This window comes from Mycobacterium sp. P4_H6, assembly GCF_056400845.1.
Genome location: NZ_JBFUKN010000020.1, coordinates 1 through 57,671, shown reverse-complemented (window position 1 = coordinate 57,671; position 57,671 = coordinate 1). Strand labels below are relative to the sequence as shown.

Below are 57,671 nucleotides of genomic sequence, written 5' to 3'. Positions count from 1 at the left end.
GTCGCCACCCCGGCGCGACGCTGAAACCAGGTCTGGCGCACGGTCCACCCGATGATGCCCGCGGTCTGCACGCAGTCCCGCCGTCGTTCGACGCTGCCGGCGCGGRTCACCAGCCACTGTCCGTCCACCCGGTGACCCAGCGCACACACCCGGTCCACCGCCAGGCCCGCACACGCCACGAGAAGCACACCCCAGAGCCCCCAGGCCCACCCCGGCACCGCGAGCAACGGCAGCACCACCGCGACACCCACCGGAACCAACAACGCCCTGACCCACCGCCGCCGCACCGCGGCGGGCCCATGCGCCACCAACGGACCGGCGACCACGTCGGCGTTTCCGACCAGTTCGCTCAGCACGCCCCGCGCGGTGCCGACCGGGCAGGCCGGCAGCAGCAGCGACGACTCCCCCGCTCCCGCCACGCCGGTCATCACGGCGTCCAACCGGGCCCCGCCCAGCGCGCGCACCAGCAGCGGCTCGCGCAGTGTGCCGCCGCGCAGGCGGCGCAGGTCATAGGTGTGTTCCCGGACCTTCAGCAGCCCGTGCACCAGATTCAGCGTGTCGGCACGACGGGTGAGCGCCAGGTTCCCGTAGGTCAGCAGCGATCGCCCGACCGCCAACACCACCCCGGCCAGCACCGCGCCGACGATCAGCCAGGGACCGCCGAACAGCAGCACCCACTGCTGCAGCACATCACCGAGTCCCGCCTGGTACGCCACGCCCAGCGCGGCACCGATCATCAGCAGTCCCGACCAGCTCAGCGGGCTGTAGCGCAGCCATGACGGCGCCCAGGACGCCAACGGCTCGCCCGCGGGGGCATCGTCGCGTTGCTCGCCCAGTAATACCGCCCGCAGCCCGGCGACCTGATCGGAGCGCACCGCATCGAGCTCGAAAGCGTTGTCGCCCTTGGCCTCCTGTCCGGTGGAGACGCGCAGCACGGTCAACCCGAGCAGTCGGTGCAGCAGCCGCGCCTCGGTCTGCACCGAACGGATCCGGTTGCGCGGCACCGACAGTTCATTACGCTGCAGCAGCCCGGTGCGCAGCATGATGTCGCGTTCGTCGATCCGATAACTGGTGGTGAACCATCTGGCCAATCCCAGCATCACGATGACGCCGACGCCGACCAGCGACCACACCGGATTCTGGGTGGCCGACCCCAGCACGATCGCCCCGATCAGCAACGGCAGCTGGTTGAGCACTTCGTGCACCGGGTGGACCAACAGCATGCGCGGCGAAAGACGTTGCCAGACCGCACTACTCATGTCGCATCGTGGCCGCCGAGGGTGGCGATGTCGGTCAGCTGGGCGACCACCTGGTCGGCGACGGACGCGTCGAGGGCCACGATGCGCACCGCCCCCGCCGAGGACGCCGTTGTCACCGTCACATTGGCCAGGCCGAACAGCCGGTCCAGCGGCCCGCGGTAGGTGTCGACGGTCTGCACCCGCGATATCGGCGCGATACGGCGTTCCTGCACCAGCCATCCGCTGCGGGTGAACACCGCCTGCGGGCTGATCTCCCATCGGTGCACCCGGTAGCGCCAGATCGGAGCGACCACCACCGAGACCAGCGCGCCCACCATGGTGGCGGCCGCGACGCCCACATGCAGCCAGGGCATCCGGCCGTCCAGGACGAACCACACCACCTGGCCCAACGCGACGGCCAGCCATGGAATCGCCGCACCCAGCGCCCACACCAACGGTGCGCTGCGACTGGGTGGATAGGCCGGTTCCCTCATCAGCACGGGTGCACCCATCACTCGAGCATGGCGGTCCGGGACCGTATGTTCTAGGCATGAGCCAGAAATGGACCGAAGCACATGTCCCTGACCAGTCCGGGCGGGTCGCGATCGTCACGGGTTCCAACACCGGCCTCGGCTACGAAACCGCCAGGGTGCTCGCCGACCGCGGCGCCCGGGTCGTCATCGCGGTGCGCGACACCGCCAAGGGTGACCAGGCCGCGGCCAAGATCCGCGCCGCCGTACCCGATGCCGACCTCAAGGTGGTGGCCCTCGACCTGGGGTCACTGGAGTCGGTCCGCACCGCGGCCGCGCAGCTCAAGGCCGACCACCCGCGCATCGATCTGCTGATCAACAACGCCGGCGTGATGTACCCACCGAAGCAGACCACCGCCGACGGTTTCGAATTGCAGTTCGGCACCAACCATCTGGGCCACTTCGCCCTCACCGGACTGTTGTTGGAGAACATTCTGCCCGTGGAGAATTCACGGGTGGTGACGGTCGCCAGCATCGCGCACCGCAATCAGGCCAAGATCGACTTCGACGATCTGCAGTGGGAACGCAAGAAGTACAACCGCGTCGCCGCCTACGGGCAGGCCAAGCTGGCCAACCTGATGTTCAGCTACGACCTGAACCGCCGCCTGGCCGGCAAGAACACCCTGTCGGTGGCAGCCCATCCCGGTGTCTCCAACACCGAACTGATGCGGCACACCCCCGGCAACACCCTGCCCGGTTTCGACACCCTGGCCGGCCTGGTCACCAACTCGCCGCTGGTCGGCGCGCTGGCCACCCTGCGCGCCGCCACCGCCAAGGATGTCCGCGGCGGGCAGTACTACGGACCGGCCTTCCCGATCGCCTCCATGGGAATCGTCGGCCATCCGCATCTGGTGACCTCCAGCGCCCAGTCCCACGACATCGCCATCCAGCAGCGGCTGTGGACRGTGTCCGAGGAACTGACCGGCGTGACGTTCCCGCTCTGATGCGTTCGGTCGAGGAGCACCAGCGGGTCATCGCCGATTTGGTGCAGGCCCGCCCGGCGGTGGTGCTGGCACCCGGGGACGCGCTTGGGCTGGTGCTGGCCACCGACGTGGTCGCCGCGCTGTCGCTGCCCGGTTTCGACAACTCGGCGATGGACGGGTTCGCGGCGCTGGCCACCGACATCGCCGCAGCCACTGCCGAGAACCCGGTGACGCTGCCGGTCACCGATGACATCCCGGCCGGGCGCACCGATACCCAGCCGCTGAAACCCGGTACCGCACAACGCATCATGACCGGGGCGCCGCTGCCGCCGGGGGCCACCACCGTGGTTCCCGTCGAGTCGACGGACGCGGATTTCTCGACCAGCGCCGAACAGGTGCAGATCCGTGCCGCCACCAAAGACGGTCAGCACATCCGGCGCGCCGGCGAGGACGTCGCCGCCGGCACCACGGTGCTGCGGGCCGGCCAGCTGCTCACCCCGGCAGCGCTGGGCCTGGTCGCCGCGCTGGGGCTGGCCGAGGTCAGCGTGCTGCCCCGGCCCCGGGTGCTGGTGATGTCGACGGGAACGGAGCTGGTCGCGCCCGGCACTGCGCTACTGCCCGGCCAGATCTACGAGTCCAACGCGGTGATGCTGGCCGCCGCCGTCCGCGACGCGGGCGCCGAGGTGATCGCCTCGACGATGGTCGGTGACGACGTCGCCGCGTTCCGCGCCGCACTGGAAGCCCACGCCGGGCAGGCCGACCTGATCATCACCACCGGCGGGGTGAGCGCAGGGGCCTACGAGGTGGTCAAGGACGCCTTGGGCGGCGAGGTCGAGTTCACCAAGGTGGCCATGCAGCCCGGCATGCCGCAGGGCTGCGGGCGGGTGGCCGGCGTCCCGATCGTCACGCTGCCCGGCAACCCGGTCAGCGCCCTGGTGTCCTTCGAGGTGTTCCTGCGTCCGCCGCTGCGCGCCGCGATGGGACTGCTTGCCGATCGCCCCCGCATCACCGCCACCCTCGCCGAGGACCTGACCTCCCCGGCCGGCAAACGCCAGTTCCGCCGCGGTGTGCTCACTGGCGACATCGTCACCAGCTACGGACCGCCCGCCTCGCACCACCTGCGCTGGCTGGCCTCGTCGAACTGCCTGCTGGACATCCCCCAGGGTGTCGACAAGGTGGCCGCCGGGTCACAGGTCGACGTGTGGGACCTGTCCAGCCGCTGAAACCCCCGTCCAACGTAGAATCGGGAGCCAATATGGCCAGACCTGCGCGATCACCCGATGACGACCGCTCAGAAGCGCAACGCTTCATCGAACTCGTCCGTTCCACCGTCCCTCCGGTCCATCAGGCCGGCCTGCCGTTCATCGCGGGCGGGCTGGGCTTGGCGGCCGCCGGCCGCAACCGACGCTGGCTGCGCAATGCCGGTCTCGGCGCCGCGAGCTTCAGCGCACTGTTCTTCCGGCATCCGCCCCGCGTGCCCCCGAGCCGTCCCGGTGTCGTCGTGGCACCGGCCGACGGGCTGGTCACCCTGCTGGACACCGCGGTGCCGCCCGCGGAACTCGGCATCGGCGACGCCCCGATGAAGCGGATCAGCATCTTCCTGTCCATCTTCGACGCGCACGTGCAGCGCGCGCCGGTGGCCGGCGAGGTCATGGCGGTGCAGCACCGCCCGGGCAAGTTCCTCTCCGCGGACAAGGACACCGCCAGCGAGGACAACGAACGCAACAGCCTGTGGCTGCGCACCGAGGACGGCGTGGACATCGTCGCCGTGCAGATCGCCGGACTGATCGCCCGGCGCATCGTGTGCAGCGCCCACACCGGTGACAAGCTGGCCCTCGGCGAGACCTACGGACTGATCCGGTTCGGCTCCCGGCTGGACACCTACTTCCCCACCGATGCCCATGTGCTGGTGGAGAGCGGCCAGCGGGCCATCGGCGGGGAAACCGTCCTAGCCGAGCTGCCCTGATGCAACGCACCAAACCACGCCCGGCGGCGATGCGCATCCTGCCGAGCGCCACCACGGTGCTGGCGATCTGCGCGGGGCTGACGTCCATCAAGTTCGCGCTCGACGACCAGCCTCATATCGCCCTCGCGCTGATCGGCGCCGCCGCGATCCTGGACGGTATCGACGGCGGCATCGCCCGCGCGCTGGATGCCCAGTCGCGGATGGGCGCCGAGATCGACTCGCTGGCCGACGCGGTGAACTTCGGCGTGGCGCCCGCGCTGGTGGTGTACGTGACGTTGCTGCCGACGTCCCCGGTGGGCTGGATCTTCGCGCTGCTGTACTGCGTGTGCATCGTGCTGCGGTTGGCGCGCTTCAACGCGTTGCTCGACGACACCACCAAACCCGCCTACACGCGGCAGTACTTCACCGGCATGCCCGCGCCCTGCGGGGCCGTCGGCGTCATCGCGCCGCTGGCCGCCATGCTGCAGTTCGGCCAGGGCTGGTGGACCGCACCCTGGTTCGTGTGTCTGTGGTTCGCGGCGAACGCCACCCTGCTGGTCAGCCGCATCCCCACGCTGGCGCTGAAATCGGTCTCGATGCCGCCCAACGCGGCGCCGTTCCTGTTGATCGCCATCGCCGCTGCAGCCGCCGCGCTGCTGCTGTTCCCCTACGTGCTGCTGCTGCTCATCGTGGTCGGCTACGTCTGCGTCATCCCCTTCACCATCCGCAGTCAACGCTGGGTTGCGGCACGACCGGAGACGTGGAACGACAAACCGGGCCAACGCCGTCAGGCCCGCCGCGAGATCCGCCGCGCCGCCCAGCCGCACCGCCGCTCTATGTCGCGGCTGGGCCTGCGCAAGCCGCAGGGCCGCAAATGACCGAACTCCGGCTGACCGCCCGGCTGACCACCTCGGCCCTGGACAGCCGGCGCGGGGTGGTGCGCCTGCATCCCGAGGCCATCGCCGCCTTGGGCATCCGTGAATGGGACGCGGTGTCCCTGCTGGGTGCGCGCAGCACCGCGGCGGTGGTGGGCCTGGCACCCGGCGGCACCCCGGCCGGGGTGGCACTGGTCGACGATGTGACGCTGTCCAACGCCGGTTTGCGGGAGAACGCGGAGGTGGTGGTGGCCCCGGTGACGGTGTTCGGCGCCCGTTCGGTCACCCTGACCGGTTCCCGGCTGGCCACCCAGTCGGTGACGCCGGCGACGCTGCGCATGGCGCTGCTGGGCAAGGTGATGACCGTCGGCGACACCGTTTCGCTGCTGCCCCGCGATCTCGGCCCGGGCACCTCGACATCGGCGGCGACCACCGCGCTGACCACCTCGGTGGGCATCACCTGGACCTCCGAGCTGCTGACGGTGACCGACGTGGATCCGGCCGGAACCGTGAGCGTGCAACCCAATTCGAATGTCTGCTGGGGCGACGGCACCACCGTCACCACCCCGGCCACCCCCAGCCAGGCGCCGGCCGCACCCGCGATCCCACTCGATGATCTCAAGGGTGCCCACGTGCAGGCCGGCAAGCTGGCCGAATGGCTCAAGCTGGCGCTCGACGAGCCGCAGTTGCTGGAAAGCCTGGGCGCCACAGCCAATCTCGGTGTGCTCGTGTCCGGGCCCGCCGGTGTGGGCAAGTCCACCCTGGTGCGGGCGGTCTGCGCCGAGCGCCGGCTGATCGAACTGGACGGACCCGAGGTCGGCGCGCTGCGCGCCGAGGACCGGCTGTCCAGTGTGGCGTCCGCGGTCAACTCGGTCCGCGACGGCGGCGGTGTGCTGCTCATCACCGACATCGACGCGCTGCTGCCCGCCACCGCCGAACCGGTGGCCACCCTGATCCTCACCGAACTGCGCAACGCGGTGTCCACCAAGGGCGCCGCCTTCATCGCCACCTCGGCGCTACCCGACAACGTCGACGCGCGGCTGCGGGCACCCGATATGTGTGACCGCGAACTCGGGCTGAGCCTGCCCGACGGCGCGACCCGCAGGGCCCTGTTGGAGGTGCTGCTGCGCGGGGTACCCGCCGGTGACCTGAACCTCGACGAGATCGGGGAACGCACACCCGGTTTCGTCGTCGCCGACCTGGCCGCCCTGGTCCGCGAGGCYGCTCTGCGGGCCGCCGCGCGGGCCAGCGCCGACGGGCAGCCGCCCGCACTGACCCAGGATGACTTCAACGGGGCGCTGTCGATCATCCGCCCACTGTCCCGGTCGGCCACCGAGGAGGTGGCCGTCGGTTCGGTCACCCTCGAGGACGTCGGCGACATGGTCGAGACCAAGCAGGCGCTCACCGAGGCGGTGCTGTGGCCGCTGCAGCACCCGGACACCTTCGCCCGCCTCGGCGTGCAACCCCCGCGCGGCGTGCTGCTCTACGGACCTCCCGGCTGCGGTAAGACGTTCGTGGTGCGCGCGCTGGCCAGTTCGGGCCGCCTCAGCGTGCACGCCGTCAAGGGCGCCGAGCTGATGGACAAGTGGGTCGGATCCTCGGAGAAGGCGGTGCGCGAATTGTTCCGCCGCGCACGCGATTCGGCGCCCTCGCTGGTGTTCCTCGACGAGATCGACGCACTCGCACCGCGACGCGGGCAGAGCCACGATTCCGGGGTGACCGACCGGGTGGTGGCCGCACTGCTGACCGAACTGGACGGCATCGACCCGCTGCGCGATGTGGTGGTGCTGGGCGCCACCAACCGTCCCGACCTGATCGACCCGGCGCTGCTGCGCCCGGGCCGGCTGGAGAAGCTGGTGTTCGTCGAACCCCCGGATGCGCAGGCACGCAAGGACATTCTGCGCACGTCGGGTAAGTCCATCCCGCTCGCCGACGATGTGGACCTCGATGCGCTGGCCGAGGATCTGGACGGGTACAGCGCCGCGGACTGTGTTGCGCTGCTGCGCGAAGCCGCCCTGACGGCGATGCGGCGCTCCATCGACGCGGCCGACGTCACCGCCGAGGACGTGGCCAAGGCCCGCGAGAACGTGCGCCCGTCACTGGACCCGGCGCAGGTCGAATCGTTGCGGGCGTTCTCCCAGAACCGATAAACGAGTACCGCTGTACCTAGGTCCCCCGGTGCGTGTGCCGAAAGAATCACGGAACACCACATGCACAGGAGGCCTCATGCTGGAGACGGTTCCCCCCACGGTGCGCTGCCCGCAGGGCCGGGCGCTGTCTCCGTTCGAGACGATCCATGCGCTGGTCTGCGAGACGACCGTGATGGCGAGCCGGATGACCGGACCACTGGACCTGGACGCGCTGCACGCCGCGTGGAATCGGTTGGTACAGCGCAACCCCGTGCTGACCGGCCGGATCGGCTTCGGAGCCGCCGGGCCGGAACTCATCGTCGAGGCGTCTACGCCCGCGCCGCCGTTGACCAGCGGCCGGGTCGATCCGGCACAGCACACCACGACCCCCATCGGCATCGGGGAGACGGTGTCCTTTCTCGACGTCACCCCGGCGCCCGGCGACGAGCACTGGGTGAGCCTGGTGACCCACCACGCCATTGCCGACGGCATCCTGGTGTACCACTGGTTCGGGATCCTCTGGCAGAACTACACGCAGATCCTGGCCGGCGCCACGATGCCGGTACCCGAACCGTTGCCCGCACCGGCCGCCACGGAGACGCTGCTGGCCGACCGCGGTGTCACGAAGGGGCCGCGCAGCGGCGCCGAACGACTCGACGGTGTCGTGGTGTACCCGTTCCGCGACCCGGTCGGCCGCAGCCCGGACGCGGACCCATTCGCTCAGCACCGGATCGTCACCGTGCTGAGCGCCGAGGACACCGCCGCCCTGCGCGCGTCGGCCAAGGCACTCAACGAAACGCTGCACGGATTGATATGCGGTGCCGTTCTTCTCGCCGAGCGTGAACTGTTGGACCCCGACGGTCCGCTGCCGATGGGCCTGATCTCGCACGTGAACATCCGCCGGTGGATGAGCCCGCCCGCCGATGAGGCCGACGGGACCAATGTGCTCGGGTACTCCTGCGCCCAGGTCATCGTCGACCCGGCCGACGATCCGCGGCACATCGGCGAGCAGATCCTGAGCCAGCTGCACACCGACCTGGAAGACGGTGTGGTGCAGCAGACCTGCCTGCACATTCCCGACATCATCGCGCGGTGGGCCACCAGCGACAACCTCGAGCCGATCTCGGTGTCGAACATGGGTGAGTTCGCGCCGTTGACGCTGCCCGCCGGGGTGCACGCGGGGGAATTCCAGATCAGGGGCAACGCCAACTACGCCGTACTGGCGGGCGGCGGGCCGCCGGACAACCTGCCGCTGTCCACCGGACGTCACCACATGGTCTTCAGCTATCACGGACGGCTGAACATACAGACCAGCTACCCGGCGGCCGTCCTCACCGCCGCCCGGGCCGAGGCCTTCGCCGACCGGATCAGGACGCTACTGCTGACGATGGCGCATGACGGCTGAGTTCCCCACCGCCCCAGGGAGACTGCCGCTACTCGGCCATGCGCACCTGGTCACCGGGGACCCACGGGCCTTCCTCACCTCGCTACCCGAACTCGGGCCCGTCGTCCGGATCTACCTCGGCACGCGGCCCGCCTACGTGCTCACCACGCCGGAGACCATTCGCGAGGTGAGCCTCGGCCGGGCGGGGACCTTCCATCGCGATGCGCTGCGGGACGCCATCAGCAAACTGGTCAGCGGCGCCACCAACGTCCTCAGCGGCACCGAACACGATGTACGTAGGCGGATGATCGCCCCGGCATTCCGCCAGGGCCGACTCAACGAGTACGCAGGCCACGTCGCCGCCATCGCCGACGACTGGTCGGCGGCCTTCACCGCCGGCGACTGCGGTGATCTACGCTCCCGCGTCCACGAACTCGTCACCCGCACCATGTTCGCCACCCTGTTCCGGTCCGATTCCGGCGCCGACGAGGCGAGCTTCATCCAGCGGCGGATCCCCTGGCTGCTCGGCGAGGTCATCATCCGGGGCGCGCTACCCAAACCGGCTCGGCGCCTGCGCATCATCCCCAATCGCCGGTTCGTCCGGCAGTCCGGCGAAGTACGCACGGCATTGCGATCGCTGATCGATCAGCGCCGCCAGGACACCGACCGCGGGGACATGCTCTCGGCGCTGCTGCATCTTCCGGATGACGATCTGGTGGACGAGCTGCTGCTGGCACTGGCTGCAAGTATCGGTTCGCAGTCCTCGATCTTCGCGTGGCTCATCTATGAGACCGCGCGCGCACCGCAGATCACCGAACGAATCTGCGCCGAAGTGGATTCGGTGGTCGGCACCGGCCCGGTGCGGCCCGAGCACGCGTCGTCGCTGCCGTTCCTGCGCAACGTCCTGATGGAGACGCTGCGGGTGTGGGCCCCGTGGATCTCGATGATCACCTCCGGCGGCCCTGTCCGCATCGGCGCCACACACTTTCCGGACAACACCGACTTCCTGTTCAGCCCGTACATGGTGCATCACCAGGAGCGGCATTTCCGGGACGCCGCCGTGTTCGACCCCGACCGCTGGGACCGTGCCGCCGGTGACCCGCAGGCGATGATGCCCTTCGGGATGGGCCAACGGCACTGCCCCGGGAATCATTTCGCGCTGTTGTCGATCACTCTGCAGGCGGCCGCCCTGTTCGCCCGGTGGCGTCCGGCGCTCCCCGACGATTTCGAGGTGAAGGTGCAGGGCAAGGATTTCGTGCTGTCACCGGCGGCACTGCCGGTGACGCTGACGCCTCGCTAGCCCGCGGCCTCCTTCTCGGCGATATCGCACACCATGGGCACACCGTCCCCGGTCGCGCGCAGCCTTGCTCCGAGAGCGGCTGCGCGGCTGCGGGTCTGCTCGTCGAGCAGCACATCGATCGCCGTGCCGAGGGTGCGCGCATCGAGCTTGGCGAACGGGATGTGTGCCCCGACGCCGAGCCGCTCGACCTGGGTTCCCCACAGCGGCTGGTCGAAGGACACCGAGCACACCAGCGTCGGCAGGCCGGCACGCAGACTCTCGAAGAGCGTCCCGATACCACCGTGGTGCACCGCCGCACCGCAGTGCGGAAAGATGAGGTCGTGGGCGAGGGCGTCGACGATCTTGACATTCGGCCCGACGCACAATGATTCGTCGCCCAGGTCGGCGCCACCCACACTGATCAAGGCGCGTTGCCCGGTCCGGTCGCAGATCTGCTGGATCAGCCCGATCACCGAGCCGAAGTCCTGTATCGGCAGGCTGCCGAACCCGAAGAAGATGGGCGGTGTGCCTGCAGCTGCCCACTGCACCACGTCGGTGTGTTCCTCGGCCAGTTCACCGATCGCCTCGCGGGCCGACCGCGGCAGCCACAGGAAGCCGACGAATGGTCGTGTCGATCCCCACTCTTCCGCCAGGCCGGGGACGAGCGCCGAATCGTACATCTGCAGCTCGGGCACCTGCCGTTTCGCGAGCTGAGACTCCGTGCTGGCTGTCGTTCTCGGCAGGTCCAGCTTCACCCGCAGATTGTTCAGGTACTTCCCGAACACCGCGGTGCGCAGCCGTTCCAGTGCGAACCAGGCACCCCGGTTGACGGCTCCCGGGATCGGCCAGTGGTGTGGCAGTGCACCGGGCGGCGCGTAGGAACTGTTCTTACGGCTCGGGTACGTGTGCAGTGTGACAACCGGGATGTCGCGCGCCTCGGCCAGGATGACCGAGCGGTCCTCACTGAACGTGGTGCACACGATCATCTCCGCGTCCGCGGAGATGTCGATCAGCTCATCGTCCATCCGGTCGGCGTACTCGGCCATCTGGCCGGACACCATCTGCATCAGCTTGAACGAGTTCCCCGCCGCCAGCGCCCGCTGCCCTTCGGGCGACGAGTAGAGCGCGTGCACATCGGGACCGAACTGCCGCGCGGTCAGGCCGGTCTTGCCGACGAAGTCGACGAAATTGGGTGGTGCGCCGATCACCACGGTATGACCGCGGCGTTCCAGCTCCAGGCCCAGCGCGATCCCGGGCTGAACATCGCCCCGGCTGCCTACGAGAGGGATGAGAATGCGCACTATGCACCTTTCGTGTGCAGGAGACCTTGGACCAGAATGCTGAGATAGAAGACGACCACGAAAACCGTCGGCCAGCTCCGCGGATGGTCGGCGGGCTGGCGGGTGAAAAAGATCCATGCCGACACGCAGGGCAATGCGACGGTCGCCAGCGGCAGCGGGTCACCGGTGAGCAGGATCGCCAGCAGCACCGCGAAGAGGCCGAAAGCCCATGCGGTGACCGCACTTGCGCGCGGGCCGAGCATCTGCGAATAGGAATGCGGGTCGCGCACGGCGGCGGACCGGGAGGTCTTTCTGGCGAACTCCAGATGCAGGAAGGCACTGGTGAACACCAACGGCACGGCGAGCGCCCGTAGATCCAGGCCGGGTTGGCCCACCATGATGAAACCGGTCACCAGGAACTGCGCCGGGCAGACAACCGCAAGGGCTGCCAACGGGTTGTCCCGTAGCCAGGCCGTCCGCGGTTCAGCCCACCAGAGCACCAGGCCGTAGCCGAGCGCGGTCGCCAGCAACGCCGTGGCCGAAAGCGAAACGGCCGACGCGAGAGTCAGCGCCAGCGCAGCGGTCGGCCACATCGCCTGCCGCAGTTCCCCGCCGGAGATCCGGCCCAGCACCAATGGTCGCGACGGATTGTGTGTCCGGTCGTAGGCGAGGTCCTTCTGGTCGTCGACCATCCGCAGGAAGGCACCCGCCGCGATCAGCGCCAGCACCTTCCACAGCGTGTCCCAGGTCGGTCGCCACGGTCCGCCGCCGCCGAGAACGACGGTCATGCTCTCGACGGCGACMACCCACAGCGTCAGGTACACCGGGTAGACCGGCAGGTAACGCTCGGCGAGATACGCGCCGACCCCGCCGCGGCGTTCGGTGACCGTCATTCGGCCGAGAAGGTCAGCTCGATCGCGGCACGGGTCTGCCCGGACTGAGTCACCGCCCCGCGAAAGGTCATATCGTCTTCGGGTGCCTGTGCCATGGTGACGGTACTGACGGCATCCAGTTCGGTGAAGGACGTGTAGTCGCACCGCAGCGAGGCCAGGCCGGTCACGCTCGGGRCTCGCGGCCCCATGACCGACAACGCGAGCTGACGGCAGGCCTCGATGATCAGACCACCGGGCAGATGATCGAGCGGGTGATCGAAGATCGTGGGGTGACCGAGGTCCACCACGATGGGTGCGCTCGCACCGTCGGCCGTCCCGGTCGGCTCGCCGATCACCACGTTCCGCGGATCTGTGCGGCCCACCCGTGCCGGCTCGGCGGGGAGCGCCGACGGCACCGGTTCCCAGCTCGCACCGTCGCGGAAGCTCTCCCACTGGGTGCCCGACATCCAGCCGAAGGCAGCGGTGAACTCCATCACCTTCGTGCCGTCATGGGTGACGACCGCGCCGACCTCCAGACCCTGCCGGAACTCTTTGCGCACGGCGATGTTGAACTCCAGGTTCAGTGCCGTGGTGTCGCGGCGCAGCGCGGTCAGATCGACCACGGAGAACTCGTAGTACCGCACCGTGTGCCGGGCATCCATCGGGACGTCGTAGAACAGATGGCTCGCGGCGATACACGCCTGCCGGAAGGCCTCCATGACGAGCAGCGGATCGTGGTAGGCCCGCTGGCAGGCGGTCGTGTCGGTGTGGAAGTGGTGCTGCCGCGGCAACTGCGCGTGGCAGATCCACCCCTGCTGCTGGCCGGTCACCGCGGTGACGAGCACCTCGCCGATCGCCCGTTTGTGCACGAGTTCGCGGGCGATCGTCTGAGAGTAATTGACTGCGTTCATGATTCATCCCGATCTTGCCGTCGATGCATGGGCAGGTGCGTCGATTCCAGTACGAGCCGGTACCAGGGATCCAGGGGGTGGTGCTCGTCGTCGGCCGCGTCGATGGCCGCCATCCAGTCCGGTCCGGTCTCCGGGCGTGACGCCACGCCCGCGGCCCGCAGATGCGCCCACACGGCGTCATGGGCTGCCCTCAGATCACCGCTTCGGCGCGGCACGCCGGCCTCGATCCGCCGCGCCAGCCGAATCGCCTCGGCGGCGACATCCACGCCGTCGGAACACGCCGAGATCACCTCGCTGAGCACAGGTTCGGCGAAGTAGATGCTCAACTCGCGCAGGACGTCGTCCGGGTCATCCGGCGAGTGGACCTGATTGAGCAGATAGGTGCCCGATGCCAGGGCATGCCGGAGTTGACCCGGCTGTCGCTGCGCGGGATCGGCGGGACCCTTGTCGGCGGTCAACCGGACCGATACCGGCACGGTGCCGTCGGGATGGCTGACGATCAGTACCACCGACGGCGTCATCTGCGCGAGTCGGTCGGCGAGCCTGCGCCGCTGGGGGGTGGCGAGGTGCCAGTTGAAATACCACAGCGCGCGCAGGTGCAGGGGGCTCAGTGACACCGGGTACGCCCCGACGATGCGGTAGCCGTTGTCGATCAGCCAGGACACCGCCCGGCTCATCCCACCGGTGATCGCCGCATCCGGCTTGAGCAACAGAACCGCTCTGCGCGAGGCGAACTCGCCGGCATCGATCCGTAGCCGGGCCAGCGCCTCATCGGTGTCCAGAAAGTAGACGTCGGATCGGTACCTGCCGGCGACACGCGTGTCGGTCATACGTGGCTCCTTTCTCGGTGCAAGGTGGCCAGCACCTCGGCGACGGACGGTTGGGGTCTGCCCAGATACCCGGTACGTAGGCATGAGTCGAGAATTCGGCGCAGATAGCCGGCACCCGACGACGGCGGCGTGACACCGAGTCGCTCGCGGGTGTTGGTGCTGTCGAACTCCGGGCGGCGGGTCAGGTAACTCGCGTACAGCGCGCCCACCTTGCGGTAGTAGCCCGCCTCGATCTCGTCGAGGTCGTCCACGCTGAAGGTGCTCGGTGGCACGAAGTCGGCCACCCGGAAGGACGGATATTCGGCCAGCACGTCCGAGATCATGCGCAGTGAAATCGGTTTCGCTCCCACGGCATGGAACGTGCGGCCGACGTTGTCGGAGAAACGCTCGGTGGCCGCGACGATGGTGTCGGCGACGTGCCGGATCGGCGAGAGTGCCAGCGTCGCACCGTACTGCCCGGGCAGGGTGCGTAACCGGCCCTCGACGATCAGCTTGAGCACCTGATAGATGTGCTTGTGCTCGCGGCTGTGCCCCGTGCGGTGATCGCCGGAGACGATGCCGGGACGCACCACCGCCCACCGCAGTCCCGAGCTGCGCACCAGCTGCTCGGCCCGGAACTTGCTGCGCTCGTAGTCGTTTCCGAAGCCCTGCCCCGCGTCGAGCTGATCCTCCCCGAACGGGCCGTTGTGCTCACCGCATACGTAGGCGGTGCTGACGTACACGAAGTCGCAGTCCCGGCGGCGCGCGAGCGCCAACGCGTTCGCGGTTCCCTGCACGTTGAGTTCGGTGTACCGCTGCTCCGGAAGCCCGAAGTCGGTGACGGCCGCGCAGTGCACCATGACGTCGATCTCATCGCCCAGCCCGCTGACACCGAACCCCTCGAGTCGAACGTCACCGCGCACAACCCGGGTCGGCCGCACGCGCCGGCCGCTGTTGGCGACGACGACGGGTCGGTCGTGCACGAGGGCCGTCACATCGTGCCCGCGAGCGACCAGACGGGCCACGACGTCCGCTCCGACATGTCCGGCCGCGCCGGTGACCAGGACACGCCGCCCGCTCACGACGGCACCTTGAGGTTCTGCACGAGTGCCACCAGGTCACCGACGGTCTGCACGCCCGCCAGCGTGTCCGGTGTCAGCGGCGGGAGGGCGAAGGCCCGCTCGACCGCGATGGACAGCTCCAGCAGGCGCAGCGACGTATAGCCGAGGTCACCGACGAACGCGCTGTGCAGGGCCGGTTCCACCGGTCCGGGGGCCATGGCGGTCACCAGCGCGAACACGTCGCTCCCGATGGTCGTCACGATTGCTCCCCGCCTGCCCGCGCGGACGGTTGCGCGCCGCCGCTGGCCAGCAGATCCCTCGCCTCGTCCAGTTCCACATAGGCATCCAGATAGCCGCCCATCCGCAGCCACTGGTAGCCGTATCGCAACGTCTCCTGCCACTGCGTCCGGGAGGCGAACGACGATGGGAACATCTCCCCGCCCGTCACCGCTTGGACGTCCGACACGAACTGGTCGACCTCGGCCAGCGCTCGCGATGCGTCATCGTGATCCTCGACTTTCAGTTCGGCGAGGTGGCGGGCCCGGGTGGCCAGCTCGGGGTGATCCGGCACCAGCGTGTCCAGTCCGTGCAGCAGCACCGGGTCGCCCGGCAATGGCGTGACGCCCCACGCGCTGGCCAGGATGCGGACCGCCATGGTGACGATGCGCCGTCCGCATAGCGCCGCCACCTCCCACTGACCGTCCTTGACGGCACCGTCGAAGTCCTCGCGGGCGTTCTCCAAGACCATGTTGGCCAGGATCAGCGCACTGGCGCCCTCGGCGAACGCCTTTGCCTTCAAGGGCGATCTGGAGATCGGCCCATCGGGCGGTGCGCCGTCGATGGTGATCACCGGGCGCCGGACCGACGGCGCCGGAGTCAGCGGCCTGCCCGGATCACACATCGCGGCAACCGGTGTGATGACACCGCCACCCCGCCAGGCCAGCGCGACCAGGCCGAGTCGCGCGAACAACGCCAGGTGCTCGCCGGGGACCCGGGTGTCGGCGAGGCTCTGTCCGAACACGACCTGCCGCCAGGATTCGGCACATTCGGCTGACAACACGAAGAGATCGTCCTTGTCACGGATGACGTGGGTCGTCGACCTGACGGGCCAGGTGGTGACGCCTGCAACCCGGCGCAGGATCACGTTCCGCGGGTCCACGCCGATTCTCGGCCCGCCCATGCGGGCGGCCAGTGCGAATGCCGCCCCGATGGTGAACTCGCGGTCCAGTTCTCGATAGTCGTCGAGGATCGCCGCGACCCTGGCGTCCGCGCGGAGCCGCAGCCGGTCCATCTGCGACGGCAGCCACTTGATCTCCACATAGCCCTCACCGTGATGGGCCAGGAATGCCTTCATGGTCTGGGCCAGACCTTCTCGGGCCCAGCTGACCGCCTCGGAGTCGCGGCCGAGCCCCGCCAGGGCGGCCGCCTGGCGCAGGCACTGATCGGCGCGGCGCTGCCACCATGTCGAAAGTAGCTCCGTGAGCTCCGGGTAGCCGACGACATCGCGCAACTCGCCATAGCCGGGTCCGGCCCTGAGCACGGTGCCCCGCAGGAATCGCTGCACGCGGTTGAGCGCATCCTCGGAGGCCACGGCACCGGTGTCCAGCGATCGGCGGATCCGCAGCAGCCGTGTGCGTACCTGGGCATGAGACTGCGCCCGGATCTCCACCCGGTGCCCGTCGATGAAGAGCACCGTCGGCATCACCGCTTCGGCACCGGCGCCCGGGATCAGCAGCAGCAGGTCGATATCGGAGCCCTCGTTGCCGAAACCCTCGGCAAGCGATCCCTCGAAATGCACTGTGGCGTCCTCCGGTATCACGGCGAGCGCACAGGCCTTCTCGAAGAGACCGCGCACCTTCTCGACCATGCCGTTGTCCGACACCGACAGCAGTTCCGCGCCGACCAGACCACCCGCGCACCACTGTTGCCACATGTGCGCGCGCCGCGGTTTGCCGCTGGAGGTACGGGCCAGCCCACCGCGGGGCACACCGACGAACTGCAGCCGGGCATCCGCGCCGACCTGTCCGCTCAGCGCGGTGCGCAGGCGCGAGAGTGCGGCGCCGGCGGGCTGCTCGATGAAGACCGTCACCCCGGCGCGTCCACCGTCGTCGACCGCGACCGTCATCACCCGGTTCGGTGTGGTGCCCAGCGCCGCGGCCGCCGACAGATCGAGATCCTCGGCGAAGATGCTGCGCCCGTTGACCTTCACGCTCGTTCCCATCCGCCCGAGTACGTACAGTTCGCCGTCGAGCAGGAAACCCGCATCCCCGGTGTGCAGTTCGCCACCGATGCAGCGGGTGGCGCTGTCCGGGTCCCCGCGGTAGCCGGCGAACACCGACTCACCTTCGAGCACGATTTCGCCGAGCACACCGTCGACCGTTGTCCCGGCGATCCGGATCCGGTGCCCGGGCATCGGGACGCCGACGGACACCACCCAGTCCGAACCGGCGGCGTTCAGGTCTTCGGCATGTTCGAGCACAGGCACCGGATCGCCCTGCCGCAGTGCGGATCTGTCGATACGCACCATCCGATGCGGCTGACCGAGCCGGTGCGCGGACGCGATCAGGGTCGCCTCGGCCAACCCATAGGACGGCAGGAAGGCGCGCGGCGAGAAGCCCCGAGCGGCAGTGAGTTCGACGAACGACCGCAGGTGGTCCGGATGGATCGGCTCCGCGCCGACCACGACGGTGCGCACCGTCGACAGATCGATGTCGGCGATATCCGCCGCGGACAACCGCCTGCCGGCGTAGGCCAGCCCGAACGGCGGAGTCACGGTGTGGCGGGCGTGCGCGGCAGCCCGCAACCAGCGGGCCGGATCGCGGACGAACTGATCGGGACGCATCAGGTAGAGGTCGCGTTGGCGGGTGATGGTCTGGAACACCGCGCCGATCAGGCCCATATCGTGATACAGCGGCAGCCAGGAGGCGGTGGCGTCCCCGGCACCCAGCAGGCATGCGGTGTCGATGGCGTCGAGATTGCTCGCCAGGCTGGGCCAGCCGATCTGCGCTCCCCTCGGTGCGCTGGTCGACCCGGATGTCATCTGCAGCAGCACGTTCGCGCCGGGCTCGGCCAGTTCGGCCAACGGCTCAGCTTCCGGCACGTCATCGAGCAGCACCACCCGGGGTGGTTGCGCCAGGCCGGCGACCGCTCTGGCGACCGTGTCCGCGAAGGCAACGCCGGTGAGCACGGTGCGCACCTGCGAGCTCGCCAGCACACCGGCCAGGTGCCGGAGGTACTGCTCGGGGTCATGAAACAGCGGCGGCGCGATGGGCGTCAGCGTCGCTCCCGCCGCGGGTACCGCGAACATCGCCGACAGGCACAGGTGCGATGTCGGCATCAGCACCCCGACGGTGTCGCCCGCGCGGATGCCCAGGCCGGCGAGCACGCCCGCGATGCGCCGGGCGCCGTCGGCCAGGGTCACATAGGAGCAGAAGTCCCAGCCCCCGTCATCGTCGGCCAGATGCACACCGGTACCGGCCTCGGGTGCATCCATCCAGCCACGGATTCGGTCGATAGCATTGTCACGCATCGGTTCTCGCTTGCTCCGGCTCACCCTGCAGCACCACGATGCTGCCGGCGGCCCCGTCGACCGTGACGGTCATGCCGGTTCGGACCGCATCGGTCAGGCCGTCGATCTGCACGACCGTCGGGACTCCCAGCTCGCGGGCGATGATCGCGACGTGGGTCAGCGGTGAGGCACGTTCGATCAACAGCGCCGACGCGAACGGCAACGCGGCCACCCAGCCCGGGTCGGTGCGGTAGGCCACCAAGATTCCGCTGGAGAAATCCTCCGGCTTCTCCACGACGACTGCCCGCCCGGTCACCACCCCGGGGCTGGAAGGGGTTCCGGTCAGCACCGTCCCTACCGCGGCCTGCGCGACATCGTCGGCGTCGCGCCAGCCGGCCTGCCCGAGGTCGGCCGGCGCGTAGGCCGAGCCGATCGTGCTGAACCGGGCAGGTGCCTTGAACTTTCGGTATTCCTCCTGCAATGTCCGCCGCCGGGTGATCACCTGCCGGGCGGCCGCCGGGGTGGTGGAGCCGTCGTACAACCCGAACAGCTCGTCGCGGCGCAGCAGGAACACATCGGCACGGTTCTCGATGATGTCGCGGCGCACGAGGTCGCGGGCCATCACCGCGACAAGCGATTTGAGGATTCCGAACCCTTGTGTGCGGGCGAAGCGCAGCCGCTCACGGTGGGTCGCCGCGCGCTGAATCTTGGCACGGAGGACGTCGAACAGCATTCGACGTGGGCCTTTGAGATGCGCGTCGAGGTAGGCCTGGGCCGCATCACCGGGACGCTCGGCCCCGTCCGGGGACGCCATCCGCAGCATGTGGAAGATGCCCGACGGGTCCTGGCGCAGGTCTGGCGCCTCCAGCTTGAGCTCGTCGAGACACCGGTAGCCGAACCGGTCGATGTAGTCGGTGACCTTGCGGTGCAACTCACGCCACGGCCCGCTGTCGTCCTCGGCGTATTCGATCAAGTGCAGGTATGCCGTGGTGGGGTCCGCAGATTCGAGGAATGCCCACAGCTCGGGATGGCGATGTGCGAACGCGGCGATATCAGCCAGCGCCCTGGCCGGTTCGATGGACACGACATCGGCGCCGGGGTTCACCACCGCGAACCCGAACCATTCGGGTGCCTTCGGCAGGAAAGCTCTGGTCATCGCCGCCAACAGCCCCACCGAGGTGAGCAGGATCGCGTCGAGCACCATCATCGGTCCCCAGATCTCGGCGACCTCGTCGTGGATCCGGCCGAACATCCGCTGAGCTTGCGGCCCGTCCAGCCCCGATACGTCGGCCAACCCGTGCCGGGCGATGAACTCGTGGAACGCGGTGTCGAAATCCTCGACCAACGCGTCGATGTGGCGGAACCGCTGCACGTAGGTGGCGGTGGTCCTGGCGCGGTGCCACCACCTGGTCGCGGCGTTGTCGAAGGTGAAGGGCCGCAGGGTCTGTGCGGTCGCGGCGTCGAGCGGTTCCCCGACGCCCAGGGCGACCTCGAGCACGCGCCTGTTCAAGGCATATCCGGGGGCGATACCCACCATGCGGTACCAGTGCAGCAGGTTGTAGTAGACGTGCCCGTTGAACTGGCCGAGCATCACCGGCAGCCACGACTCCATCTGCTCGAGTTGAGCCGGTGCCACGTTGAGACTGCGGGCGTAGACCCGGTAGACGTCGGCGTACAGGGTGCGCGCGGTGGTGAACGTCAGCGGCGAGGTGACACCGGCATAGCTCTCGATGATGTTGGAGTTGTCCCAGATCCGCAGCTCGCCGGCCGGGACTGCCTCGCCCAGATACTCTTCCGCGCTTGTGGATGTGCGATCGAGAGTGGTGATCGGCCGGGACTGCAGAATCCAGGTCCGCGCATCGCCGCACGCCCATTCGATGTCCTGCGGCACGCCGAAGTGTTGTTCCAGACGTGTCCCCAGTTCGGCGAGTTCCGCGGCCAGTGCTGGATCGACACTGCACGTGTCGCGCCGGTCGGTGGGCACCTCGACGGTGCGCACACCGCCGGAGTCGCCGGCGACCAGCATCTGTTGCTGGGCACCGAGACTGGTCCGGACCACCCGCCCGGTGTCCTTGTCGACGACGACGGAGTCCGGGTCGACCGCACCCGATACCAATCCCTCACCCAGTCCGAGCACGCCGTTGATGACGATCCGGTCGGTCGCCCCGGTGACCGGATCGGCGGTGAACAGGACACCGCTGCTGGATGATTCGATCAGGTGCTGCACGATCACGGCGAGCTCGACATCGCCGAAGCCGAGCCCGCGCAGGTGCCGGTACTGGGTGGCCCGCTGCGAGAACGCCGACGCCCAGCACCGGCGGACCGCGTCCTCGGCGGCGTCGATTCCGGTGACGTTGAGGAAGGTGTCGAACAAGCCGGCGAAGGAATGCGCGGCGCCGTCTTCCTGCCGCCCCGAGGACCGCACCGCGACCCTGCCATCTCCGACATGCTCAAGTGCGGCGTGGATGTCCTCACGGATCTCGGCAGAAATGGCCGACTCGGACATCATCCGTTCTGCGCGAGCGGCTTCCGCGAGGCGCTCGGCAAGCGTCAGCGGTGCATCGCTGAGTTGCACACCGGCGGACGCGGCAGCGGCGCGGAACGCGTCAGTACCCAGCACCGCCCACCGCGGCACCGGGACGCCGGCCGCGGTGAGCGCAAACAGGTTGCGCGCCTTGCCACCTGCCGATGCGTTCACCCGATCGACGGGTGATCCCGACGTGAGGAGAAATCCGTCCGCCATATTCCCTGCCTCTCTGTTCGCTACAGAGTGAGGCGTATGGGACAGACGGTTATGAGTAGTGCAGTACCCGATTCAGCCGGTCGATCGAGKCCAGTAGATTGGCCGCGGTGGTGGCCCGCGCGCGCACCAGCCGCTTCTCCTCGGTCAGGTTCGTCCAGTCATAGGTGTGGGTGACCATGCAACGGCCGCTCCCCGATCCCCCGGGTGCTTCGCTCCCGCCCGCCGGACCGAGGGGCTCGATCTCCCAGCGCCACAGATGTCCGGGCGGCGGCTTGCCCTCCTCGGATGGCAGCCACGCGATGCGGCGGCCCTCCTCGAATTCGACGATGTGGTTCTCCCGCACGGTCCCGGAGTGCACCATCATCCGGAACACATCGCCCACCGCGTGCACCCGCTGCCCGGCGGCGGCCTCGGTGAGGTTGTCATTGCCGTCCCAGCGCGGTTGCTGCGCGGGGTCGGCGATCAGCTCGAAGATCACTTCGGGTTCCGCGGCGATCTCGCGGCTGGCGCTCACAATCCGGCTCACCCCAGCAGGCTACATATCTTGACGGTGACTAGTTCAGCTGGAATAGTCAAACTTGTCACTGACTAGATTTCAGGGAGGCCGCCATGTCCGATATCCGCGCCGGGGACCGCGAGCGGGAACGGACCGCCACCGATCTGGGGCAGGCCCTGGCTCAGGGCTACCTACCCATGGCGGAATACGAGGACCGGCTGGGCCGCGCCTTCGCCGCACACGGCGCCGGAGAACTCGACGAACTCGTCGCCGATCTACCGGTTGCCCGACTGCGCCAGCACGACCCCCGCCGTCGTGCCGCACAGATCCGGGCAGCGCGGCTCAGCGTGCGTATCCACGTCGCCGCCTACCTCGCCGGGGCGCTGCTCATGCTCGGGATCTGGCTCGCCGTCGGCCTCGGCGGAGGCGGCTGGTACTTCTGGCCGGTCTGGCCGATCATGGGCTGGGGCATCGGCGTGGTATCGCACGTCATTCCGATAATGGCCCACGTCAGGTCGCAAAACGGCCCAGGTAGAATGGCATAAGCCCTAGTGGCTGACACCCCGACCCCAATCCGATCGGAGTGCCATGCTCGCCGTTCTCCTCGCCCATGCGGTCGCCACCGCAGTGGCGCCCCTTCTGGTCGCCAGATGGGGCCGATTGGCGTTCTATCCCCTTGCTCTGGTTCCGCTCGGTTCACTGATCTGGGTGGGGATGAACTGGCCCAGCGGAGGCAACACCCCGACCGTTCACATCCCCTGGGTGCCCGAACTGTCCATGGACATCACGCTGCGCTTCGATTCGCTGTCGGCGATCATGAGCGTGCTGGTGCTGGCCATCGGCGCACTCGTCCTCTTCTACTGCGCCGAGTACTTCCACCACCACGAGGGCCGCATCGAGAAGCGGCTACCCAGCTTCGCCGCCGAACTCGTCGCCTTCTCCGGCGCGATGTTCGGCCTGGTGGTCAGCGACAACATGCTGTTGCTCTACATCTTCTGGGAAACCACCACGGTGCTGTCGTTCCTGCTGGTGGGCCATTACGCCGAGCGCGCCACCAGCCGCCGGGCCGCCACCCAGGCATTGCTGGTGACCACCTTCGGCGGGCTGGCCATGCTGGTCGGCATCATCGTGCTGGGCAACCTGTCGGGTACCTATCTGATCTCCGAGCTCATCGCCGCTCCCCCGACCGGCACGGCCGCCACCATCGGTATCGCGCTCATCCTGGTCGGTGCGCTGTCGAAATCGGCCATCGTTCCGCTGCACTTCTGGCTGCCCGGCGCGATGGCCGCACCCACCCCGGTCAGCGCCTATCTGCACGCCGCCGCGATGGTGAAGGCCGGCGTCTACCTGGTGGCCCGCATGACACCCGGGTTCGCCGACACCCCGCTGTGGAGACCCATGGTGGTGGGCCTGGGCCTGCTCACCATGCTGATGGCGGGCTGGCGCGCGGTCCGCGAGTACGACCTCAAACTCATCCTCGCGTTCGGCACCGTGAGCCAACTCGGGCTGATCACCATCATGGTCGGTGCAGGCGGGCCCGACATGATGCTGGCCGGACTGGCCATGCTCTGCGCGCACGCCATGTTCAAAGCCGCGCTCTTCATGGTGGTCGGCGTCATCGACCACGCCACCGGCACCCGTGACATCCGCAAGCTGGCCGGTCTCGGCAGACAGCACCGGCCCCTGCTGGTCATCGCCGTCGGCGCCACCGCGAGCATGGCCGCGCTACCCCCGTTCTTCGGGTTCGTCGCCAAGGAAGCCGATCTGGAGACCGTGCTGCACAGCCCGGCCCTGGCCGCCGCGGCACCGTTCGTGCTCGCCGGCATCGTGGTCGGCTCGGTCTTCACCACCATCTACAGCCTGCGGTTCCTGTGGGGCGCCTTCAGCGACAAGGGACACCGCGAACCCAGCCTCCGTGTCCAGGAGATGCACCGCCCGCCGGTGACCTTCCTGCTGCCACCGGCCGTCCTGGCGGCCGCCGGTCTGGCGCTCGGTCTCTGGCCGTCCGGGCTGGACTCGGTGCTCGACGACTATGCAGAGACCATCCCCGGCCCGTCGGACTACCACCTCGCCCTGTGGCACGGCTTCGGGGTTCCGCTGCTGCTGTCGGTGCTGATCCTCGGGGTCGGCACGTGCGTGTTCTTCGGCCGTAACCGGTTGCCCCGCGGCAAGTCCGGGTTCACCCCGCTGGGCAACGCCGACCGGATCTACGACGAGGTGATGCGCGGCCTGGATGTGCTGGCGGTGCGCTTGACGGCGCAGACCCAGCGCGGATCGCTGCCCGCCACCCAGTCGGTGATCCTCTGCACACTGGTGCTGCTGCCGGTCGCCGCACTGATGATGGGCGCCCGCAACCGGCCGGAACTGGCACTCTGGGATTCCCCGCTGCAGGTGGTGATCGGCCTGGTGATCCTGGCCGCCGCAGTGGGTTCGACGGTGATGCGCAACCGGCTGGCCGCCGTCCTGCTGGTCGGCGTCACCGGCTACGGCTGCGGCGCCATCTTCGCCTTCCACGGTGCGCCCGACCTCGCGCTGACCCAGTTCCTGGTCGAGACACTGCTTCTGGTGATTTTCGTGCTGGTGCTGCGCACCCTGCCCGCCGAAGCCGACCGCTCCAACATCAACCGCAGCCGGCTGCCCCGGGCCGCGCTGTCGCTGGCGGTCGGTGCGGCGGTGACCGGGCTGGCGGTCTTCGCGATGGCCGCCCGCGACACCCGCCCGATCGCCGAACTGCTGCCCGACGCCGCCTACTACCGCGGACACGGCGCCAACACCGTCAACGTTCTGCTGGTCGACATCCGCGCCTGGGACACCATGGGGGAGATCTCGGTGCTCGTGGTCGCCGCCACCGGCGTCGCCTCGATGGTGTTCCGCAACAGGCGCTTCGGTGCCGCGCCGCGCGTGTCGCAGGCCAAACCGAGCGCCGTCGGCCAGCCCGACATCGGATTGGTCGGGGCGTACAGCCCGGCTGCCGGCGATGTCACCTGGTTGCGCGGCAGCGAACTGCGCGACCCTCGGCACCGCTCGCTGGTGCTCGAGGTGGCCACCCGCATCATCTTCCCGCTCATCATGGTGCTCTCGGCCTACCTGTTCTTCGCCGGACACAACACCCCCGGCGGTGGTTTCGCCGGCGGGCTGACGGCCGGCCTGGCACTGGTGCTGCGCTATCTGGCCGGTGGCCGATACGAACTCGGGGAGACGTTGCCGCTGGACGCCGGGAAGGTGCTGGGCACCGGACTGGCGCTGTCGGCGGGAACCGCGGTCACCTCGCTGCTGCTCGGCGCGCCGGTGCTGTCCTCGGCGGTGCTGCATGTCGACATCCCGTTACTCGGTGACATCAAGCTCGTCACCGCACTGTTCTTCGACCTGGGTGTGTATCTGATCGTGGTCGGTCTTGTTCTCGACATCCTGCGCAGCCTGGGTGCCCGCGTCGATGTGGAGATGGTGCGACGATGATCACCTACCTGGTTCCCCTGGTCCTGATCGGTGGCCTCACCAGCGCCGGGGTCTACCTGCTGCTGGAGCGCACGCTGACCCGAATGCTGCTGGGACTGTTGCTGATCGGCAATGCCGTCAACCTGCTGATCCTCAATGTCGGTGGCCCGTCCGGTAATCCGCCGGTCTACGGACGGTCCAGCAACGGCGCCGAGACCGACGCCGACCCGCTGGCCCAAGGCATGATCCTGACCGCCATCGTGATCAGCATGGGCATCGCCGCCTTCGTGCTGGCTCTGGCCTACCGGTCCTATCAGCTGACCACCATCGAAGAGGTCAGCAACGACCCCGAGGACACTCGGGTGGCCGAGCGCGTCGACGAAGACACCGTGGACCGGGACATCCCGGATGTGGTGCCGTCCCGCGACACCGACGCGCCCGACGAACTCGACGCCCTGCCGGGCGCGGAGGGCTCACGCTGATGACCCTTGCCACCACTCTGACTCCCCTGCCCGTCCTCATCCCGACCATCGCGGCGGCCATCACCATGGTCGCCGGCCGCAGTCCCCGGCTGCAGCAACTGATCTCGCTGACATCGCTGACCGCGGTGGTGGCGGTGTGCTCGGTGCTGCTCTACCTGGTGGACCGCGACGGCACGGTCGCCGTGCAGGTCGGCGGCTGGGGCCAGAGCGAACCCGGGATGGGCCCGCTCGGCATCACCCTGGTGGCCGACCGGCTGTCGGTGCTGATGCTGGTGGTGTCCTCGATCGTGCTGCTGGCGGTCGTCTTCTACGCCATCGGGCAGGGCATCAGCGACGGCGATGAACGCCAACCCGTTTCGATCTTCCAGCCCACCTATCTCATCCTGTCCGCAGGCGTCTGCACCGCGTTCCTGGCCGGGGACCTGTTCAACCTGTTCGTCGGTTTCGAGGTGCTGCTCGCCGCCAGCTTCGTGCTGCTGACCATCGGCGGCAGCGCCGAACGGGTGCGCGCAGGCATCGCCTACGTGATGGTGTCGATGGTGTCCTCGCTGATCTTCCTGATCGGCATCGCCTTGGTCTATGCCACGACCGGCACGCTCAACATGGCCGAGGTGGCCCTGCGTCTGGACGATGTCCCCGATGGCACCCGCACCGCGCTGTTCGCGGTGCTGATCGTCGCATTCGGCATCAAGGCCGCAGTGTTCCCGCTGTCGACCTGGCTGCCCGACTCCTACCCCACCGCACCGGCGCCGGTCACCGCGGTGTTCGCCGGCCTGCTGACGAAGGTCGGCGTGTACGCGATCATCCGGGCGCACTCGCTGCTGTTCCCGAACGGCGGACTGGACAACGTGCTGATGGTGGCCGCGCTGCTGACGATGGTCATCGGCATCCTGGGCGCCATCGCCCAGAACGACATCAAACGGCTGTTGTCCTTCACCCTGGTCAGTCACATCGGCTACATGATCTTCGGTATCGCGCTGGGCAACCACCTCGGCATGTCCGGGGCCGTCTACTACGTGGCGCACCACATCGTCGTGCAGACCACCCTGTTCCTGGTGGTGGGTCTCATCGAACGGCAGGCCGGGGCGTCGACACTGCAACGCCTCGGCGGGCTGGCCGCCGCCAGCCCGCTGCTGGCGTTCGTGTTCGTCATCCCCGCGCTGAATCTGGGTGGCATACCGCCGTTCTCGGGCTTCATCGGCAAGGTTGCGCTGCTGGAGGCGGGCTCCGAAGTGGGCTCCACGCTGGCCTGGGTGCTGGTCGGCGGCGGTGTCGTCACCAGCCTGCTGACCCTCTACGCGGTCACCCGGGTGTGGACCAAGGCGTTCTGGCGCGTCCGCGCCGACGCCCCCGAGGGCGACCTGTCCAATACCGTGCCCGCCGCGCTGATCGACGACGACGACGACATCGCGTTCGCCGACCGTAACGATGTCGGCAAGATGCCGGTCGGGATGCTGCTGCCCACCGGGGCGCTCATCGCGGTGGGTCTGGTCCTGACGGTGTTCGCCGGACCGATCTACGCCTACAGCGAGCGGGCGGCCGAAGAGATACTCGACCGCAGCCAGTACATCTCGGCGGTGTTGCAGCCATGAGAAAAGCCGCTCTGCGAATCTGGACGCTCTGCTTTCTGACGCTGGTGTGGATCCTGTTGTGGGGCACCTTCTCTGTTGGCAACATCGTCGGCGGACTGGTGGTCGCGCTGGTGATCACGCTGCTGCTCCCGCTGCCACGGGTGCCGGTCGAGGGGAAGGTGCGTCCGCTGGCCCTGCTGCGCCTCATCCTCTACGTCGCCGTGAACCTGGTGGTGTCGTCGTATCAGGTGGCCTGGCTGGCGATCAAGCCCGGTCCGCCGCCCGCCACCGCGGTGCTGCGCGCGCACCTGGCCATCAAGTCCGATCTGGTGCTGTCACTGGCGGTCGGCGTGCTCACCCTGATTCCGGGATCGGTGGTGCTGGAGATCGACCAGAAGCGCCGGCTCATCTACGTCCACGTACTCGACGTCGGTACCGACAAGGCCGTCGAGCGCTTCTACCGTCAGGTCAAGACGGTGGAGCGCCTCATGGTGGCGGCATTCGAGCGGACCGCCGACTGGCGACCGTCTGCCGAGAAGGAGGACGCCTGATGCATGTGGTGTGGATCGCCGCGGCGGTGATGCTGTCGTCCGCCGCCGCCATCACGATGTACCGGCTGCTGGCCGGGCCGAGCACCCTGGACCGGCTGGTCGCRCTGGACGCCTTTGTGGCGGTGACGATGTGCGGTATCGGGACCTGGGCGGCATTCAGCCTGGACAGCACCGTGACCTACAGCCTGACGGCGCTGGCATTGATCAGCTTCGTGGGGTCGGTGAGCGTGGCGCGTTTCCGGGTTCCCGACCGCGATCTCGACGATCGGAGGATCCGATGACCGCCGTCGACATCATCACCTCGGTGCTCGTGCTGGGTGGTTCGGCGCTCGCACTGACCGCCGCGATCGGCGTGGTGCGCTTCCCGGACACGTTGTCGCGCATGCACGCTGCCAGCAAGCCGCAGGTGCTGGGGCTACTGCTGGTGCTGGCCGGGGCGGCGATCCGGCTGCGCGGCCATCCCGATGTCGGCATGATCATCCTGGCCGGCTTGTTCACCCTGATCACCGCACCCGTGGTGGCCAACCGCGTCGGCCAGCTCGCCTATCGGGAACAGACGGTGTCCGACGACGTGGTCAAAGATGATCTGGCCAACAACCCGTTCCCCGATCCGAAGTAGTCACTCCGAGAGCTGGAACTCCACCATGGCCGCGACCGTCTCCACGGCCTCGCGCAGCGCCTCCAGCCGGGCGCACGCACCCGGGGCGGCCAGCACGGCGTAGCGATCGGCCTGGCCGAGTGGGATGCGGGCAGCCAAGGCGTACAGCCGATCTCCGGCTTCCTGGCCCGGTTCCGGCCCGCCCAGCAGGTCTTCGCGCGGGGGCAGCGTGGCATTGCGCGACTCGGCGATCCGCTCGAACAGCGCCATCACGGTGTCCTCGACTCCTGCGATATCCGCACCGGTCACCGACGGGCCCGCCTCATCGGGCCACGGCACCGTGGTCGCCCGCGGATAGGGGGCGTCGTCGAGCCACTCGGTCACCCTGATCCGCTCACCGAGGATGCAGCGCAACCGGTAGCGTCCGTCACCCAAGTCGGCATGCTCGACGATCCGGGCCAGCGCACCGACATCACTGCGCACATCCCCGCCGCCGACTTCACGCCCGGCCGCGATCAGCACCACCCCGAACACCGGATCCCCGGCCAGGCAGTCGGAAACCATTGCGCTGTAGCGCGGTTCGAAGATCCGCAGCGGCAGTTCCTCACCGGGCAGCATCGCCACCTCCAGCGGGAACATCGGCGTCGCTGCCATCAGAGCACCAGCTCTCCGATCAGTGCATCGACGACGGTGCGCAGGTCACCGTCGTGTTCCTCGGCCACCCGGCGCTGACGCTGATACGACCCGCCGCCCCGGTAGATCCCGGACACCCGTGCCAACTCGTCCGCGCAGCCCAGCGACACCGCCACCGGTTGCAGCCGGGTCAGCAGTTCGTCGAGATCATCGGTGACCAGACGCTCGTTGCTGTCGGCGTCCAGGATGATCTCGGCGTCCAGGCCGTAACGCGCTGCGCGCCACTTGTTCTCCTGCACGTGCCAGGGCGGCATGGTCGGCAGCTGCTCACCGGCATCGAGCCTGCGATCCAGGTCCACGATCAGGCAGTGGGTCAGCGCGACCAGCGCGCCGAGTTCGGCGATATTGGACACCCCGTCGAAGATCCGCACCTCGATGGTTCCCAGATGAGGCGAAGGCCGGATATCCCAGCGGATTTCGTTCATGTGGTCGATGATGCCGGTCTTCTTCTGGTCGTGAACGAAGCCTTCGAACTGCGACCACTCCTGGAATTGGAAGGGCAGTCCGGCGGTCGGCAGCTGCTGGAACATCATGGCCCGGTTGCTGGCGTAGCCGGTGTCGTCACCGTCCCAGTAGGGCGATGACGCCGACAACGCAAGCAGGTGCGGGTACTGATTGAGCAGCGAGGTGATGATGGGCATCACCTTGTGTGCCGAGGAGATTCCGACGTGCACGTGCACACCCCAGATCAGCATCTGGCGGCCCCACCACTGGGTGCGCTTGATCAGCTCGGCGTAGCGCGGGCCCTCGGTGAGCTGCTGGGTGGACCATTCCGCGAACGGGTGGGTGCCGGCGCAGAACAGTTCCATCCCGCGTTCCCGGGCGATGCGGCGCACCGGGACCAGGGTGTCGTGCAGGTCGGTCATCGCCTCTGGGACGGTCTCGCAGATCCCGGTGACGATCTCGACGGTGTTGCGTAGCAATTCCTTGTGCACATGCGGGGTTTCGCCGATCTCGGCGATCACCGCGGCGGCCTCGTTGCTCAGGTCACGCGTGTCGGGATCGACGAGCGCGAACTCCCATTCGACACCGACTGTCGGCCGGGGGGACCCGGCGAAATCGATTCGGCTGGGACTACTCCGCGGAGATGACACCGCAGGCCACCCGGCCGCCGGCGTCACCGGTTGACAGCGTCTGCTGGTCAGGACCGGGGGTGCCATTGACCTGCTGGTACTTCTCGGCAGGAATGTTGCCGAAGTTGTCGGCCTTCTCGTGGATGACGATCGCGGTCTTGGTCCCCGAGAGCAGCTCTTCTGCGGTGAACGCGTCGGTGGTGGTCACCAGCTTCGCCGACCCGTCGCTGCGCACCTGCAGCGAGCTCAGGTCGCCGCTGGAAGGATGCCCGGAGTGGCCTTCGGCCTGGAAGTGCCCACCGGCACTGGTGAAATCACCCTCGCAGGAGCCGACCTGGTGGATGTGCAGGCCGTGGAAACCGGGGGTCAGCTCACCCGCGGTGGTGGTCTCGACGGTCACGGTCGCGAAGCCGTCGGTGAACTCGATCGTGGCGGTCGCCACCTCGGTGCCGTCCGCGGTCGCCAGGTTCGCCGTCAGGGTCTCGCCACTGGTGGCGCCTGCACCGGAACCGTGCCCGCCGCCGTGGCCGGCTTCGCCGGACGGTGTGGGCGAGGGCGATCCGGTCCACACCGGCGGAGTGGTGCCCGGCTCAGTCGCGACCGGCTCGTTGGGTGCGCACGCGGCGGCGATCGGGACGATGACGGCGGCAGCGGCGAGAAGGCGAATCGTGGCTGAGATCGGCATGTCCGAGAGCCTAGCCGGTGACCGCCACGATGACGCCCGGTGGTTGCTCCACCAGTTCGGGGCGTCTCGGCTCGACCGGAGCCTCCAGCAGCCTGCCGACATCTTCGGCGGCCTCGCGTTCGCCCGGTGCCTCACCGAAGTACACCGTCGTCACCGGCACGCCTTCCAGAACCAGGTTGCCGGTCTCGGTGACGTTCCACTCGGCATCGCGCAGCCGGGTGGCGGTTCCCTCGGCCGCGCCGGGGACCTCGGAGATGTTGAACACCCGGACGTCGGCCTTGGCCTGCTCCGGCTCCGGGGAGGGTTCGGCACTGGAAGTGGCGCTGCTGGTGGTGGTGCTCACCACGGCGGAGTCGCCGTCGTCATCGTCGTCGGGGCCCAGGTACTGGAGCGCAACCAGCAGGAACACCACGCCGAGAAAGAGCAGCACCATGACCATGGCGCGCAGTGGCAGCCCGGAAGAGTCTCGCTGGTTCATCGGGGGCAAGCCTAACGGCTCAGGTGATGTCGAAGCCGAGCCGCCGGGCCGCCTTCGCCTTCTGCCGGCTCGCCCGCACCCGCCGCAGCCGCTTGACCAGCATCGGGTCGGCGGCCAAGGCCTCGGGACGGTCCACCAACGCGTTCAGCACCTGGTAGTACCGGGTCGCCGACATCGAGAAGAGCTCTTTGATGGCGTCTTCCTTGGACCCTGCGTATTTCCACCACTGGCGTTCGAAGGCCAGTATGTCGTGTTCGCGGCGGGTCAACCCGTCCGCGGGTTCGGAGTCGTCTCCGGATTGGCCGGTCCGCGCGATGGCGCCATCCATATCGCTCTTTGGACCCTTCCGATAACTCGCAAATGACATTCGTGTGGTTCGGCGATCATTCAATCACGGCCCCGGTAGTTGAGGCGTGATCGTTACCCGCGCGTCGGCTGACTTAAGCTAACCAACCGTGGCTGTCGTACCAATCCGCATTGTGGGAGATCCCGTCCTGCACACCCCGACCACTCCGGTGCCTGTCGCCGCCGACGGAACGCTACCGGCCGAACTGGCCGAGCTGATCGCCGACATGTACGACACCATGGACGCAGCAAACGGTGTCGGCCTGGCCGCGAACCAGATCGGGCGCACCGAGCGGGTGTTCGTCTATGACTGCGCCGACGACCGCGGCAAAACCGCGCGGCGCCGCGGGGCGATCATCAACCCGGTGCTGGAGACCTCCGAGGTTCCCGAGACCATGCCCGACCCCGACGACGATGACGAGGGCTGCCTGTCGGTGCCCGGCGAGTCGTTCCCGACGGGCCGCGCGGACTGGGCCCGGGTCACCGGCCTGGACGCCGACGGCACCGAGATCACGCTGGAGGGCAACGGCCTGTTTGCCCGGATGCTGCAGCACGAGACCGGCCACCTGGACGGGTTCACCTATCTGGACCGCCTGATCGGCAGGCACGCGCGCGCCGCCAAGCGGATGGTGAAATCGCACCAGTGGGGGGTTCCGGGGCTGAGTTGGCTGCCCGGCGAGGATCCTGACCCGTTCGGCCACTAGCTTGATCAACGACGCCGCCATGCCGTCCGTCGGCAGCCGGGTGTCCCTGCGCTACCGGATTCCCAGCGCCCTGAATGACGCCGCCCTGACCGACGTGGTCGGGCACCTGGAGGCACTCGGGCCCGTCGTGGTGGTGCGCACCAAGTCCGGCGACGCCGTCGAGATCGACCCGGCCGACGTGGTGTCGGTGCGCGAGCTGTCCCACGCGGCGGTGCGTAACTCCGAGATCCGTGCCCTCGAACATGCCGCCGCGCTGGCCTGGCCGGGTACCGAACAGCACTGGTGCGACGGCTGGCTGCTGCGCGCCGCTGGCGGTCACACCAGCCGCGCCAACTCCGCTGTCCCGCTGCTGTTCTCGTCGAACACCGAGGCGCTGCCCGCCATCATCGACTGGTACGCGCAGCGCCACCTGGAGCCCTGGCTGGCGCTGCCCGAGCGGCTGCTGCCCATCAAGGCCGCGGGCATCAAACCCACCCGGATGCTGACCTGTTCCCTGACGACGTCACCGTCCGCCCGCCCCGATGTGACGCTGGCCGACCGGCCCAGCGAGGCCTGGCTGGCGACCTACCGGCGCGAGGTGCCCACCGAGGTCCTGACCGCCGTGCTCGACGGCCGCGTGACGTTCGCCTCGCTCGGTACCGGGGCGAGCGCAGCGACGGGAGAAGTCACCGCCGTCGGCCGGGGCGCGGTGACCACGGCACCGGACGGCACGCGCTGGCTCGGCGTGTCGTGCGTGCGTGTCGCGGAATCCGCGCGCCGCACCGGACTGGCCCGCGCAATCTGCTCGGCCCTGCAGATCTGGGGCACCGAACAGGGCGCGACCCGCGCCTACGTCGAGGTCCTCGACGAGAATCGGCCGGCGCTCACGCTCTACGAGTCCGCCGGATTTCGGTTGCATCACCGTCACCGCTACGTGCGCGCAGATAGCCTCGTGCCCCATGCGTGAGTTACTCGATGCCAACCGCGAGGTGCAGGGCTCGCGCGCGGTGCGGCTGTTGGCCACCTCGAACCTCGCGGTCTACGCCACGCTGATGGAGCGTCACCTGTTCGAGGGACTGGTCGGCGAGACCGAGCTGGTGGTCCGGCTGGAACGCGACCTGGAGGCACTCCACGAGACCGGCGAACAGTCCGGCCTGGCGCTGATCAAGACCTGGGCCAGCCAGGGCTGGCTGCACCGCGTGGCCTCCCAACATCAGGGAAGCGAACGCAATGTCTGCTACCTGACCCAGGACGCGCGCCGGGCCCTGGACTTCGTGCGCGGGATGCGCCGCAACGACACCATCGCCACCGGCGGATCCATCAACGGCATCGCGTCGCGGCTCAAGCAGGTCGCCATCCGCGTCGGTGACGACCCGGACCGGATCCGGGAGGGCATCGAGGCCGAGATCGCGGCGCTGCACGCCGAACTCGACGAACTCGACGCCGGGTTGCGGCCCGAGCCCGATGTCACCGGCATGTACGACGAGGCCCGCGCCATCGCGATGCAGATGGAACGGCTGATCACCGATATCGGCCTGTACGGCACCATGATCGAGCAGGCCACCTCGGCGCTGGACGACCCGATCGACACCAACCTCGAGTACCGCGACCGGCAGCGCCAGATGTACGACGACTACCAGGCGGCCTGGGATTCGGCGGGCCGCGATTCGCATCGGGCGTTCCTGCGGATGATCAACGACCCCGATCAGCGGGCCGAGTTCGAGGCCGATATCGCCACGGTGGCCGCCACCCTGCCCGAACTGGACCCGGCGCTGCGCAAGGTGATGGCCGGCTTCTTCGAACTGGTCGGCCACCAGATCGACGAGGTGGAGCGCATCCAGCAGCGCTGCGCCCAGCGGGTCAAGCGGTTCACCGCGTTCGGCACCCTGGAGCAGACCCGCGGGGTGGCCCGTCAGCTCAACGAGGCCATCGGTACCGCGCGGGCCCTGCTCAAGGAGTCGTTCACCGACTCCCGCCTGCCCATCGAGGTGCCGCTGGCCCGGCATGCGATCAGTTCGGTCGGGGCGCTGAGCTTCCGGATCAACGACCTGTCCGCGCCCAAGCCCGCCGAGGTGGCGGACGGCGTGGTCGACCTGACCACGTTCTCCTCGCTGACCACCCAGGTCGATGCGCCCGCTCTGTCGAAGATGCTGAATTCGTCTCTGCCGGTGTCTCTTCCGGACGCCCTGGAGATGCTCGATTCCCCGTATCTGGGTCATGTGATCGTGCTCTGGTCGTGGGCGCTCAAGCAACCGTCCACCACGGACGCAGTACCGGTCACTGTCCGATTCCACTCGCTGGACGGCCACGACCGCGAGATGGAGGTTCCGCACCTGATGTTCACCGAACCGGTTTCCGAGGTTGCGTCGTGACCGACTCCGACATCGACTTCGCCTCGCTACCCGATGTGGACCGCAACGGGGGTCGCACACCGACGCAACGCCGTCCACGCTTCGACGGCGACGTCAGCGCCATGCCCGACCGGGCCTGCTGGGCGCTGCAGCACCTGCTGACCCGGCGCTACGTCAGCAGCGAATCCGATCCCGACATCTACAGCTGGATCCTGGAGTACCGCACCGAGCTGTCGGTCCGGTTGTCCGAGTTGGACCTTCAGCTCCGGATCGCCGAACAGGTCGACATCGCCTACATCGAGCAGGCGCGCTATGAGCCGACCAAGGGCGCCAAGCTGTTGCGGCGCGAACCGCTGGGCACCTACGACTCCATCCTGGCGCTGCACCTGGCCCAGATGATGCGCGCCGGTGGCGATTCCAGCTTCCTCATCACCCGCGATGAGGTGCACGGGCTGTTCGCCGGGGTGCTCAATGACACCGACCGCGACACCGTCACCTTCACCGCGCGTGTCGACGCCGCCATCGCCCGACTGGCCGGGCTGGACATCCTGCGCAAGACCCGCGACGACGAGGACAGTTATACCGTCAGCCCGGTGATCACCGCGATCATGACGGCCTCGGTCATCACCGAACTGCAGCAGCAGTTCGAGCAGCTGCTGAAGGGCGGTTCGGAATGAGTGAGCAGTTCCACCTGTCCCGGCTGCAGGTCATCAACTGGGGTGTCTTCGACGGCTACCATTCGGTGCCCATCAGCGCCGGCGGCTCACTGATCGCCGGCGGGTCCGGCAGTGGAAAATCCTCACTGCTGGATGCCATCTCGCTCGGATTCCTGCCGTTCAACCGGCGCAACTTCAACGCCTCGGGCGACAACACCGCCGCCGGTTCCAGCGCCGGGCGACGCACCGTCGACAAATACGTGCGCGGCGCCTGGGGCCAGCGCAGTGACAACGGGGTCAGCCAGGTCATCTATCTGCGCGGCGAGGGCACCACCTGGTCGGCGGTCGCCGTGACCTACACCAGCAACACCGGCCGCTCCATCACCGGGTTGGTGCTGAAATGGCTCACCGGCGAGTCGCGTTCGGACTCGTCGAGCAGGTTCGTCCTCGGTGACGGCGACCTGGACATCGAAGAGGTCTGCAACCGTTGGGCGGCCGGCCGTTTCGACAGCGCGGTCTTCAAGGACAGCTGGCGGTTCTCCACCAAGGTGGAATCCCAGTATCTGGCCCAGCTGTACGCCTCCATCGGGATCCGCGCCTCCGAGGCCGCCCAGCAGCTGCTCGGAAAGGCCAAGTCGCTCAAGAGCGTCGGCGGCCTTGAGCAGTTCGTCCGCGATTTCATGCTCGATGAACCCGACAGCCTGGCCCGGCTGCCCGAGGCCCTCAAGCAGATCGACCCGCTGGTGGAGGCCCGCGAGCTGCTGGCCGTGGCCCAGCGTAAACGCAAGATCCTCGGCGATATCGAGACCATCCAGGTCCGCTACGCCTCGGAGTCCTCGGACCTCGGCATCATCGATCTCGTCGATACCCAGATGGTGCGGGCCTACACCGATCATGTGCGTCTGCAGCAGTGCCCGGCCCAGGTCGAGAACCTGGACGGCACCATCGATCAGCTGGAGAACGAATACGCCGACCTGACCAGGCAGCTCAATCTGGCCAAGGCCGAAGGTGATTCGCTCAACGCCCAGATCAGCGGCGCGAGCACCAATGTCGGCCCGCTGCAATCGCAGGTGGCCGCCGCCGAGGCCCAGGCCGAGGAGATCACCCGGCGCTACGCGGCCTACGAGGAGATGGTCTCCGCGCAGGGCGTGCCGGTGCCCGAGAGCGCGGACGAGTTCTGGAATCTGCGTGAGGATCTCAGCAAGCAGGCCGCCGGCCTTGCGGTGAAGCTGGAACGCGGCCGGGAAGCCTCCACCGATGCCGAGTACGCCCAGAAGGCGGCGCGGATGACGCGCGACCACGCGGCAAAGGAACTCAAACGCGTCGAACACGTGGGGTCCGCGCTGCCCGAGTTCGCGGTCACCATGCGCGAACACATCTGCGCCGCAGTGGGTGTCGATCCGTCGGCGCTGCCCTATGTCGCCGAGCTGATGGACCTGCGCCCCGAGGAGAACCGGTGGCGTGCCGCGGTCGAGAAGGTGCTGCGTTCGGTCGGGCTGCGGCTACTGGTCCCCGATGAGCACTACGCCAAGGTGCTGCGCTTCGTCAACGAGACCAATATGCGTGGCCGGCTCGCGCTGCACCATGTACGGATCAATGCCCCCGATCGTGAGCCCGAGCCGAACACGTTGGCGGGCAAGCTGTTCGTCGTCAACCCGGACCATCCCTGCGCGGCAGAGGCACTCGATATCCTGAGCGCCGCCGGCGACCACATCTGCGTGGACACCCCGGATCTGTTCGCTCGGTTCCGCCGGGCGGTCACCGATGCCGGGCTGTACAAGGACTCCGACCGGCTGGCGATCAAGGACGACCGCCGCGCACTCAAACCGTCGGAGTACATCTACCAGGGCGACATCACCGCCAAGCTGGACGCGCTGACCGCCGAATTGGCAGAAGCCGAGCAGGCTTTCGAGCAGGCGCGCCAGGCCGCCGACGATATCGCCGCCGGTCGCCAGCAGTGGCGGGACCGCGCCGCGGCCTGCAAGGCGATCTGCGAGCAGTTCCCGCAGTGGAGCCAGATCGACACCGAGACCGCCGACGGGCACGCCGACCGGCTGCGCGAGCAGTACGACCTGCTGATGGCCGACAACCCCGATGTGGAGGCGCTCAGCGCCCGCGCCGACGAGTGCTGGATCGACATCCAGACCTTGATGACGCGCCGTGGCGCCATCCAGACCCGGCGTGACGACCTCGACGGACGCCGTACCCGGCTGATGGATCTGCAGGACCGGCTGGCCCCGGCGGCGATCTCGGATGCCGCCACCGAGCTGCTGCGCCGCTACTCCGCCGAGGTCCCCGTCGCGCTGGAGCTGCTGAACCCGGAACCGCACCGCGAGGCGCTGCTGGCCGCGATCCGCCGCGAGCGTGATCAGCTCACCGAAAGCCGCAGACGTTCCCATGAGGAACTGGCCCGCATCATCACCACCTTCGACACGTCATTTCCCGATGCCATTCCCAATGACTCCGAGGATTTCGACGAGCGGGTCCACGATTACGTCGCCGTCTGCCGCCACATCGATGAACGCGAGCTGCCGGACGCCTACGACCGGATGATGCGGCTGATCACCGAGCAGGCCCCCGATGCGATCCTGACCCTGCACCGGGTGGCCGAGCAGGAGACCCGACGCATCAGCGACCAGATCGACAGGGTCAACACCGGATTGGGCTCGGTGGAGTTCAACCGCGGCACCCGACTGACGCTGCGCGCCACTCCGCGCAGCCTGGTCGCCGTCGCAGAGCTCACCGATATCGTCAAGTCCATCTCGCGCCGTATCGCCGAGGTCGGCCTCGGCGACAAGAAGGCGATCCTGGATCAGTACGCCGATATCCTGCGCCTGCGTAATCGGTTGGCCGGCAACACTCCCGAGGATCGCGCCTGGACCCGCGACGCTCTCGACGTGCGCAACCGCTTCACCTTCGACTGCGCGGAGTGGGATGTGCGCAGCGAGGAACTGATCCGGACGCACAGCAACGCCGGCGACAACTCCGGCGGTGAGCAGGAGAAGCTGATGGCGTTCTGCCTCGCGGGCGCGCTGAGCTTCAACCTGGCCAATCCCGAAAGTGGAGACAACAAACCGGTTTTCGCGCAGCTCATGCTGGACGAGGCGTTCTCCAAATCCGATCCGCAGTTCGCCCAGCAGGCCCTGCAGGCATTCCGCAAGTTCGGGTTCCAGCTCGTCATCGTCGCAACCGTGCAGAACGCCACCACCATCCAGCCCTATATCGACGGGGTGGTCATGGTGTCCAAGACCGAGGCGACCGGCCGCAATGCCCGTCCCGTCGCGTCGGTCGCCACCAAGACGATCAGCGATTTCACCGCGCTGCGCAAGGAACTGAAAGTGCCCGAACCCGTCTAAAAAGTGACGTCAGTGCTAATTTTGTCGGAGGACATCCGGCGAAAGGTTATCCACCATGCGCAGACGTACCTTCCTGGCGGGCGGTGCGGGCGCAGTCGCCACGCTCTCGGTCGCTTGTTCATCAGCCGACACGGCGACCGCGCCATACAGCGACCTGCCCGGCCAGATCGCCGACCTGCGCAACCAGTTCATGGAGCGTTACGACCAGGAGTACGTCGACAACGCCATCGTCCCGCACTTCATGAACCGGGTGCTGGAGGGTCAACGCCCGGTGCTGCCGATGATCGACGTGGCCCTCACCAAGGAGAACGCCCTCCCGTTCGATCTGTGGGGCCTACTGTCCAAGACCTGGAAACCCGACCCCGAGCAGGGCGTCACGGTGTTCCTGCAAGGGCTGGAAAAGCGCGGTCCCGACAACCTGCGTAAGCGGATCTACATGTCGGCGGTCACTCCGGACCTGTACGCCGGGATGTACCGCGACAAGATTGTCCGCTACTGGGATGACCTGTTCAGCCCCGCCAACGCCGACAAGCCACTGATGTCGATCTACCTGGACACCTTCTGGGATCTCTACTGGGACCTGCACCTGGGTGTGCGGGGAGCCGATATCCCGCAGCAGGTCCGCGAGATCGGGGCGAGCTTCAATACCGTTCTGGCATATCGTGATCCGACAGAGCAGATCGTCTACGACAACTACATGACGGTACGGCGCCACCTCGACTTCCTGAAATCGTGGATCGACGACCGGCTCGCCGATATCAGCTCCGGCAAGACACCCGAACCGCAGAAGACGTTCGGCTGGTACTGGATCAAGAACGGTGAGGGCAGTGAGCACTTCAATCACAAGGATGTGGTGTTCGAGTGCTTCCACAACTTCGTCGCGTTCAGCCAGTGGGGCAACTCCCTGTACAACGTGATGACCAGACTGAGTACCGATCAGCAGGTCAAGGACTCCTACACCGCGACGATGTCGGGCCCGTTCGACCGTCCCGACGGCACCGCGTTCCCGCCGCTGGAACGCTTCGTGATGGAACTCTTCCGCACCATATCGCCCAACGGCGGCAGCATTTCCGCGCTGGCCGAGACCAGTGAGCCGGTCATCGAGCGGCACAGTTTCATCATCAATCCGCACACCTCGACCAGCCACGATCCGGTGCAGTGGACCAACCCCGACGATTTCGACCCGGCGCGCTACCGGGATGCGCCGACCAGCGCCCAGATCGACGAAGCCCGTATCCGGCAGATGGGGTTGGCGAACTGCCCCTTCGATCCGGCGAAGACCTTCGAGGTCAAGGACGGACGCAAGGCCGCTCTGCACAACAGCGCGTTCGGCACGGTGTTCGGGGTGGCCGAAGACCGCCCGGCGCCGGTGTGCGACTACGCAGGTTTCGCCCCGTTCGGGTTCGGCTACCGGCGCTGCCCCGGTGAGCAACTCACCGTGATGGCATTCGAAGATCTCATCCGCAAGGCCTGGACGGACAAGCTGACGTTCGTCGAGACGGGTGGCGCGGACCCCAAGCAGGTGCCGATCGGACCGACCACGGTGATCGGCGATGACATGGGGTTCCGGCGCCTGTCCTAAGGTTGGGGGCATGCGCCTGGCCACCTGGAACGTCAACTCCATTCGCACCCGGGTGGACCGGGTGACCGACTGGTTGTCCCGTGCCGATGTCGACGTGCTGACCATGCAGGAGACCAAGTGCACCGATGCCCAGTTCCCGGCGCTGCYGTTCGCGGCGCTGGGCTACGAGATCGCGCATGTGGGGCTCAACCAGTGGAACGGGGTGGCCATCGCCTCCCGGGTCGGGCTGGACAACGTCGAGATCGGCTTTGACGGCCAGCCTCAATGGCAGGCGCTGGCCGAGGCCCGGGCCATCGGCGCGACCTGCGGCGGGGTACGGGTCTGGAGCCTGTACGTTCCCAACGGCCGCACCCTGGCCGACCCGCACTACCCGTACAAGCTGGAATGGCTTGCCGCCCTGCGCGACAGCGCGTCGAAGTGGATCGCCGACGACCCGTCTCTGCCGGTCGCGCTGACCGGTGACTGGAACATCGCCCCCACCGACGAGGACGTCTGGGATCCCACGGCCTTCGAAGGGTCCACCCACGTCTCGGCGCCGGAGCGGGCAGCCTTCCAGGCCATGGTCGACGCCGGATTCACCGACGTGGTAAGGCCTTTCACGCCGGGGCCCGGCGTCTACACCTACTGGGACTACACCCAGTTGCGGTTCCCGAAGAAACAGGGCATGCGCATCGACTTCATCCTCGGATCCGCTGCGCTGGGCGAGCGGGTGACACACGCCGAGATCGTCCGCGAGGAACGAAAAGGCAAGTCGCCCAGCGATCATGCCCCCGTCCTGATCGAGGTGTCCTGATGGATCTGCTGCCTAAGGTCGAACTGTCGGACAATGATGTCGCCGACGCGCTCGGGCGGGCCGCAGCGCTGTCCGGGCTGATCCTGGACGTGCTCGCGGAGTTCGATCCGCTCGGCGTCCGACAGCATCTCGAGTTCCTCGAGGTGCCCGGCACCGAGGCGTGGGACGCCAAGAGCCGCTCCGAACGGGTCAGCTGGTGGATCTGGCGGGTCGGCCTGTTGGACACCGTCGCGGTGGCCTGGCCCGGTGCCCTCGGGGCGCTGGCCAGCCGGCTGCCTATCCAGGATCTGCTGGGCTTCGCCGGCCAGACGCTCATCCTGTGCGCGGTGGCACGCGAGTACGAGCTGACCGACCGCAAGGACCAGGTGCGGATGCTGGCCTCGGTGCTGTGCGGGCGCGAGATCCCCGACCCGCCGCTGCCGGACATCGACGAGCCGTGGCCGGACAACATGGTGCAGAAGCTGTGGCACCTCGCCGGCATTCTCAATTCCGTCGGCGACGAACTCGGCAAGCGGCCGCACCCGCGGCAGATCTTCCGCTATATCGGCATGCTCCCGGTGGTCGGGGCGGTCGCGGCCTACCTCGGCGAGTACGGCGCCCTGCACCGCGCCGCCAAGGCCGGCGAGAAGTGGATCAAGAAGGCTTGACGCCGACGGTGATCAGGTCGGAGATCGGCGTCCACACCGGCCGCTGCACCCGATGCTGTTCCTCGACCCGGAAGCCGGCCGCTTCGAACAGCTCCCGCATCGCATCCGGGGTCGGTGCGTGGGCGGGAGCGCCGAGGCCGGCCGAAAGGGCGTGCAACGGCGGGAACGCCTGACGCGGGCTCATGGTGGTGACGGCGACGATGCCGCCCGGCGTCAGCACCCGGTGGAATTCCTTGAGTGCGGCCGGCTGATCGAAGAAGTGGAAGGCCGAGGTGGTCACCACCGCGTCCAGGAAGCCGTCCTCGAAGGGCAGCTGCTCGGCCGGTGCGGACATCCAGCGCACCCGGTCCGAGCGCTGACGGGCCTGGGCGAGCATGCCGTCGGACATGTCGAGGCCGTAGACCTCGTCGGGGCGCAGGTCGCGCTGGATGCGCGCGGCCAGGATGCCGGTGCCGCACGCCACGTCGGCGATCTGCCGGGAACCGTGGCTGCGGAGCTGCTCGATGACTTCGTCCTGGGCAGGCTTGTACACAAAGCGCTGCAGACACCCCGTGTCGTAGGCCGGGGCGGCGAAACTCCAGAACCGGGTGATCGCGTCGTTGAAGGCCCTGCGCTGAATGGTCGTCACGGAGCCGAGTGTAGGCGCGGACACCACAGCGCTGCGGATGYCGATGAACCCCGCACCTCGGACGGGGCGCGGGGCTCATTGGTCAGTGGGTGTCAGGGAGCTGAAGGGTTTCCGTGTGACTTCGGCCCGGACGTGTTCGCCCCACGAGGACCCTTGACGCCCTGGAAGCCGGGACCGCGGTCTGGACCATCGATGAAGCGGATGCTGCCGAAGAAGGGCAGTTTGATGATCTCCTGGCCATAGAGGTCGAACGGGCTGGGGAATGCATCATCGGCCTGAGCCGGTGCAGCTACCCCAATGGTGGCCGCGGCAAACGCCGCTCCCAGTGCCCCCACAATGATCTTGTTCATTTTGCTATCCCCCCAGGATTGCGTCGAGTTGTCGCCTTGACTGTACAAGTTGCCGAGCCATTAGTCACCTACGTTTTCGCAGGTACATGCCGCTTCGTCGCAGGATCCAGAATCGATCAAGATCGCGTACTTGCATACGCAAGAACAGTGATCTTGAATACCCCCAAAATTAGCCAGGTCGAGATTTGCCTCCGGAAACATCAGTTCGCCTGTCGATAAGCCCTGAACAGCGGTTTTCGCGAGCCGAACAGCTGGACTCTCCGCATTGCACAGTCGACGAGAAATGGTCGCGATAGCAAAGTGTTGGCAAGATCTGCCAGCGACCGCACCGGGGCGTCGACCCCGTCCGATCCAGCCGTCCCCGTCGATGAGGTGCGCTAGACGGATTGCTGGAACGGCTCACTTTCCAGGCGTCCACAGTTGGCAGCGCGAGTTCCACTAACCGCCGGGGGCGATCTCCGGCTGGGTCTCGTCGCACCCATCCGCACCGCAGAACTCGTGGATCGTGTACGTCGATTCGCCGTCAGTACAGATCTTTCCACCGCCGCCCTTCTGTGGCTCACAGACAAGCGGTTCCGCCGATGCAAGTGGCACACCGGGCACTCCRACGAGGAGCACAACACCCAAGGCGGCCAATGCAACTGGTGCCCGTCGTGCTGATCGATGCTTCATGACCCTCCCTTCACGAGGAACTGAGGGAAGGGTAGCCAGTCGGCGCGCCTCGAACCCGAGTAGTCACCTACTCGGATTACGCACTATTCGGGTTACGAACCGTCACCGTTCTGGCTGTCCGCTCCGTAGCGACCCGCGCTGAACATGGACGCCACCGCGCCGATGAGCATCATCACCGCGGCGGCCAGGAACACCACCGTCAACCCGGAATGGAACGGCTCGGTGATCAGCTCGGGGAAGAACGTCTTGCCGGTCAGCACCTCGGCATTGACCCCCGGCGCGTCCAGCGCACCCGAGGGCGCGAGCAGTTCGCCGATCGGGTTGTAGCCCAGGAACGCCGCGAACAGACTGCCCACCGGCGGCGTGTTGGCCACCTCGTGCGCGACGGAGGCCGAAACACCTTGCGCCTGAAGACCGCTGCTCAACGCCGATGGCAGTGAGTTGGCCAGCCCGACGATCATCAGTGAGAAGAAGATGCCGATCGACAGCGACGACCCCGCATTGAAGAAGGTGGCCCGCACGCCCGAGGCGGCACCGCGCTGGGCGGCGGGCACGCTGGACATGATGGCCGCCGTATTGGGCGCGGTGAAGATACCGCCGCCCAGTCCGTTCAGGAAAACCAGCAGCGCGAAAACCCAGTAGTCGAAGTTCACCGGAATCATCAGCAGCGCAACGAAGGACGCCGCCATCAGCAGCATCCCGCCGACCGTCAGCGGACGCGCGCCGAACCGGTCTGCCAGCGTGCCCGCCACCGGCGCGGCCACCAGGAACCCGACGGTCACGGGCAGCAGATAGATGCCCGCCCACAGCGGGGTCGATTCGAAGCTGTACCCGTGCAACGGAAGCCAGATCCCCTGCAGCCAGATGATCAGCATGAATTGCAGACCACCGCGCCCCACCGAGGACATCAGTCCGGCCAGGTTGCCCATTCCGAATGCGGCAGAACGAAACAGCCGGATGTCCACCATCGGCTGATCGACCCGCAATTCGATGAAGCAGAAAGCCACCAGGATCCCCACCCCGGCGATGATCGATCCGAGCACCCACGGGTTGGTCCACCCGGTGGTGGCGTCGCCGTAGGGCTGGATGCCATAGGTGATACCTACGAGCAGCACCGTCAGCCCGATGCCGAAGGTCAGCGTGCCCGCCCAGTCCAGCCGTCCCGGGGTACGCACCCCGAGTTCGCGCAGCGACCGCACGCTCCAGATGGTGCCCAGCACACCGATCGGCACCCCGACCCAGAAGATGGCCTGCCAGTGCCACTCGGAGAGCACGCCGCCGATCAGCAGGCCCAGGAACGACCCGGCCACCGCGGCCACCATGTTCACCCCGAGCGCCATCCCGCGCTGATTGGCGGGGAACGCGTCGGTGAGGATCGCCGACGACGAGGCCATCAGCATGGCGCCACCGATGCCCTGGATGACGCGCCAGGCGATCAGCCAGACCGCGCCGCCGCCGAGGTGGAACGGGTCGAAGGACAGCGCGACGGCCGCCACGGTGAAGACCACGAAACCCAGGTTGTAGATCCGCACCCGGCCGAACATGTCCCCGAGCCGGCCGAACGGGACGACCAGGACGGCCGTCACCACCAGGTAGCCCATGATCATCCAGAGCAGATAGCTGACATTGCCCGGCGCCAACGGGTTCAACCCGATACCCCGGAAGATCGCGGGCAGCGAGATGAGCACGATGGAGGCGTTGATGGCGGCCAGCAGGATGCCCAACGTGGTGTTGGACAGCACTATCCACTTGTAGAAGGGATGGTCGTGATCCAGCCGGGCGCGGTTGCGTTCAAGCTCAGTTGTCATCAGATCTCGATCTACGAATCGGCAAAAACATATATTAGCTATACAAACGATCTCTCGGCAATCCGGACGGGATGCGCTACGTTGGACCCGTCCACACGGGAGCGCGCACCAGCGCGCTGAGAGGACGGCTAGGGCCGTCGACCGTACGAACCTGACCGGGTAATGCCGGCGTAGGGAGATGTGTTGATGAGTGTTTCCGTTGGTCCCATCGCGGGCAGTTCCAAGTTCTATTCGCCGACGGGTGTGCCGTGCCGGCGCGTGCATCTGAGCACCGGCGACCATTTCGACCTCTACGACACGTCCGGCCCGTACACCGATGACACCGCCACCATCGATCTGGAGAAGGGCCTGCCACCGCGGGCCGGCATCGTCTCCGACCGCGGCACCCAGCTGCAGCGCGCACGGAACGGCGAGATCACCGCCGAGATGGCGTTCATCGCCGAACGCGAAGGGGTCTCCCCCGAGTTGGTGCGCGACGAGGTGGCCATCGGCAGGGCTGTCATCCCGGCCAACCACCACCATCCCGAGAGCGAACCGATGATCATCGGCAAGGCATTCGGGGTGAAAGTCAATGCCAATATCGGCAATTCGGCCGTGACGAGCTCGATCGCCGAAGAAGTCGACAAGATGGTCTGGGCGACCCGGTGGGGTGCGGACACGATCATGGACCTGTCCACCGGCAAGGACATCCACCTCACCAGGGAGTGGATCCTGCGCAACTCCCCCGTGCCGGTCGGCACCGTGCCGATGTACCAGGCGCTGGAGAAGGTCAACGGCGATCCCACCAAGATGACGTGGGAGTCCTACCGCGACACCGTGATCGAGCAGTGTGAGCAGGGCGTTGACTACATGACGGTGCACGCCGGGGTGTTGCTTCGCTATATCCCGCTGACCGTCAAGCGGATCACCGGGATCGTGTCACGCGGCGGTTCCATCATGGCGGCCTGGATGCTCGCCCATCACCGGGAATCGTTCCTGTACGAGAACTTCGAGGAACTCTGCGAGATACTCGCCCGCTACGACGTGACGTTCTCACTCGGCGACGGCCTGCGCCCGGGATCGATCGCCGACGCCAACGACGAGGCGCAGTTCGCCGAACTGCGTACCCTCGGCGAACTCACCAAGATCGCCAAATCTCATGGCGTGCAGGTGATGATCGAAGGCCCCGGACACGTCCCGATGCACAAGATCGTGGAGAACGTACGGCTGGAAGAGGAGTGGTGCGAGGAGGCGCCGTTCTACACCCTCGGCCCGTTGGCCACCGACATCGCACCTGCCTATGACCACATCACCAGCGCGATCGGCGCGGCGATCATCGCCCAGGCCGGCACCGCGATGCTCTGCTATGTCACCCCCAAGGAGCACCTCGGCCTGCCCAACCGCAAGGACGTCAAGGACGGGGTGATCGCCTACCGGATCGCCGCGCATGCCGCCGATCTGGCCAAGGGGCATCCCCGGGCACAACTGCGCGACGACGCACTGTCGCTGGCCCGCTTCGAGTTCCGCTGGCACGATCAGTTCGCCCTGTCCCTCGACCCGGACACCGCCCGCGAGTACCACGACGAGACGCTGCCCGCCGAGCCGGCCAAGACCGCGCATTTCTGCTCGATGTGCGGCCCGAAGTTCTGCTCGATGCGCATCACGCAGGACATCCGGGACGCCATGGCGGAGAAATCACTGGAGTTCGCGGAACACGGCAACCGGGTGTATCTACCCTTGACCTCATGACCGAGTTCCTACCGCTGCCCTTACCGGGGCAGACCCCGACCCGGGTGATGACCATCGCCGGCTCCGATTCCGGCGGCGGCGCGGGCATCCAGGCCGATATGCGCACGTTCGCCATGCTGGGCGTGCACGGGTGTGTGGCCGTCACCGCCGTCACGGTGCAGAACTCGGTGGGTGTCAAGGGGTTTCACGAGATACCGCTCGACGTGGTCGCCGGCCAGATCACCGCCGTCGTCGACGATATCGGCATCCAGGCCGCCAAGACCGGCATGCTGGCCTCCGCCGAGATCATCGCCACGATCGCCGAGACCTGGCGCGGTCTGGACACCGGGGTGCCACTGGTGGTGGATCCGGTGTGTGCCTCCATGCACGGGGACCCGCTGCTGCATCCGTCGGCGCTGAACTCCATTCGCACCGAACTGTTTCCGCTCGCCACCCTGGTCACCCCGAACCTCGACGAGGTGCGACTGCTCGTGGATGTCGACGTCGTCGACGCGGCCAGCCAGAAGGAAGCGGCCCGGGCGCTGCACGCGCTCGGCGCCCAGTGGGTGCTGGTCAAGGGTGGGCACCTACGCTCCTCGGGTGCCAGCCCCGACCTGCTGTTCGACGGCACCGAGTTCCACGAGTTCGACGGACCGCGCATCGACACCGGCCATGACCACGGCGCCGGCGACACCCTGGCCGCCGCCACCGCGACCGCGCTGGCGCACGGGTACACCGTCCCCGAGGCGGTGGCCTTCGGGAAGCGCTGGGTGACCGAATGTCTGCGCGCCGCATACCCGCTGGGTCACGGACACGGACCGGTCAACGCGCTGTTCAGGCTTCTGCAGTGACGCTCGACGACCTGGCCGGTGTCGCACACGAACCGGACGGGAAACCCAAGGGCACCGTCGTGCTGACCCATGGCGCGGGCGGCAACCGTGATTCCCCGATGCTGGTCCGGATCTGCGACGAATGGGCGCGCCACGGCTATCTCGCCGTCCGCTACAACTTGCCCTACCGGCGCCGCCGGCCGAAGGGGCCGCCGTCGAACTCCGCGACATCCGATCAGGAGGGCATCGTCGAGGCGATCGACTGGGCACGCGGGCTCGGGCACGGGCCGGTGGTCGCCGGCGGGCACTCCTACGGCGGGCGGATGACCTCCATGGTGGCGGCCGACACGTCAGCACCCGATGTGCTGACACTGTTCTCCTATCCCTTGCACCCGCCCGGCAAGCCCGAACGCGCACGCACCGAACACCTGCCCGGCATCACCGCGCCGACGGTGTTCACCCACGGCACCGCCGACCCGTTCGGCACCATCGACGAGATCCGCACGGCGGCCGCGCTGGTGACCGGGCCGACAGAGATCGTCGAGGTCACCGGGGCGCGACATGATCTGGGGTCCAAGACTTTGGACGTCCCCCTGCTCGCGGTGACCGCCGCGGCTATCTTTCTTGCATGAGCCTGCCGCCACCGCCTGGGTACGGGCCGCCGCCCGGGAGCTTCCCGCCGCCTCCGCCCGGGAACTATCCACCCCCACCGGCCGGGTCGTACCCGCCGCCACCTCCCATCCCCTATTCCGACCCGTACGGGCAGGCCTATCCCCCGCCGCGGCCCCCGGGTACCAACTGGTGGGCCGTCGTCTCGCTGATCTTCGGTGTCCTCGGTGGCGTCCTGGTCAGCGTGGTCTGCGGGTTCGTCGGGCTCAACAAGGCCAAGCAGGGCCAGGGCGGGCGCGGGATGGCGATCGCCGGCCTGGTGTTGTCCGCGGTGTGGGTGGTGGTCGGTATCGCGGTGGTGGCGGTGATCGTGGCCAACAAGGACGAGATCTTCGACCCGAACTCTGTCAACGCCGCCGATGTCGGTCTCGGCGACTGCCTGTCGGAGATCCCGTCCGACGCCAGCCTGGTGGCCTCGGTGAAGACCGTGGCGTGCACCGATCCGCACAAGGGCGAGGTCTACCACGTTGTCACCGTCCCGGGCAGCGAGTTCCCGGGCGAGACCGCGATCGTCGATTACCAGGACAAATGCCAGCCCGCGCTGGAGGAGTTCTCACCGTCGGCGATGGCGGACCCCGAGGTGGGAATGTTCGTGCTGTACCCGACGGCGGACTCGTGGAAGCGCGGCGATCGCGCGGTGACCTGCATCGCCACCACCGAGGTGCCGCGCACCGGTTCGCTTCAGGAGTAGCCCGATACCTGAGGTACCGTTTCACCCATGTTTGACGCCGTCATCGTGGGCGCTGGATTCGCCGGCATCGGCGCTGCCATCCAGCTCAAACGGTCGGGGATCGAGAACTTCGTGATCCTGGACCGCGAGGACGACCTCGGCGGCACCTGGTACGTGAACCACTATCCCGGGCTTGCCGTCGATGTCCCCACCACCACCTACTCCTACTTCTTCGAGCCGAACCCGAACTGGTCGCGGTTGTTCTCCACCGGCGACGAGATCAAGCAGTACGCCGACGATGTGGCCGACAAGTACGACGTGCGCCGCCACATCCGGTTCAGCACCGTCGTCGACGGGGCACGCTGGGACGAGGAGACCAACCGGTGGCAGGTGAGCCTCGCCGACGGTGAGGTGCTGAGCACCCAGTACCTGATCACCGCGACCGGCTTCCTGTCCCAGCCGAAGATCCCCGACATCCCCGGCATCGAGAACTTCGACGGGCGCGTCATCCACACCACCGAGTGGCAGGACGATTACGACCCCACCGGAAAACGGATCGCCGTCATCGGCACCGGCGCCACCGCGGTGCAGCTCATCCCCGAACTGGCCAAGTCGGCCGCAGATCTCACCGTGTACCAGCGCACCCCGATCTGGGTGGTGCCCAAGATCGACCTGCGCTTCGGCCCGCTGGCCAAGAAGGTGTTCGCCCGTATCCCCGCCACTCAGCGGGTGCTGCGCTGGTTCACCGACTCGGTCTACGAGGTCATGGTGTCGATCGGCGTGGTCCACTTCAAGACGTTTCGCGGTCGCGGCAACATCTCGGCCGCCGATCTGTCCAAGCTGCACCGGTTCATCACGATCCGCGACAAGGACCTACGGCGCAGGCTGACCCCGGATTACGACTTCGGCTGTAAGCGGCCCACATTCAGCAACGGCTACTACCGGGCATTCACCCGCGACAACGTCCATCTGCAGGATGCCGGTATCGACCACGTACAGTCCGACGGCATCGTCGGCAAGGACGGCACCAAGGTCGAGATCGACACCCTRGTGCTGGCCACCGGTTTCGATCTGTGGGAGGCCAACTTCCCCGCCATCGAGGTGATCGGACGCGACGGACGCAACCTCGGAAAGTGGTGGCGTGACACGCGGTTCCAGGCCTACCAGGGTGTGTCGATGCCTTACTTCCCGAACTACCTGAGCCTGGCCAGCCCGTACGCCTTCCTGGGCCTGAACTTCTTCAACACCATGGAGTATCAGATGCGGCTGATGGACCGGCTGTTCGACGAGGTGCAACGTCGCGGTGCCACCACCTTCGAGGTCTCCGAGGAGGCCAACACCCGCTACCTGGACCGGATGACCGAACTGCTCGGCGACTCGCTGTTCACCCAGGGCAACTGCGCCACCGCACGGTCCTACTACTACAACCCCGCCGGGGAACCGACGCTGCTGCGCCCGACCACCACCGAAACCGCGATCAGGGAAGCCTCCGAGTTCCCCCTGAGCGATTACATCCTCAACTGAGAGGTATTTCCTTGAGCGAGAAGAAGAGTTCGAAGGGCATCACGCTGGCCGGCCTGTCGCTGGTCGGCGCGGGCCTGGGGCATTTCGTCGCCCCGCAGGTATTCGAGTCGTTCACCAAGCCTGCCTTCCCGAACGACACCGCCCGGTATATCAAGATCAACGGCACCATCGAGACCGCACTCGGCGTGGCCGTGCTCGTCCCCAAGACGCGCAAGCTGGCGGCGATCGGCGGACTGGGCTACCTCGCATATCTGGGCGCCAACGCCGCACGCAACCGCTGAACCAGGTCCCTGCCATGGCCGATCTCCCGCTGCCCGCACCGGGACAGACGCCGCGGCGGATCCTGACGATCGCCGGATCCGACTCCGGTGGCAGCGCAGGCCTGCAGGCCGATATGCGCGCCTTCGCCATGCTCGGCGTGCACGGATGCGCCGCGGTGACAGCCGTGACGGTACAGAACTCACTGGGCGTCAAGGGTTTCCACGAAATCCCTGTCGATGTGGTGGCCGGGCAGATCAGCGCCGTCGCCTCCGACATCGGCATCGAGGCGGCCAAGACCGGCATGCTGGCCTCCACGGCGATCATCGAGACCATCGTGGCGACCTGGCGCGCCGAACGGCTTGCCGGCGCCGTCCCGCTGGTGGTCGACCCGGTGTGTGCCTCCAATGTCGGTGAACCACTGCTCCACCCCAGCGCGCTCGACGCGATGCGCGATGACCTCATTCCGCTGGCCACGCTGGTCACACCCAACCTCGACGAGGTGCGCCTGCTCGTCGGCATCGACGTCGTCGACGAACAGAGTCAACGCGACGCCGCCCGGGCCCTACACGCGCTGGGACCGCAGTGGGCACTGGTCAAGGGCGGTCACCTGCGCAACTCGCCGGTCAGCTCCGATCTGTTGTTCGACGGCTCGGACTTCGTCCAGTTCGCCGCGGCACGCGTCGACACCCGGCACGACCACGGTGCCGGCGACACCCTCGCGGCGGCGATCGCCGCCGCACTGGCGCACGGCTACACGGTTCCGGCCGCCGTGAACTTCGCCAAAGTCTGGGTCACCGAGTGCATCCAGGCGGCCTACCCGATCGGCCGGGGCCACGGACCGGTCAACGGCATGGCCCGACTGAACGGCCTCCGCGGTCCCGGAACGCCTGCACCGCTGTAGGCAGCGTCGGGTATATCCGATTCGCACCGACCTTCTCATAGAATCCCGACGCCACCAGATCGTCGAGCAGATCCTGTTTGACGCGTGCCATCGCGAAAACGATTCCGCGCGCAGTGAGATCCGTCCGAAGTTGTTCCAGCGCGTCGACGGCGGTCAGATCGGGGTCGACGTTGGCCTCCGCGTTGTAGACGAACCACTCCACAGGATGATCGGCCTGTGCGACCGCGGCCATCGCACGCTGCCGGAAATCCTCGGCGTTGACGAAGAACAGCGGCGCGTCGTAGCGGTACACCACCAGACCGGGCACCGGGACAGCATCCGGATAGTCGTCGATATCGTGCATGCCGGGCAGACCCGGCACGTACCCGAGCACGCCATCGTGTGGACGCGCGATACGGCGCAACATGTCCAGCACGGACAACCCGATGGCGACCAACACCCCGTAGAGCATGCCGATTCCGAGCACGGCGACCGTGGTCGCAATGGCCAGAATCAGCTCGCTGCGACGGAACCGCGCCAACCGCCGGAACTCGCCGATATCGATCAGTCGCAGTGCGGCGTACACCACCAACGCACCGAGCGCGGCGGTGGGGAACCCCGCCAGCAGATCACCACCGACCACCATCACCGCCACCACGGTCGCCAGCATCACCAGGGAGTAGAGCTGGGTACGACTACCGACGGCGTCACCCAGAGCGGTCCTGCTACCACTCGAACTCACCGGAAACCCCTGGGTGACACCGGTTGCCATATTGCACACGCCCAGTGCACGCAGCTCGGCGTTGGCATCCACGGTCTCGCCCTTACGAGATCCGAAGGTGCGGGCCGTCAACACGTTGTCCGAGAAGGCGACCACCGCAATACCCAGTGCCGGTAGCCACAGCGTGACCAACTCACCGACGGACACCGCAGGCAGGCCCGGCGTGACGAACCCGGCCGGGATATCACCGATCACCCGGATTCCACTGCTCTCCAGGTCCAGGATCCATACCGCCGCACTGGCCGCCAGCACCGCCACCAACGCGCCGGGAAAGCGGGGAGATACCCGGAACAGCACCAGCAGCAGAACCAGCACCCCGCCCGAGAGCGCCAGGGTGGGCCAGTTCACATTCTCGATGCCGGCAGCGAAAGATCTTATCTGGGTGATGAATTCGTCACCGTCGACGTCGACGCCGGTCACCTTGCCGAGCTGACTGCCGATCATGACGACCGCAGCGCCGGTCATGTAACCGATCAGTACCGGTCGGGACAACAATTCCGCGAGGAATCCGAGCCTGCACAATCCTGCCACCAGGCAGATGACGCCGACCAGGACGGCCAGCGCCGCCGCCAGCGCCGCGTAGCGGGCCGGATCTCCGATCGCCAGCGGCGCCAAGGCCGTCGCCGTCATCAACGCCGTCGTCGACTCCGGTCCGACCGACAGTTGTCTGGACGAGCCCAGGATCGCGTAAACGATCATCGGAATCAAAGCGGCCCACAATCCGGCCACCGGTGGCAGCCCCGCCAGTGTCGCGTACGCCATCACTTGCGGTATCAAATAGGCCGCCACCGTCACCCCGGCGAGTACGTCGCCTCGCAACCAGTTACGCCGGTAATGCCGAAGGTCGGTCGCGCCGGGCGCCCAGCCCGTCACCATTTGTGCTGCGCGCGGAACCCTCATGGTGTGTAGTCAACACTCGTGACACGTTTTGGTTGGAAATATGTGGGACCCGATGCCGACGTCGTCGCGCCCGATGAACGACTGAGCTGGCCGCGCACCCTCGGGATCGGCGCCCAGCACGTGGTTGCGATGTTCGGGGCGACGTTCCTGGTGCCGGTGCTGACCGGCTTCCCGCCCGCCACCACCCTGCTGTTCTCCGGTGTGGGCACCATCGGATTCCTGCTGATCACCGGCAACCGGCTGCCCAGCTATCTGGGCTCGAGCTTCGCGGTCATCGCCCCGGTCACCGCCGCGGTCACCGCGCAGGGCACCGGCAGCGCGCTGGGCGGCCTGATCGCGGTCGGGCTGCTGCTCATCCTGATCGGTGCGGTCGTGCACCTGATCGGCACCCGCTGGCTGGATCTGACGCTGCCCCCGGTCGTCACCGGCGCCATCGTCGCACTGATCGGGTTCAACCTGGCGCCTGCGGCGAAGACGAACTTCGAGCAGGGACCGCTGGTYGGCCTGGTGACCCTGGTGCTGCTGGTCGGGGCACTGGCGTTCTTCAAGGGCCTGATCGGCCGCCTGGCGATTTTCCTGGCGGTGGTGATCGGGTATCTGCTGGCACTGGCCCTCGGCGAGGTGGACACCGCGGCGATCGCCGACGCGGCCTGGATCGGGCTGCCAGAGTTCCAGACCCCGACGTTCAGCCTCGCCGTGTTGCCGCTGTTCCTGCCGGCGGTGATCGCGCTGGTAGCCGAGAACATCGGCCACGTGAAGTCGGTGGGCCAGATGACCGGCACCGACCTGGACCCACTGATGGGCAGAGCACTGGCCGCCGACGGTGTGGCCACCGTGCTCGCCGGCGCCGGCGGCGGTTCGGCCACCACCACCTACGCCGAGAACATCGGCGTGATGGCCGCGACCCGCATCTATTCGACGGCCGCCTACTGGGTGGCCGCCGTGGTCGCCATCGTCTTGTCGTTGTGCCCCAAGGTCGGTGCCACCATCTCGGCCATCCCGCCGGGCGTGCTGGGCGGGGCGACCATCGTGCTTTACGGTCTGGTCGGGGTACTCGGCATCCGGATCTGGCTGACCAACCAGGTGGACTTCTCCAAGCCGGTCAACCAGATGACCGCGGCCATCCCGTTGATCATCGGGATCGCCGACTTCACCTGGCAGGCAGGCTCGTTGACGTTCACCGGCATCTCACTGGGCGCCATCGCGGCACTGGTCGTCTACCACGGGATGACCGGGCTCGGCGCTATTCGCCGAGGGCGTTCACCACAGCCGAGAACACCGCAGGAAGCGACGCCGACACTGGAGTGATGGCGGCGCGCACCGGCCGAATCCCGGTGGCGTGCAACAGCCCCGCGGTCAGCAGCCGGTAACGCCGGGTCAGCGACCGCCACTGCCGGTCGTAGTCCCCGGTGCGGTCGGTGACGATGCAGTCCACCAGCAGTTCGGCCGCGCCGAAGGCCAGCCCCATCCCTTCACCGGTCAGCGCATCCACATAGCCGGCGGCATCACCGACCAGCAGCACCCGCCCGGTCGTGCGGTGCCGCACCTTCTGGCGCAGCGGTCCGGCGGCGCGGTCCTGCCCGTGCGGCCGATCGTGCAGCCGGTCCATCAGCGCCGGGAACTGGCGCAGGTGTTCCTCGAAGCCGCCGCGGGTGGACTTGAGAATCGCGACGCCCACGCAGTCATCGCTGACCGGGGTGATGTAAGCCTCGGTGTCGCGGCCCCAGTGCACCTCCACGCAGTCCGACCAGGGTGCGATCTGGACATGACGTCTGATGCCCCAGCGCCGCCGCTGCGGTTCGGGCGCGGCCAGGCCCAGGGCACGGCGGATCGGTGAGTGCAGACCGTCCGCGGCGGCCAGGTAGCGGGCCCGTAATCCCGCGGCGCTCACCGAGGTCGCGTCCTGGGTCACCTCGCCGACCTCACCGTGCACCACCTGCACCCCGGCGTCGGCGACGGCCTTGGAGAGGGCGTCGTGCAACACGGTGCGGCGCACCCCGCGGCCCGGACCGTTGGCGAAACGGGCCTCGGCGGTGCGGCGGCCGTCGAGGTAGCGGATGCCATAGAAGTTCCGGTACGGACGTCCTTCGAATCCCACCCCGAGCCGGTCCAGATGGGCCAGGGAGTGCGGCATCAGACCCTCACCGCAGGCCTTGTCGATGGGCCCGCGCCGGTGCTCGACGACGACGACCTCGAGGCCGGCCCGGGCGGCGTGCGCCGCGGTGACCAGCCCCGCCGGCCCGCCTCCGGCCACCAGCAGATCGATCACGACAAGCTCTGTAGTGCTTCGTCCTCGACCCGGATCCGGGTGCGCAGCAACAGCGCGTTGGCCACCGAGAACACCCCGGCGGTGATCCAGGCGCCACCCACCAGGGGCAGCGCGGCGCCCTCCAGGATCACGGCCACGTAATTGGGATGCGGCACAAGGCGATACGGACCGCCGACGATGCGCGGCGCGCCCGGCACCACGACCACCCTGGTGTTCCACTGCTTACCGAGCGTGGTGATGCACCACCAGCGCAGTGCCTGGGCGGCCAGCACCACCCAGAACGCCGGCCAGATCCAGCGCCTGCGGGTACGCGCCTCCAGCACGGCTCCGGCCAGCAGTCCGGTGTGCAGCGCCACCATCACCGGGTAGTGCCCGGCCCCGAATTCACGGCCCCCGTTGGCCTTGCTCCATTCCAGGTTGCGTTTGGACACCACCAGTTCGGCCACCCGCTCCACCGCGACCAGCAGGATCAGTGCGACGAAAGCCCTCATCGTGTCAGCGCCACCGCAGCAGCACGAGTTCGGAGCAGAAGCCCGGACCCATCGCCATCAGCACACCGGGTGTGCCCGCGGCCGGCCGTTTGCGGATGGTGTCGCGCAGCACGTGCAGCACCGACGAGGAAGACAGGTTGCCGATCTCGGCGAGCGACTGCCAGGTGAGGTCGAGGGCGTCCGCTGGTAGCGACAGCGTGTCGATGATGGCCTCGATCACCTTCGGGCCACCCGGATGGCTGACCCAGGTGCCGATATCGGGGACCGTGAGGTCATGTGCGCCAAGGAATTCGGTGACATCATCGCCGAGGTAACGGCCGACGAAGGACGGCACCTCGGCGCTGAGCACGATCTCGAATCCCTTGGTGCCGATGTCCCAGCCCATCGCGTGTAGCGAATCCGGGTACAGGTGGCTGCGTGAGTCCAGCACATCCGGTCCGACCGGGTTCAGCTGCTCGGCCCGCTCCGCGCCGACGGCCACCACGGCCGAGGCGCCGTCGCCGAACAGCGCACCGGCCACCAGCGTCGGCATCGAGGGATGATGTTTGCGCGTCAGCGAGCACAACTCCACCGACACCAGCACCGCCACCTTGTCGGGCGCACCGCGCAGGTAGTCGTGCAGCCGCGCGATCCCGGCCGCACCGGCCACACAGCCGAGCCCGAAGATCGGGATCCGGCGCACATCGGGGCGCAACCCGAGCCTGCCGGCGATCCGGGCATCCAGGGAGGGCACCACCGCACCGGTCACGGTGGTGGTGACGATCAGATCGACATCTTCGGGTTTGAGCCCGGCCTCGTCGAGTGCACCCGCCAGCGCAGCGCAACCGAGTTCGGTTGCGTGCTCGATGAACAAATTGTTCGCCTCACCGAAATCGGTCAGGGTCGCATACTCCTCCAGCGGCCGGACCAGATACCTGCTGTTCACCTTGGCGCTCTTGTGCAGGCCACGAACGGCGTCTTCGAGACCCTCGTATCCGGGCAGGGCGAGCAGCGCCTCGGTGATCTCGTCCTGGGTGTACCGGTGTGGGGGCAGCACCCCGTGCACACCGGCGATCGTGCTGTAACTGGGCATTCCGGCGAGATTAGTGGCCATACCCTGATTACGGGGTGCTACGCCCTTCGGTTCAATCCGTCAGTGATTCAATCCGATCCGCTCATGCAACCGGGCCAGCGGCCTGGGCGCCCACCAGTTCCACCGGCCCATCAACTGCATGAATGCCGGTACCAGGACCATCCGCACCAGCGTGGCATCCATCAGCACCGCCAGCG

General features: G+C 67.7%; 53 protein-coding genes and 1 riboswitch (1 of these 54 running past the window's edge). Of the genes, 30 read left to right on the top strand and 23 right to left on the bottom strand.

Annotated elements, in window-relative coordinates; all coding sequences use genetic code 11:
* Together AC1DTF_RS10955 and AC1DTF_RS10950 are read right to left on the bottom strand one after the other, a co-directional pair.
* Positions 1–1,259, bottom strand: the 5' portion of a protein-coding gene (locus tag AC1DTF_RS10955) for a PH domain-containing protein (protein WP_477474080.1). It extends 124 nt beyond the left edge of the window; the window shows 1,259 of its 1,383 coding nt (coding positions 1–1,259); the start codon lies at positions 1,257–1,259; its stop codon lies beyond the left edge, outside the window.
* Positions 1,256–1,750 carry a PH domain-containing protein gene (locus AC1DTF_RS10950; RefSeq protein ID WP_477474079.1) on the bottom strand — a complete coding sequence of 165 codons (495 nt, stop codon included), beginning with the start codon at positions 1,748–1,750 and terminating at the stop codon, positions 1,256–1,258. The genes AC1DTF_RS10955 and AC1DTF_RS10950 overlap by 4 nt, the downstream gene beginning before the upstream one ends.
* A gap of 38 nt (positions 1,751–1,788) precedes the next feature.
* On the opposite strand from AC1DTF_RS10950, the gene AC1DTF_RS10945 reads away from it, so the two are divergent.
* The 7 genes from AC1DTF_RS10945 (at position 1,789) to AC1DTF_RS10915 (ending at position 10,324) form a co-directional block, all read left to right on the top strand.
* Positions 1,789–2,712, top strand: a complete 924-nt coding sequence (locus AC1DTF_RS10945) for an SDR family NAD(P)-dependent oxidoreductase (protein WP_057170178.1) — start codon at positions 1,789–1,791, stop codon at positions 2,710–2,712.
* On the top strand, positions 2,712–3,914 hold the full coding sequence (moeA, locus tag AC1DTF_RS10940; protein WP_477474078.1) for a molybdopterin molybdotransferase MoeA: 1,203 nt from the start codon (positions 2,712–2,714) through the stop codon (positions 3,912–3,914). The genes AC1DTF_RS10945 and moeA overlap by 1 nt, the downstream gene beginning before the upstream one ends.
* 32 nt (positions 3,915–3,946) lie before the next feature.
* Positions 3,947–4,657 (top strand): phosphatidylserine decarboxylase, encoded by a 711-nt coding sequence (locus AC1DTF_RS10935; protein ID WP_477474077.1) that lies wholly within the window; start codon positions 3,947–3,949, stop codon positions 4,655–4,657.
* Positions 4,657–5,514: a CDP-alcohol phosphatidyltransferase family protein gene (locus AC1DTF_RS10930; protein WP_057170181.1), complete on the top strand. Its 858-nt coding sequence runs from the start codon at positions 4,657–4,659 to the stop codon at positions 5,512–5,514. Before AC1DTF_RS10935 ends, AC1DTF_RS10930 begins: the two co-directional genes overlap by 1 nt.
* Positions 5,511–7,661 (top strand): AAA family ATPase, encoded by a 2,151-nt coding sequence (locus AC1DTF_RS10925; protein WP_477474076.1) that lies wholly within the window; start codon positions 5,511–5,513, stop codon positions 7,659–7,661. Before AC1DTF_RS10930 ends, AC1DTF_RS10925 begins: the two co-directional genes overlap by 4 nt.
* A 76-nt stretch (positions 7,662–7,737) precedes the next feature.
* A complete protein-coding gene (locus AC1DTF_RS10920; protein ID WP_477474075.1) occupies positions 7,738–9,045 on the top strand; it encodes a phthiocerol/phthiodiolone dimycocerosyl transferase family protein in 1,308 nt (435 codons plus the stop codon).
* Complete coding sequence (locus tag AC1DTF_RS10915; RefSeq protein ID WP_477474074.1) at positions 9,035–10,324, top strand: cytochrome P450; 1,290 nt, start codon at positions 9,035–9,037, stop codon at positions 10,322–10,324. The genes AC1DTF_RS10920 and AC1DTF_RS10915 overlap by 11 nt, the downstream gene beginning before the upstream one ends.
* Here the strand turns inward: AC1DTF_RS10915 and AC1DTF_RS10910 are convergent.
* From AC1DTF_RS10910 to AC1DTF_RS10870, 9 genes are read right to left on the bottom strand one after another with little or no spacing between them, the layout of a single operon-like run.
* Positions 10,321–11,604, bottom strand: coding sequence for a glycosyltransferase (locus AC1DTF_RS10910; RefSeq protein ID WP_477474073.1), 1,284 nt, complete (start codon positions 11,602–11,604; stop codon positions 10,321–10,323). The two genes, AC1DTF_RS10915 and AC1DTF_RS10910, sit on opposite strands and share 4 nt — an antisense overlap.
* A complete protein-coding gene (locus tag AC1DTF_RS10905; RefSeq protein ID WP_477474072.1) occupies positions 11,604–12,476 on the bottom strand; it encodes a UbiA prenyltransferase family protein in 873 nt (290 codons plus the stop codon). Before AC1DTF_RS10905 ends, AC1DTF_RS10910 begins: the two co-directional genes overlap by 1 nt.
* Positions 12,473–13,366 carry an AfsA-related hotdog domain-containing protein gene (locus tag AC1DTF_RS10900; RefSeq protein WP_477474071.1) on the bottom strand — a complete coding sequence of 298 codons (894 nt, stop codon included), beginning with the start codon at positions 13,364–13,366 and terminating at the stop codon, positions 12,473–12,475. Before AC1DTF_RS10900 ends, AC1DTF_RS10905 begins: the two co-directional genes overlap by 4 nt.
* A complete protein-coding gene (locus AC1DTF_RS10895) occupies positions 13,363–14,196 on the bottom strand; it encodes a nucleoside-diphosphate kinase (protein ID WP_477474070.1) in 834 nt (277 codons plus the stop codon). The genes AC1DTF_RS10900 and AC1DTF_RS10895 overlap by 4 nt, the downstream gene beginning before the upstream one ends.
* The gene (locus AC1DTF_RS10890; protein WP_477474069.1) at positions 14,193–15,257 is read right to left on the bottom strand and encodes an SDR family oxidoreductase; all 1,065 of its coding nucleotides are present in this window, start codon (positions 15,255–15,257) and stop codon (positions 14,193–14,195) included. Before AC1DTF_RS10890 ends, AC1DTF_RS10895 begins: the two co-directional genes overlap by 4 nt.
* Positions 15,254–15,496, bottom strand: coding sequence for an acyl carrier protein (locus AC1DTF_RS10885; protein WP_477474068.1), 243 nt, complete (start codon positions 15,494–15,496; stop codon positions 15,254–15,256). The genes AC1DTF_RS10890 and AC1DTF_RS10885 overlap by 4 nt, the downstream gene beginning before the upstream one ends.
* Positions 15,493–18,765, bottom strand: coding sequence for an AMP-binding protein (locus tag AC1DTF_RS10880; protein ID WP_477474067.1), 3,273 nt, complete (start codon positions 18,763–18,765; stop codon positions 15,493–15,495). Before AC1DTF_RS10880 ends, AC1DTF_RS10885 begins: the two co-directional genes overlap by 4 nt.
* Complete coding sequence (locus AC1DTF_RS10875; protein ID WP_477474066.1) at positions 18,758–21,487, bottom strand: phosphoenolpyruvate synthase; 2,730 nt, start codon at positions 21,485–21,487, stop codon at positions 18,758–18,760. The genes AC1DTF_RS10880 and AC1DTF_RS10875 overlap by 8 nt, the downstream gene beginning before the upstream one ends.
* Positions 21,488–21,536: 49 nt before the next feature.
* The gene (locus AC1DTF_RS10870; protein ID WP_477474098.1) at positions 21,537–22,004 is read right to left on the bottom strand and encodes an SRPBCC family protein; all 468 of its coding nucleotides are present in this window, start codon (positions 22,002–22,004) and stop codon (positions 21,537–21,539) included.
* Between the two features lie 92 nt (positions 22,005–22,096).
* Between AC1DTF_RS10870 and AC1DTF_RS10865 the strand changes: the two genes are divergently transcribed.
* From AC1DTF_RS10865 to mnhG, 7 genes are read left to right on the top strand one after another with little or no spacing between them, the layout of a single operon-like run.
* Positions 22,097–22,528, top strand: a complete 432-nt coding sequence (locus AC1DTF_RS10865) for a DUF1707 domain-containing protein (RefSeq protein WP_057170193.1) — start codon at positions 22,097–22,099, stop codon at positions 22,526–22,528.
* Positions 22,529–22,571: 43 nt separating this feature from the next.
* A complete protein-coding gene (locus AC1DTF_RS10860; RefSeq protein ID WP_057170194.1) occupies positions 22,572–25,439 on the top strand; it encodes a Na+/H+ antiporter subunit A in 2,868 nt (955 codons plus the stop codon).
* Positions 25,436–25,900, top strand: a complete 465-nt coding sequence (locus AC1DTF_RS10855) for a Na(+)/H(+) antiporter subunit C (RefSeq protein WP_057170195.1) — start codon at positions 25,436–25,438, stop codon at positions 25,898–25,900. Before AC1DTF_RS10860 ends, AC1DTF_RS10855 begins: the two co-directional genes overlap by 4 nt.
* A complete protein-coding gene (locus AC1DTF_RS10850) occupies positions 25,900–27,492 on the top strand; it encodes a Na+/H+ antiporter subunit D (protein WP_057170196.1) in 1,593 nt (530 codons plus the stop codon). Before AC1DTF_RS10855 ends, AC1DTF_RS10850 begins: the two co-directional genes overlap by 1 nt.
* Positions 27,489–28,022 carry a Na+/H+ antiporter subunit E gene (locus AC1DTF_RS10845; RefSeq protein WP_057170197.1) on the top strand — a complete coding sequence of 178 codons (534 nt, stop codon included), beginning with the start codon at positions 27,489–27,491 and terminating at the stop codon, positions 28,020–28,022. Before AC1DTF_RS10850 ends, AC1DTF_RS10845 begins: the two co-directional genes overlap by 4 nt.
* Complete coding sequence (locus tag AC1DTF_RS10840) at positions 28,022–28,303, top strand: monovalent cation/H+ antiporter complex subunit F (RefSeq protein ID WP_057170198.1); 282 nt, start codon at positions 28,022–28,024, stop codon at positions 28,301–28,303. The genes AC1DTF_RS10845 and AC1DTF_RS10840 overlap by 1 nt, the downstream gene beginning before the upstream one ends.
* Positions 28,300–28,641 (top strand): monovalent cation/H(+) antiporter subunit G, encoded by a 342-nt coding sequence (gene mnhG / locus AC1DTF_RS10835; protein WP_057170199.1) that lies wholly within the window; start codon positions 28,300–28,302, stop codon positions 28,639–28,641. Before AC1DTF_RS10840 ends, mnhG begins: the two co-directional genes overlap by 4 nt.
* Here the strand turns inward: mnhG and AC1DTF_RS10830 are convergent, their stop codons facing one another.
* The 5 genes from AC1DTF_RS10830 to AC1DTF_RS10810 are packed head-to-tail and all read right to left on the bottom strand — an operon-like array spanning position 28,642 to position 31,877.
* Complete coding sequence (locus AC1DTF_RS10830) at positions 28,642–29,274, bottom strand: LON peptidase substrate-binding domain-containing protein (protein ID WP_057170200.1); 633 nt, start codon at positions 29,272–29,274, stop codon at positions 28,642–28,644.
* A complete protein-coding gene (locus AC1DTF_RS10825) occupies positions 29,274–30,407 on the bottom strand; it encodes a glutamate--cysteine ligase (RefSeq protein WP_057170685.1) in 1,134 nt (377 codons plus the stop codon). The genes AC1DTF_RS10830 and AC1DTF_RS10825 overlap by 1 nt, the downstream gene beginning before the upstream one ends.
* Positions 30,388–31,071, bottom strand: coding sequence for a superoxide dismutase[Cu-Zn] (sodC, locus tag AC1DTF_RS10820; RefSeq protein ID WP_057170201.1), 684 nt, complete (start codon positions 31,069–31,071; stop codon positions 30,388–30,390). The genes AC1DTF_RS10825 and sodC overlap by 20 nt, the downstream gene beginning before the upstream one ends.
* 10 nt (positions 31,072–31,081) lie before the next feature.
* Complete coding sequence (locus tag AC1DTF_RS10815) at positions 31,082–31,549, bottom strand: LytR C-terminal domain-containing protein (protein WP_057170202.1); 468 nt, start codon at positions 31,547–31,549, stop codon at positions 31,082–31,084.
* Positions 31,550–31,568: 19 nt separating this feature from the next.
* Positions 31,569–31,877 (bottom strand): DUF3263 domain-containing protein, encoded by a 309-nt coding sequence (locus AC1DTF_RS10810; protein WP_019513723.1) that lies wholly within the window; start codon positions 31,875–31,877, stop codon positions 31,569–31,571.
* Positions 31,878–32,004: 127 nt separating this feature from the next.
* Between AC1DTF_RS10810 and AC1DTF_RS10805 the strand changes: the two genes are divergently transcribed.
* The 8 genes from AC1DTF_RS10805 to AC1DTF_RS10770 are packed head-to-tail and all read left to right on the top strand — an operon-like array spanning position 32,005 to position 41,962.
* A complete protein-coding gene (locus AC1DTF_RS10805) occupies positions 32,005–32,598 on the top strand; it encodes a peptide deformylase (protein ID WP_057170203.1) in 594 nt (197 codons plus the stop codon).
* A 19-nt stretch (positions 32,599–32,617) separates the two neighbouring features.
* On the top strand, positions 32,618–33,544 hold the full coding sequence (locus AC1DTF_RS10800; protein WP_057170686.1) for an N-acetylglutamate synthase, CG3035 family: 927 nt from the start codon (positions 32,618–32,620) through the stop codon (positions 33,542–33,544).
* The gene (locus AC1DTF_RS10795) at positions 33,537–34,949 is read left to right on the top strand and encodes a DUF3375 domain-containing protein (RefSeq protein ID WP_057170204.1); all 1,413 of its coding nucleotides are present in this window, start codon (positions 33,537–33,539) and stop codon (positions 34,947–34,949) included. The genes AC1DTF_RS10800 and AC1DTF_RS10795 overlap by 8 nt, the downstream gene beginning before the upstream one ends.
* A complete protein-coding gene (locus AC1DTF_RS10790) occupies positions 34,946–35,605 on the top strand; it encodes a DUF4194 domain-containing protein (protein ID WP_057170205.1) in 660 nt (219 codons plus the stop codon). Before AC1DTF_RS10795 ends, AC1DTF_RS10790 begins: the two co-directional genes overlap by 4 nt.
* Positions 35,602–38,940: an ATP-binding protein gene (locus AC1DTF_RS10785; RefSeq protein WP_057170206.1), complete on the top strand. Its 3,339-nt coding sequence runs from the start codon at positions 35,602–35,604 to the stop codon at positions 38,938–38,940. Before AC1DTF_RS10790 ends, AC1DTF_RS10785 begins: the two co-directional genes overlap by 4 nt.
* A gap of 55 nt (positions 38,941–38,995) precedes the next feature.
* Positions 38,996–40,522, top strand: coding sequence for a cytochrome P450 family protein (locus tag AC1DTF_RS10780; RefSeq protein ID WP_477474065.1), 1,527 nt, complete (start codon positions 38,996–38,998; stop codon positions 40,520–40,522).
* Positions 40,523–40,532: 10 nt separating this feature from the next.
* Entirely contained in the window at positions 40,533–41,315 is a 783-nt protein-coding gene (locus tag AC1DTF_RS10775; RefSeq protein ID WP_477474064.1) for an exodeoxyribonuclease III, read from the top strand.
* The gene (locus AC1DTF_RS10770; protein WP_057170209.1) at positions 41,315–41,962 is read left to right on the top strand and encodes a hypothetical protein; all 648 of its coding nucleotides are present in this window, start codon (positions 41,315–41,317) and stop codon (positions 41,960–41,962) included. The genes AC1DTF_RS10775 and AC1DTF_RS10770 overlap by 1 nt, the downstream gene beginning before the upstream one ends.
* On the opposite strand, the gene AC1DTF_RS10765 is transcribed toward AC1DTF_RS10770, so the two are convergent.
* The 3 genes from AC1DTF_RS10765 to AC1DTF_RS10755 form a co-directional block, all read right to left on the bottom strand.
* Positions 41,949–42,590, bottom strand: coding sequence for a class I SAM-dependent methyltransferase (locus AC1DTF_RS10765; RefSeq protein ID WP_057170687.1), 642 nt, complete (start codon positions 42,588–42,590; stop codon positions 41,949–41,951). The two genes, AC1DTF_RS10770 and AC1DTF_RS10765, sit on opposite strands and share 14 nt — an antisense overlap.
* Positions 42,591–42,682: 92 nt before the next feature.
* The gene (locus tag AC1DTF_RS10760) at positions 42,683–42,940 is read right to left on the bottom strand and encodes a hypothetical protein (protein ID WP_057170210.1); all 258 of its coding nucleotides are present in this window, start codon (positions 42,938–42,940) and stop codon (positions 42,683–42,685) included.
* A gap of 764 nt (positions 42,941–43,704) precedes the next feature.
* Complete coding sequence (locus AC1DTF_RS10755; protein ID WP_057170211.1) at positions 43,705–45,420, bottom strand: MFS transporter; 1,716 nt, start codon at positions 45,418–45,420, stop codon at positions 43,705–43,707.
* 85 nt (positions 45,421–45,505) lie between these two features.
* A riboswitch (TPP riboswitch) is annotated at positions 45,506–45,614 on the top strand.
* Here AC1DTF_RS10755 and thiC point away from each other — a divergent pair.
* The 7 genes from thiC to thiD (AC1DTF_RS10720) all read left to right on the top strand — a co-directional run bounded on the left by thiC (position 45,607) and on the right by thiD (AC1DTF_RS10720) (position 51,982).
* On the top strand, positions 45,607–47,148 hold the full coding sequence (thiC, locus tag AC1DTF_RS10750) for a phosphomethylpyrimidine synthase ThiC (RefSeq protein WP_057170688.1): 1,542 nt from the start codon (positions 45,607–45,609) through the stop codon (positions 47,146–47,148). (Overlaps the previous riboswitch by 8 nt.)
* Complete coding sequence (thiD, locus tag AC1DTF_RS10745; RefSeq protein WP_477474063.1) at positions 47,145–47,978, top strand: bifunctional hydroxymethylpyrimidine kinase/phosphomethylpyrimidine kinase; 834 nt, start codon at positions 47,145–47,147, stop codon at positions 47,976–47,978. Before thiC ends, thiD (AC1DTF_RS10745) begins: the two co-directional genes overlap by 4 nt.
* Positions 47,975–48,589: an alpha/beta hydrolase family protein gene (locus AC1DTF_RS10740; protein WP_477474062.1), complete on the top strand. Its 615-nt coding sequence runs from the start codon at positions 47,975–47,977 to the stop codon at positions 48,587–48,589. Before thiD (AC1DTF_RS10745) ends, AC1DTF_RS10740 begins: the two co-directional genes overlap by 4 nt.
* Positions 48,586–49,317 carry a DUF4190 domain-containing protein gene (locus AC1DTF_RS10735; RefSeq protein WP_057170214.1) on the top strand — a complete coding sequence of 244 codons (732 nt, stop codon included), beginning with the start codon at positions 48,586–48,588 and terminating at the stop codon, positions 49,315–49,317. The genes AC1DTF_RS10740 and AC1DTF_RS10735 overlap by 4 nt, the downstream gene beginning before the upstream one ends.
* 27 nt (positions 49,318–49,344) lie before the next feature.
* A complete protein-coding gene (locus AC1DTF_RS10730) occupies positions 49,345–50,820 on the top strand; it encodes a flavin-containing monooxygenase (RefSeq protein WP_057170215.1) in 1,476 nt (491 codons plus the stop codon).
* 11 nt (positions 50,821–50,831) lie between these two features.
* The gene (locus tag AC1DTF_RS10725; protein ID WP_057170216.1) at positions 50,832–51,101 is read left to right on the top strand and encodes a hypothetical protein; all 270 of its coding nucleotides are present in this window, start codon (positions 50,832–50,834) and stop codon (positions 51,099–51,101) included.
* A 14-nt stretch (positions 51,102–51,115) separates the two neighbouring features.
* Positions 51,116–51,982, top strand: coding sequence for a bifunctional hydroxymethylpyrimidine kinase/phosphomethylpyrimidine kinase (gene thiD / locus AC1DTF_RS10720; RefSeq protein ID WP_477474061.1), 867 nt, complete (start codon positions 51,116–51,118; stop codon positions 51,980–51,982).
* Here the strand turns inward: thiD (AC1DTF_RS10720) and AC1DTF_RS10715 are convergent.
* The gene (locus AC1DTF_RS10715; protein WP_477474097.1) at positions 51,924–53,618 is read right to left on the bottom strand and encodes a SulP family inorganic anion transporter; all 1,695 of its coding nucleotides are present in this window, start codon (positions 53,616–53,618) and stop codon (positions 51,924–51,926) included. The genes thiD (AC1DTF_RS10720) and AC1DTF_RS10715 overlap by 59 nt on opposite strands.
* A gap of 42 nt (positions 53,619–53,660) precedes the next feature.
* On the opposite strand from AC1DTF_RS10715, the gene AC1DTF_RS10710 reads away from it, so the two are divergent.
* The gene (locus tag AC1DTF_RS10710; protein WP_477474060.1) at positions 53,661–54,950 is read left to right on the top strand and encodes a uracil-xanthine permease family protein; all 1,290 of its coding nucleotides are present in this window, start codon (positions 53,661–53,663) and stop codon (positions 54,948–54,950) included.
* Here the strand turns inward: AC1DTF_RS10710 and AC1DTF_RS10705 are convergent.
* The 3 genes from AC1DTF_RS10705 to AC1DTF_RS10695 are packed head-to-tail and all read right to left on the bottom strand — an operon-like array spanning position 54,886 to position 57,474.
* Entirely contained in the window at positions 54,886–55,911 is a 1,026-nt protein-coding gene (locus tag AC1DTF_RS10705) for an NAD(P)/FAD-dependent oxidoreductase (protein ID WP_477474059.1), read from the bottom strand. The genes AC1DTF_RS10710 and AC1DTF_RS10705 overlap by 65 nt on opposite strands.
* Positions 55,908–56,402 (bottom strand): isoprenylcysteine carboxyl methyltransferase family protein, encoded by a 495-nt coding sequence (locus tag AC1DTF_RS10700; RefSeq protein WP_057170219.1) that lies wholly within the window; start codon positions 56,400–56,402, stop codon positions 55,908–55,910. Before AC1DTF_RS10700 ends, AC1DTF_RS10705 begins: the two co-directional genes overlap by 4 nt.
* Before the next feature lie 4 nt (positions 56,403–56,406).
* Positions 56,407–57,474 carry a type III polyketide synthase gene (locus tag AC1DTF_RS10695; RefSeq protein ID WP_477474058.1) on the bottom strand — a complete coding sequence of 356 codons (1,068 nt, stop codon included), beginning with the start codon at positions 57,472–57,474 and terminating at the stop codon, positions 56,407–56,409.
* Positions 57,475–57,671 lie beyond the last annotated feature (197 nt).

Bases quoted from the DNA above. Each gene is read 5' to 3' on its own strand.
- AC1DTF_RS10950 (WP_477474079.1), bottom strand. From the start codon at position 1,750: ATGGGTGCACCCGTGCTGATGAGGGAACCGGCCTATCCACCCAGTCGC.
- moeA (WP_477474078.1), top strand. From the start codon at position 2,712: ATGCGTTCGGTCGAGGAGCACCAGCGGGTCATCGCCGATTTGGTGCAG.
- AC1DTF_RS10935 (WP_477474077.1), top strand. From the start codon at position 3,947: ATGGCCAGACCTGCGCGATCACCCGATGACGACCGCTCAGAAGCGCAA.
- AC1DTF_RS10930 (WP_057170181.1), top strand. From the start codon at position 4,657: ATGCAACGCACCAAACCACGCCCGGCGGCGATGCGCATCCTGCCGAGC.
- AC1DTF_RS10920 (WP_477474075.1), top strand. From the start codon at position 7,738: ATGCTGGAGACGGTTCCCCCCACGGTGCGCTGCCCGCAGGGCCGGGCG.
- AC1DTF_RS10915 (WP_477474074.1), top strand. From the start codon at position 9,035: ATGACGGCTGAGTTCCCCACCGCCCCAGGGAGACTGCCGCTACTCGGC.
- AC1DTF_RS10895 (WP_477474070.1), bottom strand. From the start codon at position 14,196: ATGACCGACACGCGTGTCGCCGGCAGGTACCGATCCGACGTCTACTTT.
- AC1DTF_RS10880 (WP_477474067.1), bottom strand. From the start codon at position 18,765: ATGCGTGACAATGCTATCGACCGAATCCGTGGCTGGATGGATGCACCC.
- AC1DTF_RS10875 (WP_477474066.1), bottom strand. From the start codon at position 21,487: ATGGCGGACGGATTTCTCCTCACGTCGGGATCACCCGTCGATCGGGTG.
- AC1DTF_RS10865 (WP_057170193.1), top strand. From the start codon at position 22,097: ATGTCCGATATCCGCGCCGGGGACCGCGAGCGGGAACGGACCGCCACC.
- AC1DTF_RS10860 (WP_057170194.1), top strand. From the start codon at position 22,572: ATGCTCGCCGTTCTCCTCGCCCATGCGGTCGCCACCGCAGTGGCGCCC.
- AC1DTF_RS10855 (WP_057170195.1), top strand. From the start codon at position 25,436: ATGATCACCTACCTGGTTCCCCTGGTCCTGATCGGTGGCCTCACCAGC.
- AC1DTF_RS10850 (WP_057170196.1), top strand. From the start codon at position 25,900: ATGACCCTTGCCACCACTCTGACTCCCCTGCCCGTCCTCATCCCGACC.
- AC1DTF_RS10845 (WP_057170197.1), top strand. From the start codon at position 27,489: ATGAGAAAAGCCGCTCTGCGAATCTGGACGCTCTGCTTTCTGACGCTG.
- mnhG (WP_057170199.1), top strand. From the start codon at position 28,300: ATGACCGCCGTCGACATCATCACCTCGGTGCTCGTGCTGGGTGGTTCG.
- AC1DTF_RS10830 (WP_057170200.1), bottom strand. From the start codon at position 29,274: ATGGCAGCGACGCCGATGTTCCCGCTGGAGGTGGCGATGCTGCCCGGT.
- sodC (WP_057170201.1), bottom strand. From the start codon at position 31,071: ATGCCGATCTCAGCCACGATTCGCCTTCTCGCCGCTGCCGCCGTCATC.
- AC1DTF_RS10815 (WP_057170202.1), bottom strand. From the start codon at position 31,549: ATGAACCAGCGAGACTCTTCCGGGCTGCCACTGCGCGCCATGGTCATG.
- AC1DTF_RS10810 (WP_019513723.1), bottom strand. From the start codon at position 31,877: ATGGATGGCGCCATCGCGCGGACCGGCCAATCCGGAGACGACTCCGAA.
- AC1DTF_RS10800 (WP_057170686.1), top strand. From the start codon at position 32,618: ATGCCGTCCGTCGGCAGCCGGGTGTCCCTGCGCTACCGGATTCCCAGC.
- AC1DTF_RS10795 (WP_057170204.1), top strand. From the start codon at position 33,537: ATGCGTGAGTTACTCGATGCCAACCGCGAGGTGCAGGGCTCGCGCGCG.
- AC1DTF_RS10785 (WP_057170206.1), top strand. From the start codon at position 35,602: ATGAGTGAGCAGTTCCACCTGTCCCGGCTGCAGGTCATCAACTGGGGT.
- AC1DTF_RS10780 (WP_477474065.1), top strand. From the start codon at position 38,996: ATGCGCAGACGTACCTTCCTGGCGGGCGGTGCGGGCGCAGTCGCCACG.
- AC1DTF_RS10770 (WP_057170209.1), top strand. From the start codon at position 41,315: ATGGATCTGCTGCCTAAGGTCGAACTGTCGGACAATGATGTCGCCGAC.
- AC1DTF_RS10760 (WP_057170210.1), bottom strand. From the start codon at position 42,940: ATGAACAAGATCATTGTGGGGGCACTGGGAGCGGCGTTTGCCGCGGCC.
- AC1DTF_RS10755 (WP_057170211.1), bottom strand. From the start codon at position 45,420: ATGACAACTGAGCTTGAACGCAACCGCGCCCGGCTGGATCACGACCAT.
- thiC (WP_057170688.1), top strand. From the start codon at position 45,607: ATGAGTGTTTCCGTTGGTCCCATCGCGGGCAGTTCCAAGTTCTATTCG.
- thiD (WP_477474063.1), top strand. From the start codon at position 47,145: ATGACCGAGTTCCTACCGCTGCCCTTACCGGGGCAGACCCCGACCCGG.
- AC1DTF_RS10735 (WP_057170214.1), top strand. From the start codon at position 48,586: ATGAGCCTGCCGCCACCGCCTGGGTACGGGCCGCCGCCCGGGAGCTTC.
- thiD (WP_477474061.1), top strand. From the start codon at position 51,116: ATGGCCGATCTCCCGCTGCCCGCACCGGGACAGACGCCGCGGCGGATC.
- AC1DTF_RS10715 (WP_477474097.1), bottom strand. From the start codon at position 53,618: ATGGTGACGGGCTGGGCGCCCGGCGCGACCGACCTTCGGCATTACCGG.
- AC1DTF_RS10700 (WP_057170219.1), bottom strand. From the start codon at position 56,402: ATGAGGGCTTTCGTCGCACTGATCCTGCTGGTCGCGGTGGAGCGGGTG.
- AC1DTF_RS10695 (WP_477474058.1), bottom strand. From the start codon at position 57,474: ATGCCCAGTTACAGCACGATCGCCGGTGTGCACGGGGTGCTGCCCCCA.